The sequence below is a fragment of the Paraburkholderia terricola genome, from assembly GCF_900142195.1.
In the GTDB taxonomy this organism is placed as follows: domain Bacteria; phylum Pseudomonadota; class Gammaproteobacteria; order Burkholderiales; family Burkholderiaceae; genus Paraburkholderia; species Paraburkholderia terricola.
Genome location: NZ_FRAB01000012.1, coordinates 112,971 through 168,211, shown reverse-complemented (window position 1 = coordinate 168,211; position 55,241 = coordinate 112,971). Strand labels below are relative to the sequence as shown.

General features: G+C 64.2%; 51 protein-coding genes (1 of these 51 only partly in view). 39 read left to right on the top strand and 12 right to left on the bottom strand.

Annotated features, from left to right (window positions below; all coding sequences use genetic code 11):
- Positions 1–1,161 precede the first annotated feature (1,161 nt).
- The 11 genes from BUE39_RS13385 to pyrF all read left to right on the top strand — a co-directional run bounded on the left by BUE39_RS13385 (position 1,162) and on the right by pyrF (position 12,876).
- Positions 1,162–2,232, top strand: a complete 1,071-nt coding sequence (locus BUE39_RS13385; protein WP_073429146.1) for an IclR family transcriptional regulator — start codon at positions 1,162–1,164, stop codon at positions 2,230–2,232.
- Positions 2,229–3,299 carry a 2-dehydro-3-deoxygalactonokinase gene (locus BUE39_RS13380; RefSeq protein WP_073429145.1) on the top strand — a complete coding sequence of 357 codons (1,071 nt, stop codon included), beginning with the start codon at positions 2,229–2,231 and terminating at the stop codon, positions 3,297–3,299. Before BUE39_RS13385 ends, BUE39_RS13380 begins: the two co-directional genes overlap by 4 nt.
- 36 nt (positions 3,300–3,335) lie before the next feature.
- Positions 3,336–4,016, top strand: a complete 681-nt coding sequence (locus BUE39_RS13375) for a 2-dehydro-3-deoxy-6-phosphogalactonate aldolase (protein WP_073429144.1) — start codon at positions 3,336–3,338, stop codon at positions 4,014–4,016.
- Complete coding sequence (locus BUE39_RS13370) at positions 4,013–4,789, top strand: SDR family oxidoreductase (RefSeq protein ID WP_073429143.1); 777 nt, start codon at positions 4,013–4,015, stop codon at positions 4,787–4,789. Before BUE39_RS13375 ends, BUE39_RS13370 begins: the two co-directional genes overlap by 4 nt.
- Before the next feature lie 179 nt (positions 4,790–4,968).
- Positions 4,969–5,967 carry an arabinose ABC transporter substrate-binding protein gene (locus BUE39_RS13365; protein WP_073429142.1) on the top strand — a complete coding sequence of 333 codons (999 nt, stop codon included), beginning with the start codon at positions 4,969–4,971 and terminating at the stop codon, positions 5,965–5,967.
- A gap of 305 nt (positions 5,968–6,272) precedes the next feature.
- Positions 6,273–7,811 (top strand): L-arabinose ABC transporter ATP-binding protein AraG, encoded by a 1,539-nt coding sequence (gene araG / locus BUE39_RS13360; protein ID WP_073429141.1) that lies wholly within the window; start codon positions 6,273–6,275, stop codon positions 7,809–7,811.
- Positions 7,812–7,865: 54 nt separating this feature from the next.
- Entirely contained in the window at positions 7,866–8,882 is a 1,017-nt protein-coding gene (gene araH, locus BUE39_RS13355; protein ID WP_073429140.1) for an L-arabinose ABC transporter permease AraH, read from the top strand.
- Between the two features lie 51 nt (positions 8,883–8,933).
- Positions 8,934–9,734, top strand: a complete 801-nt coding sequence (locus BUE39_RS13350) for an SDR family NAD(P)-dependent oxidoreductase (RefSeq protein ID WP_073429139.1) — start codon at positions 8,934–8,936, stop codon at positions 9,732–9,734.
- Positions 9,731–10,636, top strand: a complete 906-nt coding sequence (locus BUE39_RS13345; RefSeq protein ID WP_073429138.1) for an SMP-30/gluconolactonase/LRE family protein — start codon at positions 9,731–9,733, stop codon at positions 10,634–10,636. Before BUE39_RS13350 ends, BUE39_RS13345 begins: the two co-directional genes overlap by 4 nt.
- 219 nt (positions 10,637–10,855) lie before the next feature.
- Positions 10,856–11,908, top strand: coding sequence for an aldose 1-epimerase (locus tag BUE39_RS13340; protein ID WP_073429137.1), 1,053 nt, complete (start codon positions 10,856–10,858; stop codon positions 11,906–11,908).
- A 152-nt stretch (positions 11,909–12,060) separates the two neighbouring features.
- Positions 12,061–12,876, top strand: a complete 816-nt coding sequence (gene pyrF / locus BUE39_RS13335; protein WP_073429136.1) for an orotidine-5'-phosphate decarboxylase — start codon at positions 12,061–12,063, stop codon at positions 12,874–12,876.
- An 88-nt stretch (positions 12,877–12,964) separates the two neighbouring features.
- Here the strand turns inward: pyrF and BUE39_RS13330 are convergent, their stop codons facing one another.
- From BUE39_RS13330 to thiL, 4 genes are all read right to left on the bottom strand, one after another.
- Positions 12,965–13,483 carry a cupin domain-containing protein gene (locus BUE39_RS13330; protein WP_073429156.1) on the bottom strand — a complete coding sequence of 173 codons (519 nt, stop codon included), beginning with the start codon at positions 13,481–13,483 and terminating at the stop codon, positions 12,965–12,967.
- Positions 13,484–13,506: 23 nt separating this feature from the next.
- Entirely contained in the window at positions 13,507–14,007 is a 501-nt protein-coding gene (locus tag BUE39_RS13325) for a CinA family protein (protein ID WP_073429135.1), read from the bottom strand.
- A gap of 73 nt (positions 14,008–14,080) precedes the next feature.
- Positions 14,081–14,638 (bottom strand): phosphatidylglycerophosphatase A family protein, encoded by a 558-nt coding sequence (locus tag BUE39_RS13320; RefSeq protein ID WP_176035725.1) that lies wholly within the window; start codon positions 14,636–14,638, stop codon positions 14,081–14,083.
- Positions 14,628–15,626 carry a thiamine-phosphate kinase gene (thiL, locus tag BUE39_RS13315; protein WP_073429134.1) on the bottom strand — a complete coding sequence of 333 codons (999 nt, stop codon included), beginning with the start codon at positions 15,624–15,626 and terminating at the stop codon, positions 14,628–14,630. Before thiL ends, BUE39_RS13320 begins: the two co-directional genes overlap by 11 nt.
- A gap of 228 nt (positions 15,627–15,854) precedes the next feature.
- Between thiL and BUE39_RS13310 the strand changes: the two genes are divergently transcribed.
- The 3 genes from BUE39_RS13310 to BUE39_RS13300 all read left to right on the top strand — a co-directional run bounded on the left by BUE39_RS13310 (position 15,855) and on the right by BUE39_RS13300 (position 19,607).
- A complete protein-coding gene (locus BUE39_RS13310; RefSeq protein WP_073429133.1) occupies positions 15,855–18,194 on the top strand; it encodes an NADP-dependent malic enzyme in 2,340 nt (779 codons plus the stop codon).
- Positions 18,195–18,616: 422 nt separating this feature from the next.
- Positions 18,617–19,030 (top strand): ribonuclease, encoded by a 414-nt coding sequence (locus BUE39_RS13305; protein WP_073429132.1) that lies wholly within the window; start codon positions 18,617–18,619, stop codon positions 19,028–19,030.
- A gap of 16 nt (positions 19,031–19,046) precedes the next feature.
- Complete coding sequence (locus BUE39_RS13300; RefSeq protein ID WP_073429154.1) at positions 19,047–19,607, top strand: barstar family protein; 561 nt, start codon at positions 19,047–19,049, stop codon at positions 19,605–19,607.
- A gap of 199 nt (positions 19,608–19,806) precedes the next feature.
- On the opposite strand, the gene BUE39_RS13295 is transcribed toward BUE39_RS13300, so the two are convergent.
- The 3 genes from BUE39_RS13295 to speE all read right to left on the bottom strand — a co-directional run bounded on the left by BUE39_RS13295 (position 19,807) and on the right by speE (position 21,956).
- Entirely contained in the window at positions 19,807–20,547 is a 741-nt protein-coding gene (locus tag BUE39_RS13295; protein ID WP_073429131.1) for a 16S rRNA (uracil(1498)-N(3))-methyltransferase, read from the bottom strand.
- A 19-nt stretch (positions 20,548–20,566) separates the two neighbouring features.
- Positions 20,567–20,980 (bottom strand): VOC family protein, encoded by a 414-nt coding sequence (locus BUE39_RS13290; protein ID WP_073429130.1) that lies wholly within the window; start codon positions 20,978–20,980, stop codon positions 20,567–20,569.
- Positions 20,981–21,083: 103 nt separating this feature from the next.
- Positions 21,084–21,956 carry a polyamine aminopropyltransferase gene (gene speE / locus BUE39_RS13285; RefSeq protein WP_073429129.1) on the bottom strand — a complete coding sequence of 291 codons (873 nt, stop codon included), beginning with the start codon at positions 21,954–21,956 and terminating at the stop codon, positions 21,084–21,086.
- 279 nt (positions 21,957–22,235) lie between these two features.
- Between speE and tkt the strand changes: the two genes are divergently transcribed.
- Positions 22,236–24,257 (top strand): transketolase, encoded by a 2,022-nt coding sequence (gene tkt, locus BUE39_RS13280; RefSeq protein ID WP_073429128.1) that lies wholly within the window; start codon positions 22,236–22,238, stop codon positions 24,255–24,257.
- Positions 24,258–24,352: 95 nt separating this feature from the next.
- Positions 24,353–25,363 carry a type I glyceraldehyde-3-phosphate dehydrogenase gene (gene gap / locus BUE39_RS13275; protein ID WP_073429127.1) on the top strand — a complete coding sequence of 337 codons (1,011 nt, stop codon included), beginning with the start codon at positions 24,353–24,355 and terminating at the stop codon, positions 25,361–25,363.
- An 81-nt stretch (positions 25,364–25,444) separates the two neighbouring features.
- Here gap and BUE39_RS13270 read toward each other — a convergent pair whose 3' ends face one another.
- The gene (locus BUE39_RS13270) at positions 25,445–26,137 is read right to left on the bottom strand and encodes a FadR/GntR family transcriptional regulator (RefSeq protein ID WP_073429126.1); all 693 of its coding nucleotides are present in this window, start codon (positions 26,135–26,137) and stop codon (positions 25,445–25,447) included.
- A 226-nt stretch (positions 26,138–26,363) separates the two neighbouring features.
- Between BUE39_RS13270 and BUE39_RS13265 the strand changes: the two genes are divergently transcribed.
- From BUE39_RS13265 to BUE39_RS13255, 3 genes are all read left to right on the top strand, one after another.
- A complete protein-coding gene (locus tag BUE39_RS13265) occupies positions 26,364–27,692 on the top strand; it encodes a C4-dicarboxylate transporter DctA (RefSeq protein WP_073429153.1) in 1,329 nt (442 codons plus the stop codon).
- A 110-nt stretch (positions 27,693–27,802) separates the two neighbouring features.
- Positions 27,803–28,813, top strand: a complete 1,011-nt coding sequence (gene alc / locus BUE39_RS13260; protein ID WP_073429125.1) for an allantoicase — start codon at positions 27,803–27,805, stop codon at positions 28,811–28,813.
- Positions 28,814–28,826: 13 nt separating this feature from the next.
- On the top strand, positions 28,827–29,339 hold the full coding sequence (locus tag BUE39_RS13255) for an ureidoglycolate lyase (RefSeq protein ID WP_073429124.1): 513 nt from the start codon (positions 28,827–28,829) through the stop codon (positions 29,337–29,339).
- A 113-nt stretch (positions 29,340–29,452) separates the two neighbouring features.
- On the opposite strand, the gene fur is transcribed toward BUE39_RS13255, so the two are convergent.
- Complete coding sequence (gene fur / locus BUE39_RS13250) at positions 29,453–29,881, bottom strand: ferric iron uptake transcriptional regulator (RefSeq protein ID WP_006051897.1); 429 nt, start codon at positions 29,879–29,881, stop codon at positions 29,453–29,455.
- Between the two features lie 158 nt (positions 29,882–30,039).
- Between fur and BUE39_RS13245 the strand changes: the two genes are divergently transcribed.
- The 9 genes from BUE39_RS13245 (at position 30,040) to BUE39_RS13205 (ending at position 39,739) form a co-directional block, all read left to right on the top strand.
- On the top strand, positions 30,040–30,861 hold the full coding sequence (locus tag BUE39_RS13245) for an outer membrane protein assembly factor BamE (protein WP_073429123.1): 822 nt from the start codon (positions 30,040–30,042) through the stop codon (positions 30,859–30,861).
- A gap of 189 nt (positions 30,862–31,050) precedes the next feature.
- A complete protein-coding gene (gene dapB, locus BUE39_RS13240; RefSeq protein WP_073429122.1) occupies positions 31,051–31,848 on the top strand; it encodes a 4-hydroxy-tetrahydrodipicolinate reductase in 798 nt (265 codons plus the stop codon).
- A gap of 71 nt (positions 31,849–31,919) precedes the next feature.
- Positions 31,920–32,630, top strand: a complete 711-nt coding sequence (locus BUE39_RS13235; protein ID WP_073429121.1) for a MotA/TolQ/ExbB proton channel family protein — start codon at positions 31,920–31,922, stop codon at positions 32,628–32,630.
- Between the two features lie 27 nt (positions 32,631–32,657).
- On the top strand, positions 32,658–33,089 hold the full coding sequence (locus tag BUE39_RS13230; protein ID WP_073429120.1) for an ExbD/TolR family protein: 432 nt from the start codon (positions 32,658–32,660) through the stop codon (positions 33,087–33,089).
- A 145-nt stretch (positions 33,090–33,234) separates the two neighbouring features.
- Positions 33,235–35,826, top strand: a complete 2,592-nt coding sequence (gene leuS, locus BUE39_RS13225) for a leucine--tRNA ligase (protein WP_073429119.1) — start codon at positions 33,235–33,237, stop codon at positions 35,824–35,826.
- Positions 35,827–35,980: 154 nt separating this feature from the next.
- Positions 35,981–36,532 (top strand): LPS-assembly lipoprotein LptE, encoded by a 552-nt coding sequence (locus tag BUE39_RS13220; RefSeq protein WP_073429118.1) that lies wholly within the window; start codon positions 35,981–35,983, stop codon positions 36,530–36,532.
- Between the two features lie 54 nt (positions 36,533–36,586).
- Positions 36,587–37,708, top strand: a complete 1,122-nt coding sequence (gene holA, locus BUE39_RS13215; protein ID WP_073429117.1) for a DNA polymerase III subunit delta — start codon at positions 36,587–36,589, stop codon at positions 37,706–37,708.
- A gap of 236 nt (positions 37,709–37,944) precedes the next feature.
- On the top strand, positions 37,945–39,216 hold the full coding sequence (locus tag BUE39_RS13210) for a glutamate-5-semialdehyde dehydrogenase (RefSeq protein ID WP_073429116.1): 1,272 nt from the start codon (positions 37,945–37,947) through the stop codon (positions 39,214–39,216).
- A gap of 106 nt (positions 39,217–39,322) precedes the next feature.
- Positions 39,323–39,739, top strand: coding sequence for a CopD family protein (locus BUE39_RS13205; RefSeq protein WP_073429115.1), 417 nt, complete (start codon positions 39,323–39,325; stop codon positions 39,737–39,739).
- Between the two features lie 20 nt (positions 39,740–39,759).
- Here the strand turns inward: BUE39_RS13205 and BUE39_RS13200 are convergent, their stop codons facing one another.
- On the bottom strand, positions 39,760–40,605 hold the full coding sequence (locus tag BUE39_RS13200) for a MurR/RpiR family transcriptional regulator (RefSeq protein ID WP_073429114.1): 846 nt from the start codon (positions 40,603–40,605) through the stop codon (positions 39,760–39,762).
- Between the two features lie 304 nt (positions 40,606–40,909).
- On the opposite strand from BUE39_RS13200, the gene edd reads away from it, so the two are divergent.
- From edd to BUE39_RS13180, 4 genes are all read left to right on the top strand, one after another.
- Positions 40,910–42,820 carry a phosphogluconate dehydratase gene (gene edd, locus BUE39_RS13195; RefSeq protein WP_073429113.1) on the top strand — a complete coding sequence of 637 codons (1,911 nt, stop codon included), beginning with the start codon at positions 40,910–40,912 and terminating at the stop codon, positions 42,818–42,820.
- 2 nt (positions 42,821–42,822) lie between these two features.
- Entirely contained in the window at positions 42,823–43,464 is a 642-nt protein-coding gene (gene eda / locus BUE39_RS13190; RefSeq protein ID WP_073429112.1) for a bifunctional 4-hydroxy-2-oxoglutarate aldolase/2-dehydro-3-deoxy-phosphogluconate aldolase, read from the top strand.
- 258 nt (positions 43,465–43,722) lie between these two features.
- On the top strand, positions 43,723–45,108 hold the full coding sequence (locus BUE39_RS13185; protein WP_073429111.1) for a GntP family permease: 1,386 nt from the start codon (positions 43,723–43,725) through the stop codon (positions 45,106–45,108).
- Between the two features lie 10 nt (positions 45,109–45,118).
- On the top strand, positions 45,119–45,613 hold the full coding sequence (locus BUE39_RS13180; protein WP_073429110.1) for a gluconokinase: 495 nt from the start codon (positions 45,119–45,121) through the stop codon (positions 45,611–45,613).
- Positions 45,614–45,705: 92 nt separating this feature from the next.
- Here BUE39_RS13180 and purB read toward each other — a convergent pair whose 3' ends face one another.
- The gene (purB, locus tag BUE39_RS13175; protein WP_073429109.1) at positions 45,706–47,094 is read right to left on the bottom strand and encodes an adenylosuccinate lyase; all 1,389 of its coding nucleotides are present in this window, start codon (positions 47,092–47,094) and stop codon (positions 45,706–45,708) included.
- 162 nt (positions 47,095–47,256) lie between these two features.
- Here purB and BUE39_RS13170 point away from each other — a divergent pair, with 162 nt between their 5' ends.
- The 6 genes from BUE39_RS13170 (at position 47,257) to BUE39_RS13145 (ending at position 53,077) form a co-directional block, all read left to right on the top strand.
- Entirely contained in the window at positions 47,257–48,219 is a 963-nt protein-coding gene (locus BUE39_RS13170) for a LysR family transcriptional regulator (protein ID WP_073429108.1), read from the top strand.
- Between the two features lie 139 nt (positions 48,220–48,358).
- On the top strand, positions 48,359–49,672 hold the full coding sequence (locus BUE39_RS13165) for a Glu/Leu/Phe/Val family dehydrogenase (protein WP_073429107.1): 1,314 nt from the start codon (positions 48,359–48,361) through the stop codon (positions 49,670–49,672).
- 291 nt (positions 49,673–49,963) lie between these two features.
- On the top strand, positions 49,964–50,857 hold the full coding sequence (locus BUE39_RS13160) for a glutamate/aspartate ABC transporter substrate-binding protein (RefSeq protein ID WP_073429106.1): 894 nt from the start codon (positions 49,964–49,966) through the stop codon (positions 50,855–50,857).
- 80 nt (positions 50,858–50,937) lie between these two features.
- Positions 50,938–51,678 (top strand): amino acid ABC transporter permease, encoded by a 741-nt coding sequence (locus BUE39_RS13155; protein WP_073429105.1) that lies wholly within the window; start codon positions 50,938–50,940, stop codon positions 51,676–51,678.
- Positions 51,678–52,355, top strand: a complete 678-nt coding sequence (gltK, locus tag BUE39_RS13150; protein WP_073429104.1) for a glutamate/aspartate ABC transporter permease GltK — start codon at positions 51,678–51,680, stop codon at positions 52,353–52,355. The genes BUE39_RS13155 and gltK overlap by 1 nt, the downstream gene beginning before the upstream one ends.
- On the top strand, positions 52,352–53,077 hold the full coding sequence (locus tag BUE39_RS13145) for an amino acid ABC transporter ATP-binding protein (protein ID WP_073429103.1): 726 nt from the start codon (positions 52,352–52,354) through the stop codon (positions 53,075–53,077). The genes gltK and BUE39_RS13145 overlap by 4 nt, the downstream gene beginning before the upstream one ends.
- A 134-nt stretch (positions 53,078–53,211) precedes the next feature.
- Here BUE39_RS13145 and BUE39_RS13140 read toward each other — a convergent pair whose 3' ends face one another.
- Positions 53,212–54,150, bottom strand: coding sequence for a class II glutamine amidotransferase (locus BUE39_RS13140; protein ID WP_073429102.1), 939 nt, complete (start codon positions 54,148–54,150; stop codon positions 53,212–53,214).
- Between the two features lie 164 nt (positions 54,151–54,314).
- Here BUE39_RS13140 and pyrC point away from each other — a divergent pair, with 164 nt between their 5' ends.
- On the top strand, positions 54,315–55,241 hold the 5' portion of the coding sequence (pyrC, locus tag BUE39_RS13135; RefSeq protein ID WP_073429101.1) for a dihydroorotase. Its footprint extends 135 nt past the window's final position; the window shows 927 of its 1,062 coding nt (coding positions 1–927); the start codon lies at positions 54,315–54,317; its stop codon lies off the right edge, out of view.

Genomic DNA, 55,241 nt, shown 5'->3' with positions numbered 1-55,241 from the left:
CATGAACCAGTTTGCTATCCTGTTTGGTGAGCGATTCACCAACGCACGCGGGTAACTCCGCCCATCGCCTCGCACACAAAAATGCGGACAGGTTCCGCTGCGCCCGCCGTCGCGGTACTTCATCAAACCGCAGGCGGCTTCTGCGCCCAGCAGTACATCTCCACGCGTTTAGCACTGCACGCGCCACGCGCCGCTTCACCGCTCACTGGCTTGCCGAGCGTCGGTAGGTCACCAGACTGTTAGCAGCCCGGCCCGCCGGGTGGGGCCACGCCCCGAGCCCCCGAGCCCCCGAGCCCCCGAGCCCCCGAAACCCCGAACCCCGAACCCCGAACCCCGAACCCCGAACCCCGAACCCCGAACCTCGAACCCCACGGCCACGGCCTACGCCCACGCCCACGCCTACGCCTACGCCGAACACCCGGCATCCGGCATCCGGCATCCGGCATCCGGCATCCCAACCGGCATCTTGGTCGGCACTTGGCGCGTTGCCTCCAGCGGCATCCTTCAAAACAACCGCGTGTTTTCGGCGTCTCGCCGAGGCGAAGCCGATGGCCCCCACCGCGCCCAATGAAACCGCTGGTTTCCGTGCGCGCCGCTTCCGGCGAGCGCGCAGCGCGAGGCGGGAAGTATGACTGCCTTGTCACGAACGCGGAGTGCGCGAGAACACGGATTCCAGATGCACCACTGCGCCCTCCAAGCCAGGGGACCCGCTTCAAAGCTGGCGGTGTGAGCCGCTTTCTTTGCCTACTTTCTTTGCGGCGGCAAAGAAAGTAGGTGCCGCCCCGCACAGGGGCGACGCTAATAGACCACTAAGCCAGCAAGGAAAGGCCACCAGCAAGGAAAGGCCACCAAACCCAAAAGCCCACGGCAACCAAAAATCCCATTATCTGAATCCAGCACTCACATATTGGAGCTTTCTCAAAAACCGCCCTACAATCCACCCCAAGACGCACCGCAGGTCAGAAAAGCCGCACCGCAGGTCAGAAAAAACCACGAACCTGACCGCAGGAAACAGCGACAGCAAAAGAAAACTGGAGACAAAGCCAAACCATGCCTAAGACTCAAAGGCAGCACCCCCGCGCCCGCCGCACGGCGAGCACAGAAGGCCGTCTCTCCGGCCCCGCGCTGTAAGCGCAAAAAACCACCGAAAAGCGAATCGCCATGAACAAAGCGATGCCCACTCACGCCGCGAGCGCGTCCGAAGCCGATCTGGCTCCGCAAGCCGACCACGCGAGCAGCGCCGCGCCGCAGCCGCAATCACGGCCGCAGCCGACCGCCGCCGCGCCGCAGCCGCAATCACGGCCGCAGCCGACCGCCGCCGCGCCGCAGCCGCAATCACAGCCGCAGCCGACCGCCGCCGCGAAAGCCCCGCGCTCCGTCGCGCAACCGGCCGTCGTCAACGAAATCGGGCTGCCCAGCACGCTGCTGGACATCACCCCGCAGCAAGCCGGCACCCAAACGCTCCTGCGCGGCTTGGCGATTCTGGAAGCGGCCGCCGCCGGCGTGCGCGATCTGCGCACCTTCGGCGCCGCGCTCGGCACGACCCGCAGCACCACGCATCGGCTGGTGAGCAGCCTCGTGCAGGCGCGCTATCTGCGGCAGGTGCAAGGCGGGTATCTGCTCGGCCCGAAGCTGATCGAACTCGGCACCATTGCGCTCGAACAGATGCCGCTCACCGCGGTCGCGCGACCGCATCTCGAATCGCTCGCGGAGCAGACGCTCGACACGATTCACCTCGGCGTGCGCGATGGCGACGACGTCCTGTACATCGACAAGATTCCCGGCACCCGTGGTCTGGAAATGCGCTCGCGCGTCGGTCACCGCATGCCGCTCGCGTCGACGGGAATCGGCAAGGCGATGATGCTCGACCTCGGGCCGGAACTCTGGCAGTCGCTGTTCGAGGCATCGCGGCGCGCGCTCGCCGGCGTCAGCTTCAAGCCGGACAACCGGCCCGACGCGCAGACCTTCATGCAGCGCATGACCAACTACGCGGCCGGCGGCTACACCTTCGACCTCGAGGAAAACGAGGCGTCGATCCGCTGCGTGGCGGCGCCCGTGCGCGATGCGTCGGGCGCGGTGGTGGCGGCGCTGTCGGTGGCGAGCACGATTCCATATATGTCGCTCGAACGCATGGACGAGCTGATTCCGGTCGTGCAGCGCGAAGCGCGCGCGATCTCGGAGGAACTCGGTTGGCGCGCACCTCAACCGGCAACCCGCAGGATCAAACGATGAAGCAAGCGGGTTCTCCCACGCCGGCAGCCAACCACGTCGCGGCAGGCGCCGCCGAGGCCAACCTCAACGCCGAGCGCGCCGCCCTGATCGCGCTCGACTGGGGCACGACCTCGCTGCGCGCGTATCTGTTCGACGCGGCGGGCAAGGTGCTGGCGACGCGCGCGTCGACGGCCGGCATCATGAATCTGCCGCGCAGCGCCGAGCAAGGCGGCTTCGACGCGGCATTCGACGACACCTGCGGCCCTTGGCTCGAACACGCATCGGCGCTGCCGGTGATTGCGGCGGGCATGGTCGGCAGCGCGCAAGGCTGGATGGAAGCGCCCTATGTCGATGCGCCGGCGAGCGCCGACGCGCTGGTGGCCGGCATCGTCCGCGTGAAGGCGGCGTGCGGCGCGACGCTGCATATCGTGCCGGGCGTCCTGCAACGCGGCGAGCTGCCCAACGTGATGCGCGGCGAGGAAACGCAGATCTTCGGCGCGCTCGGCGACGACGGCGATGACGGTGATTCCGCCGGGACCCGCAGGCGTGCGCTGATCGGCCTGCCCGGCACGCACGCCAAATGGGCGGTGGTGCAGGCGGGCCGCATCGAACGTTTTCAAACCTTCATGACCGGCGAAGTGTTCGCGGCATTGCGCGAGCACACGATCCTCGGCCGCACGATGGTCACGCCGGACCGTCCGGATACCGAGGCATTCCTGCACGGCGTGAGCATCGCCCGCGAAAAAGGTCAGGCAGGCGTGCTCGCGACGATCTTCAGCGCCCGCACGCTCGGTCTCACCGGACAACTGACGCGCGAGCAGCAGCCCGACTATCTGTCGGGGTTGCTGATCGGGCACGAGCTGGCCGGCCTCGAGGCCGTGCTCAGGCAACAGCAAAACTCGCTCGCCGGGGAGAGCCTGCGTCTGATCGGCAATGAGGCGCTGTGCGAGCGCTACCGGCTCGCGCTGGCGCTCTACGGCTGCACGCAGGCGGAACTGGTGAAGCACGCCACCGAGCGCGGCCTGTGGCGCGTCGCCTCGCAGGCGGGGCTCGTCAATCCGGCGCCTCAGGCGGCGCGAGCCGGATAACCGGCAGCGCCGCCGTCCACGAAACAAGGAACCGACATGCAACCTCACATCAATCTGCCCGCTCCCTACATGCCGCACGCGGGTCTGATCGCGGCGTTCGAGGTGTGTCCGCTGATCGCGATCATGCGCGGCGTGACGCCCGCCGATGCGGCCGACCACGGCCAGGCGCTGTACGAGGCGGGCTTTCGCATCGTCGAGGTGCCGTTGAATTCGCCGCAGCCGTTCGACAGCATCGCCGCGATCCGCAAGGCGTTGCCGGCCGACGCGATCGTCGGCGCGGGCACGGTGCTGCATCCGAGTTTCGTCAACGACGTGAAGTCGGCGGGCGGCGAACTGATCGTCATGCCGCACAGCGATCCCGATGTGGTCATCGCCGCGAAGGCGCAAGGTCTCGCATGCGCGCCGGGCGTGGCGACGCCGAACGAAGCCTTCATCGCGCTGAAGAACGGCGCGGACGTGCTGAAGATGTTCCCCGCCGAACAGCTCGGCTGCCAGGTGGTGAAGGCCTGGCGCGCGGTGATCGCGGCGCAGGTGCCGCTGGTGCCGGTCGGCGGCATCACGCCGGACAACATGGGACCGTTTCTCAGCGCGGGCGCGAACGGCTTCGGCCTCGGCTCGGCGCTGTACAAGCCGGGTCAGAGCGCGGCCGTGACCGCTTCGCACGCGAAGGCGTTCATCAACGGTTTGCGCATCGCCCGCGCAGGCGCGAAGAAATGAATCGGCTCGCCGGAAAAGTCGCGTTGATCACGGGCGCCGGGCGCGGCATCGGCGCGGCGATCGCGCTCGCCTTCGCGCGCGAGGGCGCGGCGGTCGTGCTGGCGGAACTGAACCTCGAAACCGCGCGGCAGACGGCGCAGCGGATCGAGTCGGAAACCGGCGCGCGCGTGCTGGCGGTCGAGACCGACGTCACGCAGGCGGCTTCGGTGCGGCAGGCGGTGAGCGAGGCCGAACAGGCGTTCGGCGCGCCCGACGTGCTGGTGAACAACGCCGGCATCAACGTGTTCTGCGACCCGCTGACCATGACGGACGACGACTGGCGCCGCTGCTTCGCGGTCGACCTCGACGGCGTCTGGAACGGTTGCCGCGCGGTGTTGCCGGGCATGGTGGAGCGCGGCTCGGGCAGCATCGTGAACATCGCGTCGACGCATGCGTTCAAGATCATCCCCGGCTGTTTTCCGTATCCGGTGGCGAAGCACGGTGTGATCGGTCTGACGCGCGCGCTGGGTATCGAGTACGCGCCGCGCAACGTGCGCGTCAACGCGATCGCGCCGGGCTACATCGAAACGCAACTGACGCACGACTGGTGGAACGAACAAGCCGATCCGGCCGCGGCGCAACAGGCGACGCTCGCGCTGCAGCCGATGAAACGCATCGGCCGCCCGGAAGAAGTCGCGATGACGGCGGTGTTTCTCGCCTCCGACGAAGCGCCGTTCATCAACGCAACATGCATCACCGTGGATGGCGGCCGCTCGGCGCTGTATCACGACTGAACGCGGCGGTGGCCGCACGCAACTGAAAGCGAAGCAGCAGCAAAACGGGCAGTAAAAAACGGGCAGTAAAACAAGCAGCAAAGTTTCACCGGACGACGCGCTGGCCGCGTGTGTCACAACCGGTACAAGAAGACGCGGCCGATACCTTCTCGTTATCAATTAGTCAGGAGACACGCATCATGAAACGTAGAATTTTCCTCACGCTGGCAGCGGCGGCGGCGGGTGTGCTGTTCAACGCAACGGCCGCGCAAGCCGCCGATCCGGTGAAGATCGGCTTCCTCGTGAAGCAGCCGGAAGAGCCGTGGTTCCAGGACGAGTGGAAGTTCGCCGAAATCGCCGCCAAGGAAAAGGGCTTCACGCTGGTGAAGATCGGCGCGCCCTCGGGCGAGAAGGTGATGAGCGCGATCGACAACCTGTCGGCGCAGAAGGCGCAAGGTTTCGTGATCTGCACGCCGGACGTCAAGCTCGGACCGGGCATCGTCGCGAAGGCGAAGGCTCATAACCTGAAGATGATCACGGTGGACGATCGTCTGGTGGACGGCGCGGGCAAGCCGATCGCCTCGGTGCCGCACATGGGCATCTCCGCGTACAACATCGGCAAGCAGGTCGGCGACGGCCTCGCCGCGGAAATCAAGAAGCGCGGCTGGGACATGAAGGACGTCGGCGCGATCGACGTCACCTACGAACAACTACCGACCGCGCATGACCGCACCAGCGGCGCGACCGATGCGCTGGTCGCCGCCGGCTTCCCGAAGGCCAACGTGATCGCCGCGCCGCAAGCGAAGACCGACACGGAAAACGCCTTCAACGCGGCCAACATCGCGCTGACCAAGAACCCGCAGTTCAAGCACTGGGTCGCTTACGCGCTGAACGACGAAGGCGTGCTCGGCGCGGTGCGCGCAGCGGAAGGCCGCGGCTTCAAGGCGGACAACATGATCGGTATCGGCATCGGCGGTTCGGACTCGGCCTTGAACGAATTCAAGAAGCCGTCGCCGACGGGCTTCTTCGGCACGGTCATCATCAGCCCGAAGCGCCACGGCGAGGAAACCTCCACGCTGATGTACGACTGGATCACGCAGGGCAAGGCGCCGCCGGCCCTGACGCTCACGACCGGCATGCTGGCCACGCGTGAGAATGTCGGCGACGTGCGCGAGAAGATGGGCCTCGCGTCGAAGTAAGCGGTTCGACGCGCGGAGAAACGAACTGCCGGTGCGCCCTTGTTCATGAAGTGCATTAAAGCGCGCACCGGCGGCGGCAACAAGCGATGAAGCGTTGAGGCAAACCGTGCGTTGAAGCATCCACGAGGCGCTTCAACGCCCGGTCACACGAATGGGATCTGAGTAGCGCTCAAGCGCCAGGTCAGGTCGGCATACAACTGTATGGGATAGAGGTAAGCGCTGAAGCGCTAGCTCCTGTCGACATACAACTGCATGGGACGGGAGTAAGCGCTAAAGCGCTAACTCCTGTCGACATAGGAGGCGAAGTGTCAGCGACGCTACGTTTTGACAATATCGGCAAGGTCTTTCCAGGCGTGCGCGCGCTCGACGGTGTGTCCTTCGACGTCAACGTCGGCCAGGTGCACGGCCTGATGGGCGAAAACGGCGCGGGGAAGTCGACCCTGCTGAAGATTCTCGGCGGTGAATATCAGCCCGATTCGGGCCGCGTGCTGATCGACGGCAACGAGGTGCGCTTCACCAGCGCGGCTTCGTCGATCGCGGCGGGCATCGCGGTGATTCACCAGGAACTGCAATACGTGCCCGACATGACGGTCGCGGAAAATCTGCTGCTCGGCCAATTGCCGAACTCGCTCGGCTGGGTCAACAAGCGCGAGGCGAAGCGCTTCGTGCTGGAACGGCTCGAAGCGATGGGCGTGGCGCTCGATCCGAGCGCGAAGCTGCGCAAGCTCTCGATCGCGCAGCGTCAGATGGTCGAAATCTGCAAGGCGCTGCTGCGCAACGCACGCGTGATCGCGCTGGACGAGCCGACCAGTTCGCTGTCGCATCGCGAGACCGAGGTGCTGTTCAAGCTGGTGCGCGATCTGCGCGCCGACAACCGCGCGATGATCTACATCTCGCACCGCATGGACGAGATCTACGAACTGTGCGACGCCTGCACGATCTTTCGCGACGGCCGCAAGGTCGCCTCGCATCCGACGCTCGAAGGCGTATCGCGCGACACCATCGTCAGCGAGATGGTGGGGCGCGAAATCTCGGACATCTATAACTACTCGGAGCGGCCGCTCGGCGAAGTGCGCTTCGCCGCCAAGGGCATCGAAGGCCATGCGCTCGCGCAGCCGGCCAGCTTCGAGGTGCGGCGCGGCGAGATCGTCGGCTTCTTCGGGCTGGTGGGCGCGGGCCGCAGCGAACTGATGCACCTCGTGTACGGCGCGGATCACAAGAAGGGCGGCGAACTCGTGCTGGACGGCAAGCCGATCAAGGTGCGCAGCGCGGGCGAAGCGATCCGGCACGGCATCGTGCTGTGCCCGGAGGATCGCAAGGAAGAGGGCATCGTCGCGATGGCGACCGTGTCGGAGAACATCAACATCAGTTGCCGCCGGCACTATCTGCGCGCGGGGATGTTCCTCGATCGCAACAAGGAAGCGGAAACCGCCGACCGTTTCATCAAGCTGCTGAAGATCAAGACGCCGAGCCGTCGCCAGAAGATTCGCTTTCTGTCGGGCGGCAATCAGCAGAAGGCGATTCTGTCGCGCTGGCTCGCCGAGCCGGACCTGAAAGTCGTGATTCTCGACGAACCGACGCGCGGCATCGACGTCGGCGCGAAGCACGAAATCTACAACGTGATCTATCAACTCGCCGAACGCGGCTGCGCGATCGTGATGATCTCGTCGGAATTGCCGGAAGTGCTCGGCGTGTCCGACCGCATCGTCGTGATGCGCCAGGGCCGGATTTCCGGCGAACTGTCGCGCAAGGATGCAACGGAACAATCGGTGTTGAGCCTCGCCTTGCCGCAAAGCTCGACCGCGCTGCCAGGCACGGCGAATGCCGTGAGCCAGGCGGCCTGAACCTTATTTGGACGAAAGTCCGGCAACCCGTGGGGAACGGGAGGAGTATTCAAAATGCAAGCCAGAGAAAACCTCGCGCAACAGGCCGCCAAAAGCGCCGCCGAAGCGCTGATTCCGCAGCCCAACGATCGTGCGAAATGGTGGCAGCAAATCACCGAGTACAGCCTGATCGTGATCTTCATCGTGATGTTCGTCACGATGTCGCTGACCGTCGATCACTTCTTCTCGATCGACAACATGCTCGGCCTCGCGCTGTCAATCTCGCAGATCGGCATGGTCGCGTGCACGATGATGTTCTGTCTCGCGTCGCGCGATTTCGATTTGTCCGTCGGTTCGACGGTCGCGTTTGCCGGCGTGCTGTGCGCGATGGTGCTGAACGCCACCGGTAATACGTTCATCGCGATCGTCGCGGCGGTGTTCGCCGGAGCGGTGATCGGCTTCGTGAACGGCGCGGTGATCGCGTATCTGCGCGTCAACGCGCTGATCACCACGCTCGCGACGATGGAAATCGTCCGCGGTCTCGGCTTTATCGTGTCGCACGGGCAGGCGGTCGGCGTGTCGTCGGATACGTTCATCGAGCTGGGCGGCCTGAGCTTCTTCGGCGTGTCGCTGCCGATCTGGGTCACGCTGATGTGCTTCATCGTATTCGGGGTGATGCTCAACCAGACCGTGTACGGCCGCAATACGCTCGCGATCGGCGGCAATCCCGAAGCGTCGCGTCTCGCCGGCATCAACGTCGAACGCACGCGCGTTTATATCTTCCTGATTCAAGGCGCGGTGACGGCGCTGGCGGGTGTGATCCTCGCTTCGCGGATCACGTCGGGTCAGCCGAACGCGGCGCAAGGCTTCGAGCTGAACGTGATTTCGGCGTGCGTGCTGGGCGGCGTCTCGCTGCTCGGCGGCCGCGCGACGATTTCCGGCGTCGTGATCGGCGTGCTGATCATGGGCACGGTCGAGAACGTGATGAACCTGCTGAACATCGACGCGTTCTACCAGTACCTCGTGCGCGGCGCGATCCTGCTCGCCGCCGTGCTGCTCGACCAGTTGAAGAACCGCGGATCGCGCGACTAAACTCGCGATCAATGCTGCGACTCACCACTTTGTTTTAAAAGGAATCGAACGATGTCGTCTCCGGCCAATGCAAACGCCCGCCTCGCGGGGAACGTGTTCGCGCGCTACCCGAGTCTCGTCGACCGCACGGTGTTGATCACGGGCGGCGCGACCGGTATCGGCGCATCGTTCGTCGAGCATTTCGCGGCGCAAGGCGCGCGCGTCGCGTTCTTCGATATCGATGCGCAAGCGGGCGAAGCGCTCGCCGACGAACTCGGCGATTCGAAGCACAAGCCGCTGTTCCTGCCGTGCGATCTGACCGACATCGACGCGCTGCAAAAAGCGATCGCCGACGTCAGGGCCGCGCTCGGCCCGATTCAGGTGCTGGTGAACAACGCCGCGAACGACAAGCGTCACACGATCGGCGAAGTCACCGCCGCTTCGTTCGACGCGGGCATCGCGGTGAATATCCGCCACCAGTTCTTCGCGGCCCAGGCGGTGATGGAGGACATGAAAGCGGCCAACAGCGGCTCGATCATCAATCTCGGCTCGATTAGCTGGATGCTGAAGAACGGCGGCTATCCGGTGTACGTGATTTCGAAATCGGCGGTGCAGGGTTTGACGCGCGGTCTCGCGCGCGACCTCGGGCATTTCAATATTCGCGTGAATACGCTGGTGCCGGGCTGGGTGATGACGGAGAAGCAGAAGCGCCTGTGGCTCGACGACGCGGGCCGCCGCTCGATCAAGGAAGGGCAGTGCATCGACGCCGAGCTGGACCCCGCTGACCTCGCGCGCATGGCGCTGTTCCTCGCGGCGGACGACAGCAAGATGATCACCGCGCAGGACATCGTGGTGGACGGAGGCTGGGCGTGAGTGCGGGATCGCGTACCCCGCATCGCGCGGCGCTGCTGCTCGATACGAAATGCACGCTCGGCGAGGGCGCGACGTGGTGTGCGCAAACCGGCCGCTTCTACTGGGTCGACATCGAAGGCGCGCGCCTGTGGCGCCACGATCCGAGCGACGGCCGCACGACGTTCTGGCGCATGCCCGAGCGCCTTGGCACTTTCGCGTTGTGCGCCGATCCGCATTACCTGTTGCTAGGTCTCGCCACGCATCTGGCGTTCCTCGACCTGGCCACCGGCGAGACGCAGCGTATCGTCGACGTCGAACCCGGCCTGAACACGCGCGTCAACGACGGCCGCTGCGATCGCCAGGGGCGCTTCGTGTTCGGCACGAAAGACGAAGGCTCGCCGTTGCAAGCGATCGGCGGTTTCTACCGGCTGAATCGCGATCTCTCGCTGGAGCGTCTGCCGCTGCCTGCGCCGGCGATCTCGAACAGCATCGCGTTCAGCCCCGACGGCGCGACGATGTACTACTGCGATTCGCCGACTCGCGAAATCCGCGCCTGCGACTATCGCGCGGACGGCGGCATCGCCAACGACCGCCTCTTCGCGACGCTGACGGACGCCACCGGCGAGCCCGACGGCTCGACCGTCGATCGCGACGGCGGCTTGTGGAACGCGCAGTGGGGCGGCGGGCGCGTCGTGCGTTATGGCGCGGACGGCGTGGAAACGGAACGCGTCGACGTGCCGACCACGCAGCCGAGCTGCGTCGCGTTCGGCGGCCCGCAACTGGGCACGCTCTACATCACGAGCGCGCGCATCGGGCTGGACGCGGCGGCGCTCGCGGGCGACGCTCGCGCGGGCGGCGTGTTCATCGCCACGCCCGCGCATCGGGGATTGCCAGAGCCGGTGTTCCAGGGCGCGCCCGCATAGCGCAGAATGACGCTGCCTCATTCGCGGGGCGGCGGCGCGGCGTGTCGATGCAGTGAATTTGAAAGCCAATCAGAAGTTGACGTCGCAAATCCGATGGCAGCACATCGGCAGCAAATCGGCAGCATGCAGTTCGGACCCAGAGGCGACCGGTGTAAAAAATCGCCCACAGCATCCGTCAGCAATGACGGCCACGTCCCACGCCTCTCGATGGAGCCAGATATGACTGTTGCGAATCTTGTTTCCTCTTCGTCCCAGAGCCGGCGCTCGCGACTCGCCGCCGCCGCCAACCCGGTGCTGGCGGGCCCCAGCACGTCGGCGGTGGCGGTCGGCGAAACCAGCGGCGGCGAACTCGCGTGCATCACGCTCGCCAACGCGCAGTTGCGTCTCGACGTCGCGCCGACGCTCGGCGGCGGCATCACGCGTTTCGACTGGCGCGACGACGGCGCGCTTACGCCGATTTTTCGTCGCTGCCGCCACCTCACCGCGGATACGCAGCCGAATGAACTGGCTTGCTATCCGCTGCTGCCGTATTCGAACCGGATCGGCGGCGGGCGCTTCACGGTCGCGGGACGGCGTGTCGAGGTGCCGCGCAATCGCGCCGACGAACCGTTGCCGATTCATGGCGACGGCTGGCAATCCGCCTGGCAGGTGGCCGAGTCGGACCGCGAGAACGTGCGTCTGACGCTCGATCGCCACGACGGCAAGCCCTACGCGTTTCGCGCGACGCAAAGCTATACGCTGGACGGCCCCACGCTCGTCATCACGCTCGAAGTCGAGAACGCGGGCCGTGAGGCGCTGCCGTTCGGACTCGGCGTGCATCCCTTCTTCGTGCGCGACGCCGCTACCGAACTATCGGCCGCAGCCGGCGGTCTCTGGCTTTCCGGTGACGACTGGCTGCCCGTGCGCCACGTGCCGGCGCCGCCCGCGTGGCAATTCGGCGTGGCGTATCCGCTGCCGGACACCATCGTCAATCACGCGTTTACCGGCTGGAGCGGACAGGCGGCGGTGGTGTGGCCCAAGCGCCGCCTGTCGCTGAACATCGCAGCCGACACCGACTATTACGTGCTGTACACGCCGCGCGGTGAGGATTTCTTCTGTTTCGAACCGGTGGATCATCCGATCAACGCGATGAACCTGGCCGGCGGCGCGTGCGAAAACGGCATGACGTTGCTGGGACGCGGCGAGCGCTTGACGCGCACGTTTCGCTTCACGGTCGAACGCACGGGTTTGCGCTCGATGCCGGGCGCGCGCGGGTCGCGGCGGCGGCAGTAGGGCGGAGCGGGGCGAGAGGGGCGCGCGAGGAGCATTGGCATGGTGCAGGCGTGGACCGGCCGCTGGCGCCCAACACGCCCGAGCGCGGTCCGCCGCGCGGGACGGGTAAAATACGCGCCTCTTTCCGCAATCGGCTCGCCGCGAGACCCCCCATGTCCAATTTCATCCAGACACTCAACGACGCCTGGCAGCGCACACAGTCGCTGCTGTGCGTCGGCCTCGATCCCGAGCCCAGCAAATTTCCGGGCGCGCTCGCGGGCCGTTCCGACGCGATCTTCGATTTCTGCCGCACCATCGTCGACGCCACCGCGCCGTATGCATCGTCGTTCAAACCGCAGATCGCCTACTTCGCGGCGCATCGCGCGGAAGACCAGCTCGAACAGCTCGTCGCCCACATTCATGCGAAGCATCCGGGCTTGCCGGTGATTCTGGACGCGAAGCGCGGCGACATCGGCAGCACCGCCGAACAGTACGCGCGCGAGGCGTTCGAGCGCTATCAGGCGGACGCGGTGACGGTGAATCCGTACATGGGTTTCGATTCGATCGAGCCGTATCTGGCGCACGAAGGCAAGGGCGTGATCGTGTTGTGCCGCACCTCGAACGCGGGCGGCTCGGATCTGCAATTCCTGGAGACGGGCGGCCGTCCGCTGTATCAGGTCGTCGCGCAACTGGCGGCGGATAAGTGGAACGCGAGCGGCCAGCTGGGTCTGGTGGTCGGCGCGACTTTCCCGAAGGAAATCGAAGTGGTGCGGGGGATCGTCGGCGACATGCCGCTGCTGATTCCGGGCATCGGCGCGCAAGGCGGCGACGTCGAGGCAACGGTGAATGCCGGGCGCACCGCGAACGGCACGGGCATGCTGATCAACTCGTCGCGCGCGATCATTTACGCCGGCAAGGACGACGATTTCGCCGACGCCGCGGCGAACGCCGCGAAGCAAACGCGGGACCGGATCAATGCGTTTCGGTGATGGACGGCGGTCGTTGATTACAAGCGTGTCTTGAGGGAATCGGGCGCGACCGGTTTGCGAATCGGGTGCGCCCGAGCCCGATTCAACGCTACTCGGTGCGACCCGGCCCGAGCCGCTCGATCAACGCCGCATGCCGCGGATACCGCGCCTTCAACGCGCCGACATCCGCCAGTTCGAACTCGCTGAATTCAAATCCCGGCGCCACGGTGCAGCCCACCAGCGCAAACGTTGACGGATCGGCGCATTCCGCGGCAAACCACAAACCCGCCGGCACCACGGCCTGAAACACGGCATCGGCATGCGTCAGCGCATTGCCCAGGCGGTGCGTCACCAGCGCGCCCGCTTCATCGAGCACATGAACGAGCAAGGGCTCGCCGGCATGGAAATGCCAGAGCTCGTCGGACTTGATCCGATGCCACGCCGAATGCGCGCCGTCGCACAGCAGGTAATAGATCGCGGTGGACGCCGAGCGGGTTTGCGCTGAACCGTCGGTGCGCGCTACGCGTTCCGCCGACCGATACGTCTCGCTGAAAAACCCGCCTTCAGGATGCGGCTTCAGATCGAAGCGGCGGATCAATGCGTCCTTGGCTGCGAGGGAATCGGTCATCGGTTTCGGCATTCCAGCGACGTTTAATGTTCGCGTTCGTCGAGCAAGGCGAGCATGCCGCGCAGCGAATGCGCGGCGGCCTGCACGCGGATCTGTTCGCGATCGCCCTTGAAGATTTTCGTTTCCACCGACGTATGCAGCCGGTTGCTCCAGCCGAACGACACCATGCCGACCGGCTTGGCCGCGGTGCCGCCGCCGGGGCCGGCGACGCCGGTGATCGACAGCGACACCTGCGCGCGGCTGTTGCGCAGCGCGCCCTCGGCCATCGCGCGCGCGACCTGTTCGCTGACCGCGCCGTGCTTGTCGATGAGATCGGGCGGCACGCCGATCATCTCGCACTTCGCCTGATTCGAATACGTGACGAAGCCACGTTCGAACCAGCCGCTGCTGCCGGAAATATCGGTAATCGCGGTCGCCACCATGCCGCCGGTGCAGGATTCGGCGGTGACGAGCAGCAGGCGCTCATCGCGCAGGCGGTTGCTCACGCGAATCGCGAGCTGATGAACCACGGAATCGGTAGGCATGGCGTCGTCAATCCGAAAAACAGGGGCGGCGGTTGGAATCCCGGCGGCACAGCGGCGCTGCCGGGCGGCGCGGTTAAACCGACATGCGCCAGAGCGCAATCACGAGCAGCGTGAAAAACGCGGCGACCAGGTCGTCGAACATGATGCCAAAACCACCCTTCAGACGGCGATCGAAATAACTGATCGGCGGCGGTTTCACCATGTCGAAGAAGCGGAACACGATGAAGGCCCAGAACTGGCCGGTCAGCGTGACGGGCGTGACCATCAGCAGCACCAGCCAGAACGCGACGATTTCGTCCCACACGACGGGCGACGGATCGTCAGTGCCGAGCTTCCTCGCGGTAAACCCGCAAATCGCGATGCCGAAGATAAAGCCGGCGGCGATCAGCACGCCCCACTCGATCACGGTCAGATAGCGGCTCAATACCGCGAACGAGGCCCAGGCGAACAGCGTGCCGACCGTTCCCGGCGCGACGGGTGACAAGCCGCTGCCGAAACCGAGCGACAGAACGTGCAGCGGATGCGACAGCATGAAACGCGCGGTGGCGCGGCGCGGCTGCGGGCGGGGCGCTTTGGGCGGCTCGTTGCCGATGAGATCGTCGGCGGGGCCGAGCGGTTGATCAGTCTGCATGAAAGTGGTCGAAGCCTTGCAACGTCAGAGTGAGCGGCGCGCCGGCGGCATCGCGCCAGTCGATCGCGGGGCGGTCGGCCGCCGTTTGAAGAGCGCTTATTGTACCGATGCGCGTGACCGGCACGCCCGCCTCGCGGCCGGCTGCTTCCACCGAGGCGCGCGCGGCGGGCGGCGCGGTGAAGCACAGTTCGTAATCGTCGCCGCCCGCGAGCGTGCAGCGCCGCTGGACCTCGGGCGACAGACGGCGCAGCGCGGCGGAACGCGGCACGGCGTCGGCGTCGACGGTGGCGCGCAGGTTCGAGCGTTCGAGGATGTGCAGCAGATCGCCGGCGAGTCCATCCGACAGATCGAGCGCCGCGTGCGCGATGCCGCGTAGCGCGAGACCGAGCGCGACGCGCGGCTCCGGGCGTTCGAGCGCATGGCGAAACCTCGCGGCGTCGTCGGCGTCCGCGGACCATTCGCCGCGCTGCACGCCGAGCCCGGCGCGCGCGTCGCCGAGCGTGCCGGAAATCCAGATGTCGTCGCCCGGCCGCGCGGCGTCGCGGCGCAGCGCCATGCGCGGCGGCACGCTGCCGAACACGGTGATGCACAGGTTCAACGGGCCGCCGGTGGTGTCGCCGCCGATCAACGCGCAGCCGTGGCGTTCGGCCAGCGCGAAGAGGCCCTCGCTGAAGGCGGCGAGCCAGGCTTCGTCCGCTTTCGGCAGGGAGAACGCCAGCGTGAACGCCTGCGGCTGCGCGCCCATCGCGGCGAGGTCCGACAGGTTCACCGCGAGCGCCTTGTGACCCAGCGCCTCGGGATCGATATCGGGAAAGAAGTGGCGGCCTTCCACCAGCATGTCCGTGGATATCGCCAGCACCTCGCCGGCGCGGGGCGCGAGCAGTGCGCAGTCGTCGCCGATGCCGAGCGTGTCCGCCGCGGCGTCGGACGGTTGGGCCGCGGCGCGGCGCGCGAAGAAACGGTCGATCAGCGAGAACTCAGAGAGCATGGGTGGCGATGGGTGAAGGATAGGGGCCGCGAAAGTGTCACGACAAGGCTGCGAGAGCCGCCGCGCGACGCGCATTCGACGAAGATGCCACGGTTCGGCACTCGGCGCGCGGGTGGTTCGAGCGCGGTTTGCGCCTGGCCCGAAGCACGCCGGGCTGGTCTTTCGCTACGTTTCAGTCGCGGCAGTTGTACCCGTATTGAAGGGATACAGCGGGCGATTGGGGCTACAATGCCGTCGAACATCTATTCTAATCTGCCCTTCGAAGCCCGCCTTATGTCGACTCCCGTCAATAGCAAACTCCGCGAAGCCGCCCTCGATTACCACGAGTTTCCCACCCCCGGGAAGATCGCGATCGCACCCACCAAGCAGATGATCAACCAGCGCGACCTCGCGCTGGCGTACTCGCCGGGCGTTGCGTTCGCGTGCGAGGAGATCGTCGAAAATCCGCTGAACGCCGCGCGCTTCACCGCGCGCAGCAACCTGGTCGGCGTCGTCACGAACGGCACCGCGGTGCTGGGTCTCGGCAACATCGGGCCGCTCGCGTCGAAGCCGGTCATGGAAGGCAAGGCTGTGCTGTTCAAGAAGTTCGCCGGCATCGACGTGTTCGATATCGAGCTGAACGAATCCGATCCGCATAAGCTGGTCGACGTGATCGCGGCGCTGGAGCCGACCTTCGGCGGCATCAACCTCGAGGACATCAAGGCGCCGGACTGCTTCATCGTCGAACGCGAATGCCGCAAGCGCATGAAGATTCCGGTTTTCCACGACGACCAGCACGGCACGGCGATCGTCGTCGCGGCGGCCATCACCAACGGTTTGAAGGTGGTCGGCAAGGACATCAAGGAAGTCAAGCTGGTGTCGTCGGGCGCGGGCGCGGCGGCGCTGGCCTGCCTGGATCTGCTGGTCGACATCGGCCTGCCGCTCGAAAACATTACCGTCACGGACCTGGCCGGCGTGGTCTACAAGGGCCGCGTCGAACTGATGGACCCGGACAAGGAACGTTTCGCCCGCGAAACCGCGGCGCGCACGCTTGCCGAGGCGATCGGCGGCGCGGACGTTTTCCTGGGTCTTTCGGCCGGCGGCGTGCTCAAGCAGGAGATGGTCAAGCAGATGGCGGACAAGCCGCTGATTCTGGCGCTGGCCAACCCGACACCGGAAATCCTCCCGGAGCTGGCGCTGGAAGTGCGCCCGGACGCCGTGCTGTGCACGGGCCGCACCGACTACCCGAACCAGGTGAACAACGTGCTGGTGTTCCCGTTCCTATTCCGCGGCGCGCTGGACGCGGGCGCGACGACGGTGACGCGTGAAATGGAAATCGCGGCGGTGAATGCGATCGCCGAACTGGCGCGCCAGGAGCAGAGCGATATCGTCGCGACGGCTTACGGCATTCAGGATCTGTCGTTCGGGCCGGAATATCTGATTCCGAAGCCGTTCGACCCGCGCCTGATCGTCAAGGTCGCGCCGGCGGTGGCGAAGGCCGCGATGGATTCGGGCGTCGCCGAGCGTCCGATCGAGGACATGGACGCGTACGAACAGCATCTGCAGCAGTTCGTGTATCACAGCGGTACCACCATGAAGCCGATTTTCCAGCTCGCGCGCAGCGTCGAGCCGGAGAAAAAGCGCATCGTGTTCGCCGAGGGCGAGGAAGAGCGCGTGCTGCGCGCGATGCAGATCATCGTCGACGAAAAGCTGGCCAAGCCGATTCTGATCGGCCGTCCGGCGGTGATCGAGCAGCGGATCGCGCGTTACGGCCTGCGTCTGGTGGCGGGTCAGGACTATACGGTCGTGAACACCGATCATGACGAGCGTTATCGCGATTTCTGGCAGGAATACGCCAAGATGATGTCCCGCAAGGGCATCACGGCGCAGATGGCGAAGCTCGAAATGCGCCGCCGCACCACGCTGATCGGCGCGATGCTGGTGAAGAAGGGCGAAGCGGACGGCATGATCTGCGGCACGATCAGCACGACGCATCGGCATCTGCACTTCATCGACCAGGTGATCGGCAAGCGCGAGGGTTGCGCCGTCTACGCGGCGATGAATGCGCTGGTGCTGCCGAATCGGCAGATTTTCCTGGTCGATACGCACGTGAACGTCGATCCGACGCCGGAACAACTGGCCGAGATCACGATCATGGCCGCCGAGGAAGTGCGCCGTTTCGGTATCGAACCGAAGGTCGCGCTGGTGTCGCATTCGAACTTCGGTTCGAGCAATGCGCCGACCGCGCAGAAGATGCGCGACACGCTGGAGATTCTGCGGGAGCGTGCGCCCGATCTGCAGGTGGACGGCGAAATGCACGGCGACGTCGCGCTCGACGCCAATCTGCGCCGCGAAGTGCTGCCCGATTCGACGCTCGAAGGCGATGCGAACCTGCTCGTGCTGCCGAACATCGACGCAGCCAACATCTCGTACAACCTGTTGAAGACCGCCGCGGGCAATAACATCGCGATTGGTCCGATGCTGCTTGGCGCGGCCAAGCCGGTTCACGTGCTGACCGCTTCGGCCACCGTGCGCCGTATCGTCAATATGACGGCGTTGCTGGTGGCGGATGTGATCGCCGCCCGCTGATCCCTGGCGGGGCGGAATGTGTAGCGCTGATCGACTTTCTTCGGCGCCACGCAAAAAAAGGCGTGCCCGCAATGGGCACGCCTGCGGGTAAGCAGGGGATTGCCACCCAAAAGGCAAACGACACAGTCAAGCTTTCGGGACTTCGAGAGCCCAAAGTCCCCGCGACGGGAAATAGCGGCAGAGGCACGCATGCGATGTCGCAACACCATGCCATCGGTCTCTGTTTGCGCCGTCGCGCTAATATTAGCCTGATCAGGCTAAGTAATCTGTCAAAAGTCGTCAAAGCCCGTTCCGGGGCCCTTTCCCGCCTGACGAAAGATTTCGCCTGCCCGGCGAACGTTGATTCCGTTGGCTATTAGCGATACCCTTACGACTTTCATGGTCGTCAAACTCGTGATCTAACAGCGGGGAACCCCTGATACATGGCACGCAAGTGGTTGGGCATGAAAGGCGTGCTGATCGGTGCTTTGACGCTTTGCGCTTTATCCGGCACCGTGCCTGGCGCGTTTGCTCGCGACTCCACGGCACCTGGTACAAACGCTCAGGGACAGGGCGGCATCGCGGTGGCGCAATTGCCGCGCGAGGCAGTCAATACATTGAACTTGATCGACGCTGGCGGGCCTTATCCCTATGAAAAGGACGGCATCGTGTTCGGCAATCGCGAACGATTGCTGCCGGCCCATCGGCGCGGCTACTACCACGAATACACCGTTCCCACGCCTCGCTCACGTAATCGCGGGGCGCGCCGCATCGTCTGCGGAGGTCCGCTAAGGCGCACCGATAACTGCTACTACTCGGACGACCACTACACCACTTTTAATCGTATTGTTGAATGACATCGGGATGAACGGCATGAGCGACAACGTCTACGCGCACGACTCCGGAGTCGCGACGGATCTTTTCGCGGCCGGCGACGGCAATTTGTTCCAACGCGTCATGCAGATGCGTGCCGGCGATCAGGGCCGCGATAACCAGAGCGAAGCCAGCACTGTGCTTTCATCGAACGAGGAGCCCATGAGCCTTTTCAAGACCGTACGACCGAACATCGTACAGTCGATCCGCGCGTTTCGCGTGCAGGATCTCGCTGACGAGGCCAATCAACTCGGTCAGCATTTCCTGTATGCGTATTGCGCTAACGCGCAGTCCAAACAGGAAGTGCTCGAGACTATCGCCACGTCGTTCCTGTTCCCGAAGCATTTCGGCAAGAATTACGACGCGCTTTACGATTGCCTCACCGAATTGGTTCAAAAGGCGGGCGCCCAACCCGGTTTCGTGATCGTGCTCGAACAATTGCCGGTCGCGCAGAAGTTCGACAAGGAAGGCCGCGAGACGCTGCTCGACGTGTTCCGCGAAGCGGCCGAGTTCTGGGCCGAGCGCAAGGTGGCGTTCCGGGTGTTTTACTCGTTTGCCTGATCGGTCGCCCGAGCGCCGCTTGTTCCAGGAAAGGTTGCAGAAAAGAGAAAGGCCCGCTGATTTTTGGCGGGCCTTTCTCTTTTCTAGTCTGCAAGCGGGGAGGCGATGCGTTTGCCGCGCTGCTTCGTCTGACGAGTCGGGCGCATAGCGCGGCAGCTCGTCGAGATAGTACCGTGCGCGGGACGGCGTGGGCGCCGACTTACCAGCCGCCCCAGCGAGCCGCCAGCGCGGCGAGGACCGCGATGCCAGCCGTTTCGGTGCGCAACACGCGTGGCCCGAGGCCGATGACCGCGAATCCGTAGGCGGTGGCGGCCGCTTCCTCGACTGCGGAAAAACCGCCTTCCGGACCGATCAGCACGGTGACGCGTCCTTGCGGCGGCTCGGTGGGCAATGCCGAAAAGCTCATGTTGGCGCGCGGCGACAAAAGAATGCGCAATTCGCCTTCTTGCGGTGTGCGTGGCAGCGCGCCGAGCCAGGTTGCGATCTCGCGCACCGGCATGACTTCCGGCAGGCGATTGCGCCCGCACTGCTCACACGACGCGCGCACGACGCCTTCCCAATGCGCATGCCGCCGTTGCGCACGCTCGCTGGCAAGCCGCACGACGCTGCGCGTGGTGGTTAGCGGCACGAAGCAGGAGGCGCCGAGTTCGACCGCCTTTTCGATGAGCCAGTCCATCTTGTCGCCGCCCGCAATACCTTGCGCGAGTGTGAGGTGGTACGGCGTTTCGACTTCCACCGCGCGAAATTCACGAACTATCGCCTTGGCCGAGCGGCGTTCGACCTCGACGAGTTCGGCGCTGTACTCACCGCCTTTGCCGTTGAACAGCACAATCGAATCACCGGGCTGCAAGCGCAGCACGAGAACGTGGCGGGTGACGTCATCGGGCAACTGCAAGATGTCGTCGGAGTTGAGGGGCATACCGACGAAAAAGCGAGGCATCAGAAAAATACTCATTGGTTCACGAAAGGTGGCGAGCGAGCGCCCAACGGTAGCCGTCCAGATCTTCGACCTGGGCGAACCGGTCGCCCCAGAACTGATCCTGCGGCTCGCTCAGCGATTTTGCACCGGCGGCTAGCGCGCGTGCGTAAACCGCGTCGACATCGTCGACATAGACATAGAAGGATTGCGGCGCAATTGCGCCCGCGCTTTTCGGGGTTTTCGCCGCCGAGCCGAACGCGCCTTCCGGCGCGAACATCACGATCAACTGTCCTTGATAAGTCATTTCGACATGCATGACGACCCCGTCGTCCTGCACGCTGTCACGGACCTCGAAACCAAAAGCGGCCTCGAAGAAGGCAGTCGCGACACGCGCATCGCGCACCGTCAGATAGGGGGTCAACCAAGGCACACCGGCTGGGCGGGAGGCGGTCATGGAGTTCTCCGGATCTATGGGGTTTGCGAGACGCAGGCGAGGCAGGCAACCGCGATCGATACGCCGATTGCGCGTTGACTGAACCGTATATTGTGCCCGCGTGTTAGCACAACGGCTTTAGGAATCGACTTAGTTTATCCCGCGCTAACGACGACGCCGAAAAGAGGCCGGCGTGCAAGGCCGGGGCATAGTGCTTGAGCGAGTCAATTTGCCGCGCTTCGAGGCGCTGTGCAAGCGTTTCGGAAGCGATGGCGGCCGGGTCGAGCGCGTCGCTGGCGGTCGCCATCATCCACAGCGACCCGTACAGCGGAACGAAGGTGTTCATCGTGCGCACGACGGCGAACGTGGTCCGTAAGCCGTCGAGCAAGTCCGCGATACGCCGCGGATGAAAGTAGGGCGAGCCGAGGTGTACGGAGAGCACGGCGGTCGGGCTCATTATCCGCTTGAGGTGTGCGTAGAAATCGGGTGTATAGAGCCCGGCGGCGGGCGAATCGGGCGGAGTAAGGTCGAATACGACGAGGTCGAACCGCGCCGTTGCCGTTGCCGCCACGCAATGCGCGGCGTCGCCGATGACCAGTTCGACGCGCGGATCGTCGAAAGCCCCGCCTTGCACCTGTGGCAGATGTTCGCGCGTCAGGCGTACTACCTCCTCATCGAGCTCCGCGACCACGATCCGCTCGATGCTCGGGTGCCTGAGCAGTTGCCGCGCGGCGCCGCCATCGCCGCCGCCCAGCACCAGCGCCGCTCGCGGCGACGGATGCGCCAGCGCGGCCGGATGCACCATGCATTCGTGATAGATGAACTCGTCGCCGGTCGAAGTCATCGGGCGGCCGTCGAGCGTGAAGAGCCGGCCGAGCTGCGGCGTGTCCCACACCTCGATGCGCTGATAAGGCGAATCGACGCGCGCAATCAGTTTCGCGTTCGGAAAACCGTACACGGCGTCGGGACTCGGGTGGAACAGCAAGAGAGTGCTCACGGGATGACGGGCTCTGTCCGGAGCGCGGCGAATTCAGGTTGCATAATTGTAAAGGACCACGCGCCGCGCGGCGTTGCAGGGCGCGGGGGCCGCACGGACGGGCGGCTCTCCGCGCAGGGCGGGTCTAACGTTCTGTTAGAATGTGACGCTTTCAGCCTTGTCCGTTTGCTCTGCCCGTTTCGCGTCTCCCGGCGCCGCACCGTGCGCCGAGGCGGACTGGCCGCCGAGCTTCCGGGCCTCAAGCGCGCACCGCCTTTTGACTCTGTCTCCGGACTCGACATGACGACCCCGTCTCCCGCACCCACTTCCTTGATGGCCAACGCAATCCGCGCGTTGTCCATGGACGCCGTTCAACAAGCGAATTCCGGTCACCCCGGCATGCCGATGGGCATGGCCGAAATCGGTGTGGCTTTGTGGTCGCGCCATCTGCGCCATAACCCGAAGAACCCGCAATGGGCCGATCGCGACCGTTTCGTGCTGTCGAACGGCCATGGCTCCATGCTGCTGTACTCGCTGCTGCACCTCACCGGCTACGATCTGCCGATCGAGGAGCTGAAGAACTTCCGCCAGATGCATTCCAAGACGCCGGGCCATCCGGAATACGGCATCACGCCGGGCGTCGAGACCACCACCGGCCCGCTCGGCCAGGGATTGGCGAACGCCGTCGGCATGGCGCTCGCGGAGTCGCTACTCGCCACTGAATTCAACAAGCCCGACGCGAAGATCGTCGACCACCACACGTATGTGTTCGTCGGCGACGGTTGCCTGATGGAAGGCATTTCGCACGAGGCCTGTTCGCTTGCCGGCGTGCTGAAGCTGAACAAGCTGATCGCTTTCTACGACGACAACGGCATCTCGATCGACGGCGAAGTGGTGCACTGGTTCCACGACGACACGCCGAAGCGCTTCGAAGCCTACGGCTGGAACGTGATCCCGAACGTGGTCGGCCATGACGTCGACGCGGTGGACGCGGCGATCAAGCAAGCGAAGCAATCGGACAAGCCCACGCTGATCTGCTGCAAGACCGTGATCGGCGAAGGTGCGCCGACCAAGGCCGGCAGCCACGACTCGCACGGCGCGCCGCTCGGCGACAAGGAAATCGCGGCGACGCGTGAAGCGATCGGCTGGAAGTGGGAGCCGTTCGTGATCCCGCAGGAAGTGTATGCGGCGTGGGACGCGAAGGAGGGCGGCGCGCGTCTCGAGTCCGACTGGGATAAGGCATTCGCTGCTTACCAGGCAAAATATCCGCGGGAAGCCGCCGAATTTTCGCGCCGCATGGCCAAGCAGCTGCCGGCCGACTGGGCGGACAAGGCGAAGGCGATCATCGCCGGCGCGAACGAACGCGCGGAAACCGTCGCGACGCGCAAGGCATCGCAGCAGGCCATCGAAGGTTTGTCGGCCGTGCTGCCGGAACTGCTCGGCGGTTCCGCCGACCTGACCGGTTCGAACCTGACCAACTGGAAGGCCGCCAAGCCCGTGCGGGTGAACCCGGAAGGCCTGGCAGCCGGCAACTACGTGAACTACGGCGTGCGCGAGTTCGGCATGAGCGCCGCGATCAACGGCGTGGCGCTGCATGGCGGCTTCAAGGCCTTCGGCGGCACGTTCCTGACGTTCTCTGACTACAGCCGCAACGCGTTGCGCGTCGCCGCGCTGATGAAAGCGCCGTCGATCTTCGTATTCACGCACGACTCGATCGGTCTGGGCGAGGACGGTCCGACGCACCAGTCGATCGAACACGTCGCGAGCCTGCGACTGATTCCGCATCTGCAAGTGTGGCGGCCGGCCGACACAGTGGAAACGGCCGTGGCCTGGACCCACGCGGTGGAACACCAGGGTCCCTCGTGCCTGATTTTCAGCCGTCAAAACCTGCCGTTCTCCGAGCGCACCGACGCGCAGATCGCCAACATCGAAAAGGGTGGTTATGTGCTGCGCGACTGGAATGACGAGATCGTCGCGCGCAAGGTCATCCTGATCGCGACCGGTTCGGAAGTGGAACTGGCGTTGAAGGCAATCGAGCCGCTCGCGCGCGAAGGTATCGCGGCGCGCGTCGTGTCGATGCCGTCGACCACCGTGTTCGACAAGCAGGACGCCGAATACCGCGAGCGCGTGCTGCCGAAGGGCGTGCGCCGTGTCGCGATCGAAGCGGGCGTGACGGATTTCTGGCGCAAGTACGTGGGTCTGGAGGGCGGCGTGGTCGGCATCGACACGTTCGGCGAATCGGCCCCCGCTGGCGTGCTGTTCAAGCATTTCGGCTTCACCGTCGAGCATGTTGTGGAGACGGCTAAAGCCGCACTCGGCTGATCCTCCGCAAGCGTTGCCGTCTGCGTGCGAACGCGCGGCAACGCTGCCGGTCAGACGAACATGGACGTATTTTTTCAGCCATCAGGAGATAGACCATGACGATTCGCGTCGCAATCAACGGCTACGGCCGGATCGGCCGCAACACGTTGCGCGCCTTCTATGAAAACGGCAAGAAGCACGATATCGAAATCGTCGCCATCAACGATCTCGGCGATGCCAAGACCAATGCTCACCTGACGCAATACGACACCGCGCACGGCAAGTTCCCCGGCGAAGTGTCGGTGGACGGCGACTACCTCGTCGTCAACGGCGACAAGATCCGCGTGCTGGCCAACCGCAATCCGGCGGAACTGCCGTGGGGCGAGTTGAACGTCGACGTCGTGATGGAATGCACGGGCTTTTTCACGACCAAGGAAAAGGCGAGCGCGCACATCAAGGGCGGCGCAAAGAAAGTGATCATCTCCGCGCCGGGCGGCAAGGACGTCGACGCAACGATCGTCTACGGCGTGAATCACAACGTGTTGAAGGCATCGGACACGGTGATCTCGAACGCATCGTGCACGACCAACTGCCTCGCGCCGCTCGTCAAGCCGCTGAACGACAAGATCGGCCTCGTGAACGGTCTGATGACCACGATCCACGCATACACGAACGACCAGGTTCTGACGGACGTGTACCACGAAGACCTGCGCCGCGCGCGCTCGGCCACGCATAGCCAGATCCCGACCAAGACCGGCGCCGCATCGGCGGTCGGCCTGGTGCTGCCGGAACTGAACGGCAAGCTGGACGGCTACGCGATTCGCGTGCCGACGATCAACGTGTCGGTTGTCGATCTGTCTTTCATCGCCGCGCGCGACACGACGGTGGATGAAGTCAACAAGATCATGAAGGAAGCGTCGGAAGGCGCGCTGAAGGGCATTCTCGGCTACAACGACGCGCCGCTGGTGTCGATCGACTTCAACCACAACCCGGCTTCGTCGACGTTCGACGCGACGCTGACCAAGGTGTCGGGCCGCCTGGTGAAGGTGTCGAGCTGGTACGACAACGAGTGGGGCTTCTCCAACCGCATGCTGGACACGGCGGTGGCGCTGGCCAACGCGAAGTAAGTCGTCTGCTTCGTTTGCCCCGCGGTCTTGTTTTGACGGCAGGCGAAGGGAGAAAAAAAACCGCTCCTCGGAGCGGTTTTTTTACGTCCGCGGCGTCGGGAAATAGACGCCGGCCCGCTGCGCGGCGTTGGAGATATGAGTCTCGATCGCCTTGCCCGCCGCTGCCGAGTCGCGCGCCGTGAGCGCATCCAGAATCGCGCGATGTTCGTTGTAGGTGGACAGCACCAGTTCGCGCCGATAGAACGGCAGACGCTGGCTTTCCTTCATGATGTCGGCGCTGCTGCTGAGGATCGATTCGATCGCCGCGTTGCCGGCAATGCCCACCATCCGCATGTGGAAGCCGTAGTCGAGGCGTGCGGCTTCGTCGAGTTCTTCGCAGGCGAGCGCTGTTTGCATGGCCGCGATATTGTCCTCGAACCACACGAGGTCGGATTCGCTGACGGCGAGCGCCGCCATGCGTGCGACAAAACCCTCCAACGCAAAGCGCACCTGATAGGTATCCGGTAGCGACGATTGGTTTGCGAAGCGCCAGGACTGCGCGGCCTTGGCCTGCGAACTTTCCACGTAGACGCCCTTGCCGGGCCGTATCACCAGCAGACCGAGTGCTTCCAGCGTGGAAAGCGCTTCGCGTAGCGACGCGCGGCTGATGGTCAGTTCCTCGGAGAGCTGACGCTGCGCCGGCAGCAAACTTCCCACCGGATAGACCCCCGCCTCGATCCGTTCGCGGATGGTCGCGATGGCGGCGTCTGTGACGGTGTGCGGGACGTTCTTCATCGTGGCTCACTTGAGAATGCGGTCTGACCAGCATTGTAATACGTGTCCCGAATGCCGTGCGGTCAAGCGTCATCGGCATATTCGCCGAACCTTGGCAGTCAGGGAAAATAGCGGGTAAACACTGTTTTTGTAATCCTTGACGCCAGTATATCGGCTTCCTACTATTCGCCATAACAGCACTGGTCGGACCAGTCTGAACTGAGTGAACCGCAACCAGGAGGAAGCCGTGTTGAAATTCTTCAATTCGCTATTTGGCCGGGTCGTTATTGCGCTGCTGGCCGGCATCGTGATCGGCGCGGTGTTCCCGCACTTCGCCCAATCGCTGCGCCCGCTCGGCGACGGCTTCCTGAAGCTGATCAAGATGGTGATCGGCCCAATCGTCTTTTGCGTCGTGGTGAGCGGCATGGCGCATGCCGGAGATCTGCGCAAGGTCGGGCGCGTCGGCCTGAAGGCGGTGATCTACTTCGAGGTGATGACGACGATCGCGCTCGTGATCGGCGCCGTGCTGGCCTATGTCACGCGACCGGGCGTCGGCATGAACATCGATCTGCATTCGCTCGATCCGGCTTCGCTGTCGACATACGCCGAGCACGCGAAGAGCCTCAAGGACACGGCGGGCTTTCTGCTGAAGATCATCCCCGACACGGCGATGAACGCGTTCGCGACCGGCGACATCCTGCAAATCCTCGTGTTTTCGGTGCTGTTCGGCTCGGCGCTGTCTCTGCTCGGCACCAAGGCGCAGCGTGTGAGCGGCCTGATCGACGAACTCGCCCAGGTGTTCTTCCGGGTGATGAGCTTCATCATCAAGCTGGCGCCGCTCGGTGTGCTCGGCGCGATCGCGTTCACCACCGGCAAGTACGGCGTCGACTCGCTCAAGCAACTCGGCATGCTGGTGCTCGTGTTCTACGCGAGCTGCATCGTGTTCGTGGTCGTGGTGCTGGGCGTGGTGATGCGGCTGGCCGGCTTCAACGTTTTCAAGCTGATCCGCTATCTGCGGGAGGAACTGTCGATCGTGCTCGGCACGGCATCGTCCGATGCGGTGTTGCCGCAGGTCATGCGCAAGCTCGAATGGATGGGCGTGAAGGATTCGACGGTCGGTCTCGTGATTCCGACCGGCTACTCGTTCAATCTCGACGGTTTCTCCATTTATCTGACCCTGGCTGTGATTTTCATCGCGCAGGCCACCAACACGCCGCTGTCCACGCACGACCTCATCGTGGTGGTGCTGGTATCGCTGGTGACGTCGAAGGGCGCGCACGGCATTCCGGGTTCGGCCATCGTGATTCTGGCCGCGACGTTGTCCGCCATTCCGGCGATTCCCGTCCTCGGCCTCGTGCTGATCCTGCCGGTCGACTGGTTCGTCGGCATTGCCCGCGCGCTGACCAACCTGATCGGCAATTGCGTGGCGACGGTGGTCGTCGCGGTGTGGGAAAACGATATCGACCGGGCGCGCGCGCATCGCGTGCTGAATCGCGACGCGGCGTTGCGCTACGTCCCGACCGGCGAGGGCATCGACCCCGAGTCTGCCGCCGGCGAACACGCGCCAGCCGTCTGATACCCCGAATCGTCTGACCGACCAGCGCGCCAACGCAGCGCGCTTTTCCGCGCCGGCGGATGCTCCGAAATCCGCTGGCGCTCTTTCACTTTTCGTCGCCTACCGAGACTATGGCCAATCCGATCCTCGACCCGAACGCGCCTGCCTTCACCCGCCGCTATATGAACCTCGCCGACCCGCGTCTGGGCGCGAAAGCGCTCCACGCCAGCGACGAATTCTTCGCGCCGAAAGAACGCATGCTCGACCCGCAGCCCGCAGTGTTCATTCCCGGCAAATACGACGACCATGGCAAGTGGATGGACGGCTGGGAAACTCGCCGCAAGCGCACCACCGGTCACGACTATTGCGTGATCCGGCTCGCGCGGGCGGGCGTCGTGCACGGCGTCGATCTGGATACGAGCCACTTCACCGGCAATTTTCCGCCGGCGGCGTCGATCGACGCCTGCCATGTGGACAGCGACGTGCCGCCGGACAACGCCGACTGGCAAACGCTCGTGCCGCCGACCACGCTGCAGGGCAACCAACACCACTACGTCGAAGTGAACGACGCGCGCGCCTTCACGCATCTGCGCGTGAATCTGTATCCGGACGGCGGCCTCGCGCGCCTGCGCGTGTACGGCCAGCCGAAGCGCGACTGGGCGCGCGTGGAGCGCGGCGCGCTGCTGGACCTCGCGGCGATCGAGAACGGCGCGTATCTGGTCGCGGCGAATAACCAGCATTTCGGTCCGGCCTCGCAGATGCTGATGCCGGGCCGCGGCGTCAACATGGGCGACGGCTGGGAGACGCGGCGGCGCCGCGAACCGGGCAACGACTGGGCGATCGTCGCGCTGGCGCGACCGGGCGTGATCCGCAAGATCGAGGTGGACACCGCGCACTTCAAGGGCAATTTCCCCGACCGCTGTTCGCTGCAAGCCGCTCGCGTGACGGGCGGCACGGACGAATCGCTCGTCACGCAAGCGATGTTCTGGCCCGAACTGCTCGCCGAGCAGAAGCTGCAAATGGACCACGTGCACACGTTCGCGGACGGCATCGCATCGCTCGGACCTGTCACGCACGTGCGTTTCAATATCTTTCCGGACGGTGGCGTGTCGCGTCTGCGCCTGTGGGGCGACCTCGCATAACGGAGCGGCGTCGATGAAGACATTGCAGATGGAGCGCCTGACGCGAGCCGCCTTCGCGCCATTCGGCGACGTGATCGAGCTGGACGGCGCGCGCCATTTCGCGATCAACGGCGGCACGACCGAGCGCTATCACGACCTCGCCGCCGTCGATGTGACGGAGCAGGGCGGCCGGCCGCTGATCAACCTGTTTCGCGCGCAACCCCGTCCGTTGCCGGTCGACATCACGATGATGGAGCGGCACCCGCTCGGCAGCCAGGCGTTCATTCCGTTGACGGCGCGCCGCTATCTGGTGGTGGTCGCGCCGGCGGGCGAGTTCGATCCGGCGCGGATGCGCGCATTCTGGAGCGACGGCTGGCAGGGCGTGAACTACACGAAAGGCGTTTGGCACCATCCGCTGCTGGCGCTCGACGAGATGAGCGACTTCGTGGTGGTCGATCGCGGCGGCGAGCAGCCCAACTGCGACGAACTGACGTTGGAAGAGCCGTGGCGGCTGATGTTCGAAGCAGGCGCCGAACTGTCGGTATAGAGCTGACCACCGAAGCCGGCCGCCGTGCCCCAAACGCAAAAAGACCCGCTCGATTCACACCGGGCGGGTCTTTTTTCCACCGGACCGCGCACCCCGACGCGGCACAGATCGCATCAATGCTTGCGATGCGGGCAATTCTCCTTGGTGCACGCGCCGTACAACGCCAACGCGTGCTCCTGCAGCTTGAAGCCGCGTTCCTTCGCGATGGATTGCTGACGGTTCTCGATTTCGGAGTCGAAAAATTCCTCGACGAGCCCGCAATCAAGGCACACGAGATGGTCGTGGTGCGATCCTTCGTTCAATTCGAACACCGCCTTGCCCGATTCGAAATTGCTGCGCGACAGCAAGCCCGCCTGTTCGAATTGCGTGAGGACCCGATAGACGGTGGCAAGGCCGATGTCGAGTTCCTCGTGCAACAGGTTGCGGTAGACGTCTTCGGCGGTCAGGTGGCGCACCGGGCTGTGCTGGAAAATCTCAAGGATTTTGAGGCGCGGAAGGGTCGCCTTGAGCCCGATATTCTTGAGATCGGTTGGATTGGTCATGGCAAGGGATCCCTAGAGTACAATGCTGGGCTCTCATAGTAATGTGTTTTTGCCGTTCTGGTCATCTTCGATGGAATGAAACTCGCGCGGCTCGTCAGCGGGCCCGCACGGTGAGTGAAATGATTTCAAAATCTCAATTGATCTACCGGGGGAGCCGCATGCGGGGTACCTTGATCGCTGTTGCGACTGTCGCGGTTCTTGCCGGATGTTCCACTTACGACAGTCTGACGCAGCGCATTGCGCAAAGCATTACCCCGTATCGCATTACGGTGGTGCAAGGCAATTTTGTCTCGAAAGAAGCGGCTTCGCAGATGCAGGTCGGCATGTCCCGCGCGCAGGTGCGGCAGATTCTCGGCACGCCCCTCCTGGCCGACATGTTCCACGCGGATCGTTGGGACTACGTGTTCTATTTCAAGCGCGGTTCGACGAACGTCGTGCAGCAGCGCGACTTCGTGGTCATGTTCGCGGGCGACCGCGTCGCCAGTTGGTCGGGCGGCGAGGACCTGCCGTCCAACCTCGAATTGCTGGCTGAGATCGACGGCGACAGGCGCGGCAAAAAGGCCGCTGCGCCGAACGTAGCCAGCAGTGCCGGCGGCGCGAGCGCGCCGGTGGCGGCCGCAGCGGCGCCGATCGCGGTGGACACGGTGCGTTCGCCGTCTGTCGAGGGCGCTGCCGCGGTAACCGCACCGTCCACGGACGCCAATGCGGAAGCCGCGCAAGCGGCCAATCGTGCGACCAATGCGGTGCAATCGCCGTCCGGCAATACGCGGTCTTCCGTGCGTTCCACCGCGCCGACCCCGAACGCCGGCGGCGTACCGCCACAGGGCCCGACGGCCCCGGGTCAGCCGCAGTTCCAGTTCCACCGTCCGCCGCCTCCGCAGGCGCAGGGCGCGCAGAGCAATCCGGTGGGACCGACTGGCTCGCAAACGGGCAACAGCGCGCCGCTGACTACTCCGTCGACTTCGGGAACGAGCGAGTAACCAGGCGGTCGGTGTTTTAAGATGAATACGGCGCGGGCGTGGCGAACGCGTGCCGCGTCACGGCAAGGGCGCCCTGCGTGGCGCCCGCCAGATTCTCCGCTTTCCCATGATGCGCGGCGCCGGTGCGTGCTGCCCGGCGCCGCTTTCTCCCGCACTTGCCGGGTTTTGCCTTTTCGAACCCTCGTAGCCATGAAAATTGCCATTGCTGGCGCATCGGGCCGTATGGGCCGCATGCTCATCGAAACCGTCCTTAACGATCCTGAAGTCACGCTCTCGGGCGCGCTCGACCGTGCGGGTTCCCCGCAACTCGGTCAGGACGCCGGCGCGTTGGTCGGCAAACAGACGGGCGTTGCGCTCACCGACGACATCGAAAGCGTATTCGCCAAATCCGACTACCTGATCGACTTCACGCGTCCCGAAGGCACGCTGGTCCATCTCGAAGCGGCGCAGCGCCACAACGTGAAAATGGTGATCGGCACGACCGGGTTCGACAACGAGCAGAAAGCGCAATTGCGCGCCGCGGCGGACAAGATCGCCATCATGTTCGCGTCGAACATGAGCGTCGGCGTGAACGTCACGCTGAAGTTGCTCGAATACGCCGCCAGGCATTTCGCGACCGGCTACGACATCGAAATCATCGAGGCGCATCACCGTCACAAGGTCGACGCGCCGTCGGGCACGGCGCTGACCATGGGCGAAGTAATCGCCAACGCGCTCGGCCGCAATCTCGACGACTGCGCGGTGTACGGCCGCGAAGGCGTGACCGGCGAACGCGATCCGTCCACCATCGGCTTCTCGGCGATTCGCGGCGGCGACATTGTCGGCGACCATACGGTGTTGTTCGCGGGCATCGGCGAGCGCATCGAAATCACGCACAAATCGGCGAGCCGTTTGTCGTATGCACAAGGCGCGCTTCGTGCCGTGCGTTTTCTCGCAGGCCACAAAACCGGTTTCTTCGACATGCAGGACGTACTCGGCCTGCGTTGAGCGTCTGTCCGGGCGCGCCGGGCCGCGGCGCCCGTTCGCGTCCCTCGAATCACTTTCCACGGCGAGGTCAGATGGCAGGCAGCAGCGGCATCATCCATTACCTGCAAACCAGTGACGCGATCACGCATGGCGTCGCTTATGTGCTGCTGGCCATGTCGATTGCGAGCTGGTGTTTTCTGATCGTCAAGAGCTGGATTCTCACCCGCGCGAAACGGCAGGCGGCGCGCGCCATCGCGCAATTCTGGCAGGCGCCCACGCTCTCCGAGGGTGTCGCGGCGTTGAAGCGCGTGGACCGTGAGCGTGTCTTCACGCCGCTCGCCGAGGCGGCCCTGCATGCGTCCGAAGTGGACATTCCGGGTGCGCTGCTCGCCCGCGTCGAGCGCGGCGAACGGGTGCTGCGGGCGTTGCGCCAGGCGCTCAATGCGTCGCAGCGGCGGCTCGAATTCGGTCAGGTGCTATTGGCCTCGGTGGGCAGCACGGCGCCCTTCGTCGGCCTCCTTGGCACCGTCTGGGGTATCTATCACGCGCTCGGCAGCATTGCGGCGAGCGGCCAGGCGCAAATCGAGAACGTCGCCGGTCCGGTGGGCGAGGCGCTCATCATGACCGCGTTCGGCCTCGTGGTCGCGATTCCCGCCGTGCTTGCGTATAACGTGCTCGGGCGCCTCGTGCGGCAATTGTCGGAGGAACTCGACGGCTTCGCGCACGATCTGCACGCATACGTGTGCGCGCCCGTCGAGCAGGCCCACACCGCGCCGCGGGCCCGGCAGGCTCCGACTCACTAAGCGCGTTGCTCACGCGAAAGAGGCGACATGGCATTCGGCGGACTCGAGAAAAAGCAGACGGCCGCGCCGATGGCCGAGATCAACATGACGCCGCTGATCGACGTGATGCTGGTGTTGCTGGTGATTTTTATCATTACCGCGCCTTTATTCACGCACGCAATCCGCCTCGATTTGCCGAAAGTGGCGGCGGCGCCCGCGCGGCAAACGCCGCAAACCATTTCCCTTTCCATCGACGCCGCCGGCAAGCTCTATTGGGACGGCAAGGTCATCACGCTCGAGCAGATGCGCGCGCGGTTCGCGCAAGCGGGCAAACAGCCGGAGCAGCCGGAGATTCAACTGCGCGCCGAGCGCTCCACGCGTTACGAGGTGATCGCGCAGGTCATGGGCGCGACGCAGCAGGCCGGGCTCGAGCGGATCGGCTTCGTGACGGACCCGCCGCCGCCTGGCGCGAGCCGCTAGCCAGCTAGCCATACCGCGCGGCGCACCCGTCCGCGAACGGTATAATCAGCCCTTTCCCCCGCAGAAGGGGAAACGACGCCATTTCATCCAGCAGAGCACCAAGCGGCCGGTGCGAAAGCACCGAACCCAGCGACACCATCACACCATGCACGAAAAATACGTTCCCTCCGACGTCGAATCCGCCGCGCAAGGGCAATGGCGCGCGATCGACGCATACAAGACGACGGAAACCACCAGCAAGCCCAAGTTCTATTGCGTCTCGATGCTGCCGTATCCGTCGGGCAAGCTGCACATGGGGCACGTGCGCAACTACACGATCAACGACGTGATGTACCGCTATTTGCGGATGAACGGCTACAACGTGCTGATGCCGATGGGTTGGGACGCGTTTGGCATGCCGGCCGAAAACGCCGCGATGGCCAACAACGTGCCGCCCGCCAAGTGGACCTACGACAACATCGCTTACATGAAGAAGCAGATGCAGTCGATGGGCCTCGCGATCGACTGGTCGCGTGAAGTCGCCACTTGCAGCCCCGATTACTACAAGTGGAATCAGTGGCTGTTCCTGAAGATGCTCGAAAAGGGCATCGCGTACAAGAAAACCGGCACCGTCAACTGGGACCCGGTCGATCAGACCGTGCTCGCCAACGAGCAGGTGATCGACGGACGCGGCTGGCGTTCGGGCGCGCTGGTCGAAAAGCGCGAAATCCCGATGTACTACCTGCGCATCACCGATTACGCGGATGAACTGCTGAACGACCTCGAAGGCCTCGGCTGGCCCGAGCGCGTGAAGATCATGCAGCAGAACTGGATCGGCAAGAGCTTCGGCGTGAACTTCGGCTTCCCGTATGAAATCGACGGCGAACAGAAGCTGTTGCGCGTGTTCACCACGCGCGCCGACACGATCATGGGCGTGACTTTCGCCGCGATCGCCGCCGAGCATCCGCTCGCCACGCGTCTCGCGCAAGACAAGCCGGAACTGCAAGCCTTCATCGAGGAGTGCAAGCGTGGCGGCGTGGCTGAAGCCGACATCGCGACGATGGAAAAAAAGGGCATGGCCACCGGCTTTTACGTCGCGCATCCGCTGACGCACGAACAGGTGGAAGTGTGGATCGGCAACTACGTGCTGATGAGCTACGGCGAAGGCGCGGTGATGGGCGTGCCGGCGCACGACGAGCGCGACTTCGCGTTCGTGAAGAAATACGGTTTGCCGGTCAAGCAGGTGGTGGCTGTCGAAGGCAAGGCATTCTCGACGGACGCCTGGCAAGAATGGTACGGCGATAAAACCGGCACGCTGGTCAACAGCGGCAAGTACGACGGCCTCGACTACGAGCAGGCGGTCGATGCGATCGCCGCCGATCTGAAGCAGCTCGGCCTCGGCGACAAGCAGATCACGTGGCGCCTGCGCGATTGGGGCGTGTCGCGCCAGCGTTACTGGGGCACGCCGATTCCGATCATCCACTGCCCGACTTGCGGCGATGTGCCGGTGCCGGAACAAGACTTGCCGGTGGTGTTGCCGGAAGACCTCGTGCCGGACGGCACGGGCAACCCGCTCGCCAAGTCGGAGGCATTCGTGAATTGCACGTGCCCGACCTGCGGCGGCGCGGCGCGGCGCGAAACCGACACGATGGACACGTTCGTCGATTCGGCCTGGTACTTCTACCGTTATGCGGCGCCGGACGCGAGGACCATGGTCGACGAGCGCACCGATTACTGGGCGCCGATGGACCAGTACATCGGCGGGATCGAGCACGCGATTCTGCACCTTTTGTACTCGCGCTTCTGGGCGAAGGTGATGCGCGACATGGGCCTGGTCAAGTTCGGCGAGCCGGCCAAAAATCTGCTCACGCAGGGCATGGTGCTCAACGAAACCTACTACCGCGAAAACGAAGCGGGCAAGAAAACCTGGTACAACCCGGCCGAGGTCACCGTTTCGTTCGACGACAAGGGCCGCCCGGTCGGCGCCGTGCTGAACGCGGACGGTCAGCCGGTGGTGCTCGGCGGCGTCGAGAAGATGTCGAAGTCGAAGAACAACGGCGTCGATCCGCAATTGCTGATCGATCAGCACGGCGCGGACACCGCGCGTCTGTTCGTGATGTTCGCGGCACCGCCCGAGCAGCAGCTGGAATGGTCCGGTTCGGGCGTGGAAGGCGCGAGCCGTTTCCTGCGCCGCGTGTGGAGCTTCGGCCACGCGAACGAGGCAGCGTTGCGCGCGGGCGGCAAGTTCGATGCCGCGCAACTCGGCGAGACCGACAAGGCGCTGCGCCGCGAGATTTATAGCGTGCTGAAGCAGGCCGACTTCGACTACCAGCGCTTGCAGTACAACACGGTCGTATCGGCGGCGATGAAGATGCTCAACGCGCTCGACAGCGCGAAGAGCGCCCTGCCGGGCGTGCTGCGCGAAACCTACGGCGTGATGCTGCGCGTGCTGTATCCGGTCGTGCCGCACCTCACGTTCCAGTTGTGGCGCGAACTCGGTTACGCCGACGAATTCGGCTCGCTGCTCGACGCGCCGTGGCCGAAGGTCGACGAGAAGGCGCTGGAGCAGGCCGAGATCGAACTCGTGCTGCAGGTGAACGGCAAGGTGCGCGGCGCGCTGACGGTGGCGAAAGACGCCTCGCGTGAAGCGGTCGAACAACTCGCGGTCGCTCACGAGATGGTCGCGAAGTTCAGCGAAGGCAAGGCGCCGAAGAAAATCGTCGTGGTGCCGGGCCGCCTCGTGAACGTCGTCGTTTGAGCGCCTCCAGGGAAACTTCGCGCGGAGCGGAAAACCTTGGGGCGGCCCGGCGTTTTCTCGTGAAGATCCATCAAGACACGACAGCAGGCAGGACGCCGCCACATGCGGCGGCGCTTGTCCTCGCTGCGGAATCTACTGCGAACCAGGAGCCAATGTGACTCGCAGATCGTTATTGACGCTGGCGTGCAGCGTGCTGATGTTGTCCGCCTGCGGCTTCCAACTGCGCGGCCAGCAGGACTACGCGTTCAAACGTCTCTATATCTCCGGCGGTTCGGCCGCGGCGGGCGCGCGGCTTACGCGCATGGTGCAAGGCGGCAGCGACACGGTGGTGGTCAAGTCGCCCGCGAATGCCGACGCAACGCTGCTGATCTCGGAGAACCGCGGCATCAGCACGCTGACGCTCAACTCGCTGGGTGTCGTCGCGGAGTATCAATTGAATCTCTCGATGAATTACACGCTGACCGGCAAGGACGGCACGATCCTGATTCCGCCGAGCGTGATCGCGCTGAACCGGGCGATGACCTATAGCGACCAGTATTCGCAGGCGAAGGCGGCTGAGTCCGACATTCTTTTCGCCGACATGGAGAACGACGCGATCGACCAGCTCACGCGGCGTCTCGAGATCGTGAAGTCGCTGCATCCCGCGCCGGGTCAGGAAGCGCCGGCGGTTGCGCCGCGCGCGCCGTTGCCGCCGCCGCCGCTGTGAGCGTCGTATTTCGATTCACTTGCCGCACCTGTTCAACCTCGCCCATCGGTAGCCATGCAACTCCGACTTGACGCGCTCGAAGCGCATCTCGCCAAGGGACTCGCCGGCCTCTACGTCGTGTACGGCGACGAGCACCTGCTCGCGCAGGAAGCGTGCGACCGGATTCGCGCCACCGCGCGTGCGGCCGGCTTCACGGACCGCTCGGTGTTCACCGTCGAGCGGGGTTTCGACTGGAGTTCGCTGCTCGGCGCGAGCCAGTCGATGTCGTTGTTCGGCGACCGTCAACTGGTCGAGTTGCGCATTCCGTCGGGCAAGCCCGGCAAGGAAGGCGCCGACGCGCTGAAGGCGCTTGCCGCCGCCGTCAACGATGACGTCCTGACGATGATCACACTGCCGCGGCTCGACGCGGCCACGCAGAAGTCGGGGTGGTTCACGGCGTTGGCCGAAGCCGGCGTCGCGTTGAAGATCGATCCCGTCGAGCGCGCGCAGTTGCCGAATTGGGTGGGGCAGCGGCTCGCTGCTCAAGGGCAGCGAGTGGCCGCAGGCGAGGAAGGGCGGCGCGCGCTCGCGTTCATCGCCGAGCGCGTGGAAGGTAATCTGCTCGCCGCGCATCAGGAAATCCAGAAGCTGGGCTTGCTGTATCCGGCCGGGTCGCTGAGTTTCGAGCAGGTTCAGGACGCCGTGCTGAACGTCGCGCGTTACGACGTTTTCAAATTGAACGAAGCGATGCTCGCGGGCGACGTCGGCCGCTTGACGCGCATGCTCGACGGTCTGCGCGGCGAAGGCGAGGCCGCGGTGCTGGTGTTGTGGGCGGTCGTGGAAGAAGTGCGCACGCTGCTGCGAATCAAGCGCGGTGTCGCGGCCGGCAAGCCGCTCGCGATGCTGGTGCGCGAGAACCGCGTGTGGGGCCCGCGTGAGCGGCTGATCGGGCCGGCGTTGTCGCGCGTCACCGAAGGCGCGCTAGAGAAGGCGCTCGCGTTGGCGGCGCGCCTCGACCGGCAAGTGAAGGGTTTGTCGGGCGGCACGCCGGGCAATCATCGCAACGACCCGCCGCCCGATCCGTGGAACGGACTGTTCGAACTGGCCATGACGGTGGCGTCGCCGGCAAAAGCGGCGCCTGTGCCGCCGCCGCGACCTCGCACCTCGGCGGTTGCGCCGGGGCGAAGGCCCGGCTGATTGGGCCTGGCTCGCGCGCTGACTCGGCGAGCGGTGAAGGTGAGCGGATTCCGCTGCCGATGCCGGGCACTGATCGCTTGCATCGCTCCCACGCCCAGGCGGCGCAATATGAAGTCCCCCGCATTCCCGTTCGGTGGCGCAAGCAAAGCACCGCCGCCCGACTTACAATCGTTTGATCTTTCGCTAATTCTGCCCGTCCGCCGCACGTGAACGTGCGCGGCACCACGAGAATCACCATGGATATCGACCAGTACATGACCGACCTCGGCCGCCGCGCCCGCCACGCTTCGCGGGCGATGGCGCGGGCGTCGACGGCGGCCAGGAACGCCGCGCTTGCCGCCGTCGCCGAGGCGATCGAACGTGACGCCGCGTTGCTGAAGCAAGCCAATGCGCGCGACGTCGCCCGTGCACGCGAAAAGGGTCTCGACGCCGCTTTCATCGATCGCCTCACGCTGTCGGACAAGGCGTTGAAGACGATGGTCGAAGGCTTGCGGCAAGTCGCCGCGCTCGCCGATCCGATCGGCGAAATCAGCAATCTGAAGTACCGGCCGAGCGGCATCCAGGTCGGCCAGATGCGCGTGCCGCTGGGGGTGATCGGCATCATCTACGAATCGCGGCCCAACGTGACGATCGACGCCGCCGCGCTCTGCCTGAAATCGGGCAACGCGACGATCCTGCGTGGCGGTTCCGAGGCACTCGAATGCAACACCGCGCTGGCGAAGCTGATCGGCGAAGGGTTGGCGGCGGCCGGTTTGCCGCCGGACGCGGTGCAGGTGGTGGCCACCTCCGACCGCGCCGCGGTGGGCAAGCTCATCACGATGACCGAATACGTCGACGTGATCGTGCCGCGCGGCGGCAAGAGCCTGATCGAGCGCCTGATGAACGAAGCGCGCGTGCCGATGATCAAGCACCTCGACGGCATCTGCCACGTGTATGTCGACGATCGCGCCGATCTTGCCAAGGCGCTGACCGTCTGCGATAACGCGAAGACGCACCGCTACGGCACCTGCAACACGATGGAAACGCTGCTGGTGGCGCGCGGTATCGCGGCCGAAGTGCTGCCGCCGCTTGGCAAGCTGTACCGCGGCAAGGAAGTCGAACTGCGGGTGGATGCCGCGGCGCGCGCGGTGTTGGCGGAAGCCGGCATCGGCCCGCTGGTCGATGCCACCGAGGAAGACTGGCGCACCGAATACCTCGCGCCGGTGCTGGCGATCAAGGTGGTCGACGGCGTCGACGCGGCGATCGAACATATCAACGAGTACAGCTCGCAGCACACCGACGCGATCGTCACGGAAGACCACGACCGCGCAATGCGCTTCCTGCGCGAAGTGGATTCGGCGAGCGTGATGGTGAACGCGTCAACGCGTTTCGCGGACGGCTTCGAATTCGGGTTGGGCGCGGAAATCGGCATTTCGAACGACAAGCTGCACGCGCGCGGACCGGTGGGGCTCGAAGGGCTGACGTCGCTCAAATACATCGTGCTGGGGCACGGCGAAGGGCGGCAATAAAAACCGCGCCGCCGCCCCGGTTTCTCCGCACAAGCACAACCACAAGCGCGCCGCCGAGCGCGCTTCTTTTCGCGCCAACGCGTTATACGAACGACAAGGACCGCCGATGCTTTGGGTAAAAACGTTTCACATCGTCCTGATTGCTTCCTGGTTTGCCGGCCTGTTCTATCTGCCGCGCATCTTCGTCAACCTGGCGATGGAAACGGAGCCCGCCGCGACGGCGCGACTGTTGACGATGGCGCGCAAGCTGTTTCGCTTCATGACGTTTATCGCGGTGCCGGCGCTCGCGTGCGGGCTGTGGTTGTGGCTCGCGGTGGGAATCGGGCGCGGGCAGGGCTGGATTCACGCGAAGGTGGGCGTGGTGCTGCTGCTCATCGTTTATCACGCGTATTGCGGCGTGCTGCTGCGCAGGTTCGAGCGCGGCGAGAATCGGCGGACGGACAAGTGGTATCGGCTGTTCAATGAGCTGCCGGTACTGGGGATGCTGGCAGCGGTCGCGTTGGTGGTGATCAAGCCGTTCTGAGAACCTTCGGACCCGGTCGCTCAAACCTCCCCATCGATCCTCAATCGGGCGATCACCCCTTTCGCCTGCCCCACCCGCTCCACCAGATCGGGTCCACGCTTGAGCGCGACGCCGACCGCCAGAATGTCGCCGATCGCCAGATGCGACATGCGCGATGTCATCGGCGAGAACACGTCGGTTTCCTCCACGACGTTCGAGAACAGGCAGATCGTCGCGACCCGCGCCAGCGGCGAATTGCCATGCGTGATCGCGATCACCTTCGCGCCGCGAGCCAGCGCCGAGCGCGCGGCTTCGATGATGTCGCGGGTCCGGCCCGTGTTGGAAACCGCCACCACCACGTCGCCGGGACCGAGCAGCGCCGCCGACATCGAATAGGTGTGCGGGTCGGAGTAAGCGACGCTCGGCATGCCGAGCCGGAAGAACTTGTGCTGAATGTCCTGCGCGGCAATGCCCGAGCCGCCCGCCCCGTAGAACTCGATGCGCGCCGCGTTCGCCAGCAATTCGACGGCCGCTTCGACGCTATCCGGCGACAGGCTGTTGCGCACCTGGATCAGCGTGCCGATGGTTCGGTCGAAGACCTTCGCGATGAGCCCCGGCGCGCCTTCGTCCGGCCGCACGTCCCGATAGACGGTCGGCACGCCTGACGCAATGCCCTGCGCGAGCCGGATCTTGAACTCGCGAAACCCCGAGAAGCCGAGCGCGTGACAGAAACGCGCGATGGTCGGCTGGCTCACGCCGGCACGCGCGGCGACTTCCGTCATCGACAGATCGAGCACCTCGCGGGGCGACTCGATCACGTAGTCGGCCAGCTTGCGCTCGGATGGGCGCAACTGATCGCGCATCTCTTCCACTTGGGACAGCATCATCGTAAAACTCGCACTATGCTGAGGAATGCGTGGACTATATCTGATTGCCAAACAAGGTACAAAAACTACATATTCGGGTCTAGGTGTAATCCCTAGGTTCGCAGGCGCAGCGCCCAACCCAAGCCAGCAGGCCGAGACGGGCGGTTCGGCGATGCCGCAGCGCAGCACGACTCGCGATTGCGACCGTGTAGTTTTTCTACTAACATTGGCGTCGTCGACTGATCCGACATCCCCCGCGATACCTGCCTGGCATAGTGCGTGCAACGCCCGCAAGTCGTCTTTAGCCAGCGAAGAAGGAGTTCCGATGGTTTCCCCGCATTCGCAATTGTTGAAGGTCACCCAACGCGTGATCGAGCGCAGCAAGCCCACTCGCGAGGCTTATCTGTCGCGCATCGACCAGGCACAGGGCCGGTTCCCGGCGCGCGGCGCGCTCTCGTGCGCGAATCTGGCTCACGGCTTTGCCGGGCTGGAGGGCCGCGACAAACTCGCCATCAAGGCGATCCGCGAGCCGAACATCGGCATCGTGTCGTCGTATAACGAAATGCTGTCGGCGCACGCGCCGTACAAAAACTACCCGGACATCATCAAGGAAGCCGCGCGTGAAAACGGCGGCGTCGCGCAATTCGCGGGCGGCGTGCCCGCCATGTGCGACGGCGTCACGCAAGGCAACGCGGGCATGGAGCTGTCGCTGTTCTCGCGCGAGGTGATCGCGATGAGCACCGCGGTCGCGCTCACGCACAACATGTTCGACGCGGCGCTGTGCCTCGGCATCTGCGACAAGATCGTGCCCGGTCTTTTGATCGGCGCCCTGCAATTCGGCCATCTGCCGACGATTTTCGTGCCGGCCGGCCCGATGGGCAGCGGCCTCTCGAACGACGAGAAAGCCAAGACACGCCAGCTTTTCGCCACCGGCCAGTGCGGCCGCGACGCGCTGCTCGAAGCGGAAGCCGCCGCCTATCACAGCCACGGCACCTGCACGTTCTACGGCACCGCGAACAGCAACCAGATGCTGATGGAAGTGATGGGCCTGCATCTGCCGGGCTCGGCGTTCGTGCATCCGCACACGCCGCTGCGCGACGCGCTAACTGCGCAAGCCGCGCGCCGCGTGCTCGATCTGACGGTGGAGCGCGGCAACTACATGCCGATCGGGCACGTGATCGACGAGAAGGCGATCGTCAACGGCATCGTCGCGTTGCTGGCCACGGGCGGTTCGACCAACCACACGCTGCACTTGGTGGCGATTGCGCGCGCGGCGGGCATCGTGATCGACTGGGACGACTTCGACACGCTGTCGCAAGCGGTGCCGCTGCTCGCCAAGATTTATCCGAACGGCAAGGCCGACGTGAACCATTTCCACGCCGCCGGCGGCGTCGCGTTCCTCGTTCGCAATCTGCTGGAAGGCGGCTTGCTGCACGAAGACGTGAACACGGTCGCGGGCAAGGGCCTGAAGCACTACACCGAGGAGCCGAAGTTGCTCGACGGCAAGCTGCAATGGGTGCCGGGCACGGCCGAAAGCGCGGACACCGCGGTGCTGCGCGGCATCAAGGAGCCGTTCCAGCCGGACGGCGGCTTGCGTCTGATGCAGGGCAAGCTCGGCCGCGGCGTGATCAAGATTTCGGCTGTGGCCGCGCAGCATCGCAAGGTGAAGGCGCCGGCCATCGTGTTCGATTCGCAGGAAGCCGTGCAGGAAGCATTCGACAACGGCGAGCTGAAGCGCGACTTCATCGCCGTGGTGCGTTTTCAGGGCGCGCGGGCAAACGGCATGCCCGAACTGCATCGTTTGACGCCGCTGCTCGGCGTGTTGCAGGATCAAGGCTTCCATGTCGCCCTGGTCACCGACGGCCGCATGTCGGGCGCCTCGGGCAAGGTGCCCGCGGTGATTCACCTGTCGCCGGAAGCATTGCTGCAAGGCCCGATCGGCAAGGTCCGCACCGGCGACATGCTGGTGATCGACGCGGAAGCCGGCGTGCTCGACATCGAAATCGACGCGGCCGAATGGGCCGCGCGGCCCGGCGCCGTGCCGCGGCATCAGGCGGAAAACGAAGTCGGCTTCGGCCGCGAACTGTTCGGCGTGTTCCGTGCGGCGGCGGCGCCCGCGGAGCAGGGCGCGTCGGTGTTCGGCCCGATGGTGGGCGAGCGCGGCGCGCACCAGCACGGCCATGCACACACCAGCACCACTCAAGCCAGCCAAGCGCTGCAGAAACAAGGAGTCTGACCATGACCTCGAAAACAGTAAGCGATATCGTGCGCCTCGGCCCGGTGATTCCGGTGCTCGCGTTCGACTCCGTCGAACAGGGCGAGCATGTGTCGCGCGCGCTGCACGCGGGTGGCGTGAAGGTGCTCGAAATCACGCTGCGCACCGCGGCGGGCCTCGAAGCGATCGAACGCGCGAGCCAGTTGGCCGAGGACATCGTGGTCGGCGTCGGCACGATCACGAAGCCCGAGCATTGCGCGCAGGCGAAGAAAGCCGGCGCGAAGTTCGGCGTCTCGCCGGGGCTGACGAAAGACATGCACAAGGCCGCGCAGGACGCCGGCTTGCCGCTGCTGCCGGGTGTCATGACGCCGACCGACATCATCACCGCGCTCGAACTCGGCTACGAGATCGTGAAGTTTTTCCCGGCCCAACAGGCGGGCGGGGTGCCGATGCTGCAAGCGTTCCACGGCCCGTTCCCGACGCTGAAGTTCTGCCCGACCGGCGGCATCACGGCCGAAACGGCCCCGAATTTCCTGGCGCTGCCGAACGTGGTGTGCGTGGGCGGCTCATGGCTCACACCGAAGGCCGCGCTCGCCTCGCAGCACTGGGACGAAGTCACGCGTCTCGCGCGTGCGGCCAGCCAACTGGCGGCGCCTGCCCATTGAGTTCTCACTGAACCGAAGCGGCGCGCGATTCCGTGTCATCCCCGTCTTGCCTGCAAGGAGCCTCGTCGATATAGCCACCACGGCTGTCGCGGCGAGGCTTCTTTCGATATGCGTGCTGGATTCGCGCGCCTTCAGGCAGAACAGCAAGTAAAATTCAGCGTCCGCGCGGCGAGCCGGTTTTTCCGGCATCGCCGCTGGCCACCACGAGACGAGGTGCCAGCCGTGCGCACCCACAACCAATAACGAAGGAGGAGCTTCATGGAAGCTGTTCACGGCAGCATGCTGCTGGTCTACGCGGTGATCGCCATCGCCTTGCTGATCCTGCTGATCACCCGCTACAAGATTTACCCGCTACTCGTCCTGATCATCGTGTCGTTGCTGCTGGGCCTCGTGTCCGGCATGCCGATCGGCACCATCGTCAAATCGTTCGAAACCGGCAACGGCAACACGCTCGGGCACATCGCGGTGGTGGTCGGCCTCGGCACGATGCTCGGCAAGATGATGGCCGAATCCGGCGGCGCCGAACGCATCGCCACCACGCTGATCGACTGGTTCGGCGAGAAGAATATTCATTGGGCGATGATGGTCGTGGCGATCATCGTCGGCTTGCCGGTGTTCTTCGAGGTCGGCTTCGTACTGCTGATTCCGATCGCGTTCAACGTCGCGAAGCGCACCAACAAATCGCTGCTGCTGGTCGGCTTGCCGATGGTCGCGGGGCTTTCCGTCGTGCACGGGCTGATTCCGCCGCACCCGGCCGCCATGCTCGCGGTGCAGCAGTATCACGCCGATATCGGCAAGACGATCGCCTATGGGCTGATCGTCGGCGTGCCGACCGCGATCGTCGCGGGCCCGCTGTTCGCGTTGCTGATCAACCGCTTCATCAAGCTGCCGAAGGACAATCCGCTCGCCGCGCAATTTGTCGGCCATGACGAGCTTGGCATGAACGGCGCGCAGAATGCGGCGCCGAAGCGGGAGTTGCCGGGCTTCGGCGTGACGCTCTTCACGATCCTGCTGCCGGTGATCCTGATGCTGGTCGGCAGTTGGGCCGATCTCGTATTCACGCCGAAAACGCTGGCGAACGACCTGCTGCATTTCGTCGGCAATTCGGACGTCGCGCTGCTGATCGCCGTGCTGGTCAGCTTCTGGACCTTCGGTGCGAGCCGCGGTTTCAACCGCGAGCAGATCCAGAAGTTCTGCGGCGAATGTCTCGCGCCGATCGCGGGCATTACGCTGATCGTCGGCGCGGGCGGCGGGTTCGGGCGGGTGCTGATGGATAGCGGCATTTCGAAGGAAATCGTCGGCGTGGCGACGGCGATGCATCTGTCGCCGCTGCTGTTCGGCTGGCTGGTTGCCGCGTTGATTCGCCTCGCCACGGGTTCGGCAACGGTCGCGATGACCACCGCCTGCGGTATCGTCGCGCCGATCGCGGCGGCCAGCGGCGTGCAGGTCACGCCGGAATTGATGGTGCTCGCCACCGGCTCCGGCTCGCTGATCTTTTCGCACGTGAACGACGGCGGTTTCTGGCTGATCAAGGAGTACTTCGGTATGACGGTGGGGCAGACCTTCAAGACATGGTCGCTCCTCGAGACCATCATCTCGGTGATGGGTTTGGCGTTGACCTTCGCATTGTCGACGGTCGTGTAAGGAGTTTTTGATGATTTTGATCGCAATGGGCGTGTCGGGCGCCGGCAAGACGAGGATTGGCGAAATGCTGGCGGAACGCCTGCAGTGCGCGTTCACCGACGGCGACGCGTTTCACAGCGCCGCCAACAAGGAGAAAATGCACCAGGGCATTCCGCTCACCGACGAGGACCGTTGGCCCTGGCTGAAAACCATCCGCGCCGCGATCGAAGAAAAGCAGAAGGCGGGCGAGACGGCGGTGTTCACGTGTTCGTCGCTCAAGCGCTCGTATCGCGACGTGCTGCGCGACGGCGACAAGGATGTGTGCTTCGTCTACCTGAAGGGTTCGCGCGAAGTGCTGGAACAGCGTTTGACGATGCGCACCGGCCACTTCTTCGATCCGTCGCTGCTGCAAAGCCAGCTCGATACGCTCGAGGAGCCGGGCCCGGATGAGGCGATCACGGTGAGCATCGAGTTGTCGCCCGAGGCGATCATCGACGATGTGTTGAAGCAGGTTCAATCGCGGTGAGCGGTTAGCTGACGTGCTGGCATGAAAAAAGGCGCTCTGTGGAGCGCCTTTTTCATGCCCGGGTTTTCATGTCATGAGCCCCGGCGGGAAGCTCAGGCAATCCGCTTCGCCAGTTCGACCGCCTTGCCGATGTACGAAGCCGGCGTCATCGCGAGCAAGCGATCCTTCGCGTCTTGCGGGATCGCAAGGCCGCTGACGAACGTTTGCAGCGCCTCGCGCGTGATGCCCTTGCCGCGCGTCAATTCCTTCAACTGCTCGTAAGGATTCTCGATGCCGTAGCGGCGCATCACCGTTTGCACCGGCTCGGCCAGCACTTCCCAGCAATTGTCGAGATCTTCGTTCAGGCGCTGCGCGTTCACTTCGAGCTTGTCGAGACCGCGGATCAGCGAGTCGTACGCGAGCAGCGAGTAACCGAACGCGACCCCCATATTGCGCAGCACCGTCGAGTCGGTCAGGTCGCGCTGCCAGCGCGAAACCGGCAGCTTGTCGGCGAGGTGGCGCAGCGTGGCGTTTGCCAGGCCGAGATTGCCTTCCGAGTTTTCGAAGTCGATCGGATTGACCTTGTGCGGCATCGTCGACGAACCGATCTCGCCGGCCTTCGTGCGCTGCTTGAAGTAGCCGACCGAGATGTAGCCCCACACGTCGCGGTCCAGATCCAGCAGGATCGTATTGGCGCGCGACACCGCGTCGAACAGTTCGGCCATGTAGTCGTGCGGCTCGATCTGGATCGTGTACGGATTGAACGTGAGCTTCAGACGCTGCTCGACCACTTCACGCGAGAACGCTTCCCAGTCGAACTCGGGATAGGCGGACAGATGCGCGTTGAAGTTGCCGACCGCGCCGTTCATCTTGCCGAGCAGTTCGACCTTCGCGACACGGTCGATTGCGCGTTCCAGGCGCGCGGCGACGTTGGCGATTTCCTTGCCGAGCGTGGTGGGGCTCGCCGGCTGGCCGTGCGTGCGCGACAGCATCGGCTGTTCGGCGTGCGCGTGCGCGAGTGCGACGAGGCGCTGATGCACCGAGCGCAGCGCGGGCAAAATGACGTGCTCGCGCGCGCCGGCCAGCATCAGCCCGTGCGACGTATTGTTGATGTCTTCGGACGTGCAGGCAAAGTGAATGAACTCGCTGGCGCGCTCCAGTTCTTCCTGACCTTTCACCGATTCCTTCAGCCAGTACTCGACCGCTTTCACGTCGTGATTCGTCACGCGCTCGATTTCCTTGATGCGCGCGGCGTCGTGCGCGGTGAAGCGCTCGGCCAGTTGCAGCAGGAATTGCTCGGAGGCTTCGGAAAAGCGCGGCACCTCGGCGAAACCCGCGCGCGAGAGCGCGATCAGCCAGTGAATTTCGACCGTCACGCGATTGCGCATGAATGCGGCTTCCGAAAGCCAGTCGCGCAGGGCTTCGGTTTTCGCGGCGTAGCGGCCGTCGAGCGGGGAGAGCGCGTTCAGCGCGAACAGGGTGTCGGGGCGGGTGTCGGACATGATGGGGGCTGACGCAAGGATGAAAAACGCGGAGGAAACTGCGGGAACCGCGAATTTTACCACCGGACGGTGCCGCTCCTGATTTCCGCTCCCGCCCGCGCCCCGCATGGCGGCACGATCTAGAATGCTGACTTCTTCTCTCCCGCCGGCGGCAGGCTACGCATGGAACTGAAATGGCTCGAAGACTTCGTTTCGCTCGCGGAAACGCGCAGTTTCAGCCGTTCGGCCGAATTACGCCACGTCACCCAGCCGGCGTTTTCCCGGCGCATTCAGGCGCTCGAAGCGTGGCTCGGCACTGAACTGATCGACCGTTCCGTTTATCCGACGCGGCTCACGGCGGCCGGTCAGGTTTTCAACGAGCAGGCGCTCGCGATGCTGTCGCAGTTCCACGAGGCCCGCGCGTTGCTGCGCGGCCATACGGCGACGCCGCAAGCGACCATCGAGTTCGCGGTGCCGCACACGCTGTCGCTCACGTACTTTCCGCGCTGGCTGCAGCGCATCGAAGCGCAGATGGGCACGATCCACACGCGACTGCGCGCGCTGAACGTGCACGACGCGGCGTTGTCGCTGGTGGAGGGCGGCTGCGATCTGATGATGGGCTATCACCACCCGAGCCATCCGGTCGCGCTCGACCCCGCCCGCTACGACATGCTGACGCTCGGCAACGAGCCGATCAGTCCGTTTTCGGCGCCGGGCCGCGCCGGCCGTCCGCGCCATACGCTGCCGGGCACCGCCGAGGCGTCCACGCCGTATCTGTCGTACACGCCGAACGCGTATCTGGGCCGCATGACCGAGGTGATCCTCGCCAACGCGCCGGAGCGCCTGTACCTCGACCGGCTCTACGAAACCGACATGGCCGAGGGACTCAAGGCGATGGCGCTGGCCGGCCACGGCGTCGCGTTCCTGCCGCATAGCGCGGTGGAGGACGCGGTCGCCGAGGGCAAGCTGATCCGTCTCGATCGCGCCACGCGCGGCACGCCGGAAGGGCAACTCACGCTGACCATGGAGATTCGCCTCTACCGCGACAAACTGGCGGCGAAGAGCGACGATGCCCGGCAGGTACTCGTGCGGCAGTTGTGGGAGGTCGTCGCCGAGGAACTGGCGCATGGCGCGGATGCCCGCTGAAAAACATGCTTTGCCACGACGTGGATTTGCGGCTTTCCGATGGTTATGCAAATAAAACATAATCGGATAAGGAAACGGCATTGGATTTCAAAATGGCGTTTTTCCACAATGCTGCTATTCGATCAACGCCGGAGCGTTCATGTCTTCCCAGCAGCAAGCCGCACAATCCGCCGCAACGTTGCAGTCCATTCCCTCCTACCTCAACAGCGAAGACCTCGGCCCCTGGGGCAACTACCTGCGTCAGGTCGACCGCGTCGCGCCGTACCTCGGCTCGCTGTCCCGCTGGCTCGAAACCCTGAAGCGCCCGAAGCGCATCCTGATCGTCGACGTGCCTATCGAACTCGATAACGGCACCGTCGCGCACTTCGAGGGCTATCGCGTGCAGCACAACGTGTCGCGCGGTCCGGGCAAGGGCGGCGTGCGCTATCACCAGGACGTGACGCTGTCGGAAGTGATGGCGCTGTCCGCGTGGATGTCGGTGAAGAACGCGGCGGTGAACGTGCCTTACGGCGGCGCCAAGGGCGGCATCCGCGTCGACCCGCGCACCTTGTCGCGTGGCGAACTGGAGCGCATGACGCGCCGCTACACGAGTGAAATCGGCATCATCATCGGACCGAACACCGACATTCCCGCGCCGGACGTGAACACGAACGAGCAGATCATGGCGTGGATGATGGACACGTACTCGATGAACCAGGGCCAAACGGCGACCGGCGTCGTGACGGGCAAGCCGATCACGCTGGGTGGTTCGCTGGGCCGCCGCGAGGCGACGGGCCGCGGCGTGTTCGTGGTCGGCTGCGAAGCGGCGCGCCGCATCGGCTTCGATATCGAAGGCGCGCGCATCGCCGTGCAAGGCTTCGGCAACGTGGGCGGCATCGCCGCGCGTCTGTTCCAGGAAGCGGGCGCGAAGGTGGTCGCGGTGCAGGATCACACCGGCTCGCTGTACAAGTCGACCGGTATCGATGCGGTCGCCTTGCTCGAACACGTGGCGAAGACGGGCGGCGTGGGTGGCTTCCCCGAAGCGGATGCCGTGACGAACGAGGAATTCTGGACCGTCGAGTCCGACATCCTGATTCCGGCCGCGCTGGAAAACCAGATCACCGAAAAGAACGCCGGCAAGATCAGGACGAAGATCATCGTGGAAGGCGCCAACGGCCCGACCACCACGGCGGCGGACGACATCCTGCACGATCGCGGCATTCTCGTGATTCCGGACGTCGTGGCCAATGCGGGCGGCGTGACGGTGTCGTACTTCGAATGGGTGCAGGATTTCTCGAGCTTCTTCTGGACCGAGGACGAAATCAACCAGCGCCTCGAGCGCGTGATGCGAGAAGCATTCGCCGCGGTGTGGCAGGTGTCGAGCGAGCAGAACGTCTCCGTGCGTACCGCGGCGTTTATCGTCGCGTGTAAGCGGATTCTGCAAGCGCGCGAAATGCGCGGCCTGTATCCCTGATCGGTTTGCGTGAACGGCGGCTCCGCCACCCGCGGACCCGCTCGAATACGCTTGCTTCAACGCGGTTCACAAGACCGCGTGTGTTACCCGGCGGGCGGCATCGTATCGATGCCGCCCGCATTCGCATGCCCGGAAAGCTTGACTGATTGGGTTAAGGCGCTGTAAACCATAGCGGCGCGCGCCCCGAAGCAAGTCCCCTTTGGGCGAGACGCAACAAACATGGTTTATAGCCATACTTTCAGAATAATTACTTTGCTAAACTGGCGCCGGTTCTTGCCAAGGAGATCACAAATGAAGGTTAAAAAAGCTGCGCTGCTGCTCGCGACTCTCGGACTGTTTACGGTTGGCGCGCATGCGCAAGACGCCGGTACGCTGAAAAAGATCAAGGACACGGGCGTCATTTCGCTGGGCCATCGCGAATCGTCGATCCCGTTCTCGTATTACGACGACAAGCAGAATGTCATCGGCTATTCGCAGGAATTCGCGCTGAAAGTGGTTGAGGCGGTCAAGCAGAAGCTGAACATGCCTGGCCTGAAGGTCAAGCTGACGCCGGTTACGTCGCAAAACCGTATTCCGCTGGTGCAGAACGGCACCGTCGACATGGAATGCGGTTCGACCACGAATAACGCCGAGCGCCAGCAACAGGTCGCATTCTCCAACACGATCTTCGTGATCGGCACACGCTTGATGACCAAGAAAGACTCGGGCATCAAGGACTGGGCCGACCTGAAGGGCAAGACGGTCGTCACGACCGCCGGCACCACCTCCGAGCGCCTGCTTCGCAAGATGAACCAGGACAAGAGCATGGGCATGAACATCATCAGCGCGAAGGATCATGGCGAGTCGTTCCTGACGCTCTCCACCGGCCGCGCCGCCGCGTTCATGATGGACGACGCGCTGCTGGCAGGCGAACGCGCGAAATCGAACAAGCCGGACGACTTCGTGATCGTCGGCGCGCCGCAATCGCACGAAGCATACGGCTGCATGATTCGCAAGAACGATCCGGAGTTCAAGAAGGTTGTCGACGACGCGATCGCGAAGGTCGAAACCTCGGGCGAAGCCAGCCAGATCTACAAGAAGTGGTTCGAATCGCCGATTCCGCCGAAGGGCCTGAACCTGAACTTCCCGGAAAGCGACGACATCAAGGCGCTCTACAAGAGCCCGAATGACAAGGCTATCGATTAAACCTTAGCTGTTTTTGAATTGCTGAACGAAACGGAAGGGGCCGCACGCTTCTTCCGTTTCTTTTTGCTGGAGTCTTGGTCATGTCATATCACTGGAACTGGGGCATTCTGCTGAGTCCGGTCTCGACCGGCGAGCCGACCACCTATCTGGGCTGGCTGATGTCCGGCTTCTGGGTGACGATTACCGTGTCGCTGTCGGCATGGGTGATCGCGCTGATCGTCGGCTCGCTGTTCGGCGTGCTGCGCACGGTGCCGAACAAATGGGCGTCGGGCATCGGCACGCTCTATGTCGCGATTTTCCGCAACATCCCGCTGATCGTGCAGTTCTTCATCTGGTATCTGGTGATACCGGAGTTGCTGCCCGTGTCGATCGGCACCTGGTACAAGCAACTGCCGCCGAGTGCGCAGTTCTTCTCATCGTCGATTATCTGTCTCGGACTGTTCACCGCGGCGCGCGTGTGCGAGCAGGTGCGCTCGGGCATCAACGCGTTGCCGCGCGGCCAGCGCGCCGCGGGCCTGGCAATGGGCTTCACGCAATGGCAGACGTATCGCTACGTGCTGTTGCCGGTCGCGTACCGCATCATCGTGCCGCCGCTTACGTCCGAGTTTCTGAATATTTTCAAGAACTCGGCGGTTGCGTCGACCATCGGTCTGCTGGATCTGTCCGCGCAGGCGCGCCAACTGGTCGACTACACGTCGCAGACGTATGAGTCGTTCATCGCGGTCACGCTGGCGTATGTGTTGATCAATCTGATCGTGATGCAACTGATGCGCTGGGTCGAAGCCAAGACCCGGTTGCCCGGCTATATCGGAGGCAAGTGATGCACCATTTCGACTGGAGCGGTATTCCGGGCGCACTGCCTACGCTGTGGACCGGCGCCATCGTTACCATCAAGATCACCCTGATCGCGATCGTGATCGGCATCATCTGGGGCACGGTGCTCGCCATGTTGCGGTTGTCGTCGTTCAAGCCCTTCGAGTGGTTCGCGAAGGGCTACGTCACGATCTTCCGTTCGATCCCGCTGGTGATGGTTCTGCTGTGGTTCTTCCTGATCGTGCCGCAGGTGTTGCAGAACGTGCTCGGGCTCTCGCCCGATATCGATATTCGCCTCGCGTCGGCAATGGTCGCTTTCTCGCTGTTCGAGGCGGCGTACTATTCCGAGATCATTCGCGCCGGCATCCAGTCGGTGCCGCGCGGGCAGGTCAATGCGTCGTTCGCGCTCGGCATGAACTACGCGCAGGCCATGCGTCTCGTGGTGCTGCCGCAGGCGTTCCGCGCAATGGTGCCGCTTCTGCTCACGCAAGGCATCGTGCTGTTTCAGGATACGTCGCTCGTCTACGTGATCAGCCTCGCCGACTTCTTCCGCACCGCCACGAATATTGGCGACCGTGACGGCACGAATGTCGAGATGGTACTGTTCGCTGGCGCGTGTTATTTCGTGATCTGTGTGGTCGCGTCGAGCCTCGTCAAAGGTCTTCAGAAAAAGGTCGCAAGATGATCTCTATCAAGAATGTTTCGAAGTGGTACGGTCAATTTCAAGTGCTGACCGACTGCACGACGGAAGTCAAAAAGGGTGAAGTGGTGGTGGTGTGCGGGCCGTCGGGCTCGGGCAAGTCCACGCTGATCAAAACCGTCAATGGCCTCGAGCCGTTCCAGAAGGGCGAGATCGTCATCAACGGCCAGTCGCTCACCGACAAGAAAACCAATCTCTCGAAGTTGCGCGCGAAAGTCGGCATGGTGTTCCAGCATTTCGAATTGTTCCCGCATCTGTCGATCGTGCAGAACCTGACGCTCGCGCAGATCAAGGTGCTGGGCCGCTCGAACGAGGAAGCCACGACCAAGGGCTATAAGCTGCTCGATCGCGTGGGTCTGCGTGCGCACGCGGACAAGTATCCGGGGCAGTTGTCGGGCGGGCAGCAGCAGCGCGTGGCGATTGCACGCGCGTTGTCGATGGACCCGATTGCGATGCTGTTCGACGAGCCGACCTCGGCGCTCGATCCTGAGATGATCAACGAAGTGCTCGACGTGATGGTCGAACTCGCGCAGGAAGGCATGACGATGATGTGCGTCACGCACGAAATGGGCTTTGCGAAGAAGGTCGCGCATCGCGTGATCTTCATGGACAAGGGCTTGATCGTCGAAGACGACCGCAAGGAAGATTTCTTCGCGAATCCGAAGTCGGATCGCGCGAAGGATTTTCTGGCGAAAATCCTGCACTGAGTCTTTTGCGGCCGCGCGGTTTATTGGGCGCGGCCCTCGCCGGGAGAAAAAGAAAAGCCGCTTCGGGGACGAAGCGGCTTTTTCATGTGCGGCGCGCGGACTGTCGACGCCTGCGAGTGCAGGCGCGTCGTGGCTCAGGATTCGAACGCGGCGGCGTCGTCGGCCGCTTCGAGATCGACTTCGGCCTCCGTCCCGGCAGGACTGGCGGGTTCGACCGAAGCCGCTATCGTGCTCACCGAGGCCGACGCATCCAGCGCCGGATTCCGCAGCTTCTCGAGCACCGAGGCCGGCACCGGCACGTTGACGCGGCCGATGACGTCGCCGTGCTGGAACATCAGCAGATCGCCCGGTTCGAACGCGGTCCACACTTCGTTGTCGGTCAGCGGCTTGGTTGCGATCACCGCGACCCGGTCTTCCGGCGTGGTGTATTTGGCGAAGTCGATCGAGACGTCCGCGTCGACCAGATGCGCGGTGGAAAACGGCCAGCGCCGCACGATGTAGTGCAGGTGCGTCGAGCAATGCGCAAACAGCGCCTGGCCGTTCGACATCAGGAAATTGAACACGCCGAATTGTGTGATTTCACGCGTGAGCGTTTCGAGCGCGGCGAACAGTTCGTCGAGCGGCGGCTGCGTGCCGGGGAAAGCCTTGCGCAAGCCTTGCAACAGCGCGCAGAACGCGAGCTCGCTATCGGTCGTGCCGACCGGCTGATAAACGCCCGTCAGCGCCGGCGAGTAATCTTGCAGGTCGCCGTTATGCGCGAAGATCCAGTGGCGCCCCCACAATTCGCGCATGAACGGATGGCAGTTTTCCAGCAGGATGTGCCCTTGCGTCGCCTTGCGGATATGCGCAATGGTGTTCTTCGATTTGATCGGATAGCGCTTGACCATCTCGGCGATCGGCGAGGTGGCCGACGATTGATGGTCGATGAACAGGCGGCAGGCTTTGTCTTCGAAGAAGGCGATACCCCAGCCGTCCGCGTGGTGATCGGTGACGCCGCCGCGCGCCGCAAAGCCGGTGAACGAGAACGTGACGTCCGTTGGCGCGGCGCAGTTCATTCCGAGAAGTTGGCACATGTTGCGGGTAAGCCTGTGAACGGGGCGAGCCGTTACAATGATGAATTCCAAGCATATCACCGAGCCAGAAACGCCAAATAGCAAAATTGACGTGTGTTTAGGCTGCAATGTTGCGGTTTGAACAGGTCGATTGGCTTTTTGCCGCATAATCTCGCCCCTTCGCCATGACCGCTCCCAACGCTCCCATCGATTCCCTCACCATCGCTCGCCCGGACGACTGGCATCTGCATGTGCGCGACGGCGCGATGCTCGCCGCCGTGCTGCCGGATACCGCACGCCAGTTCGGTCGCGCGATCATCATGCCGAACCTGAAGCCGCCGGTCACCACCACGGCGATGGCGCAGGCGTACCGCGAGCGGATCATCGCCGCGATTCCGGCCGGCGCGCGGTTCGAGCCGCTGATGACCCTCTATCTGACCGACAACACGCCGCCCGACGAAATCCGCCGCGCACGCGAAAGCGGTTTCGTGCATGGCGTGAAGCTGTATCCGGCGGGCGCGACGACCAACTCCGACGCGGGCGTCACCGACATCATGAAGTGCGCGAAAACGCTCGAAGTGATGCAGGAAACCGGCATGCCGCTGCTCGTGCATGGCGAAGTGACGGATTCGTCGATCGATTTGTTCGACCGTGAAAAAGTTTTCATCGACCGCGTGATGACGCCGCTGCGCCGCGAATTTCCGGCGCTGAAGGTGGTGTTCGAACACATCACCACGAAAGATGCGGTCGACTACATCCGCGAAGCCGGCGTGGCGCCGGGGCTGCTGGGCGCGACCATCACCGCGCATCACCTGCTGTACAACCGCAACGCGATTTTCCAGGGCGGCATTCGTCCGCATTACTACTGCTTGCCGGTGCTCAAGCGCGAGACGCATCGTGTGGCCCTGGTCGAGGCGGCCACTTCCGGCAATCCGCGTTTCTTTCTCGGCACCGACAGCGCGCCGCATCCGAAGGGTCTGAAGGAACACGCGTGCGGCTGCGCGGGTTGCTACACGGCGCTGCACGCGCTCGAGCTCTATACGGAAGCATTCGACAAAGCGGGCGCGCTGGACAAGTTCGAAGGCTTCGCCAGCTTTTTCGGCGCTGATTTT

What these genes read in the sequence shown, in the direction of transcription:
- BUE39_RS13145 (WP_073429103.1), top strand. Translation starts at nt 52,352, where the DNA reads ATGATCTCTATCAAGAATGTTTCGAAGTGGTACGGTCAATTTCAAGTG.
- BUE39_RS13340 (WP_073429137.1), top strand. Translation starts at nt 10,856, where the DNA reads ATGACTGTTGCGAATCTTGTTTCCTCTTCGTCCCAGAGCCGGCGCTCG.
- BUE39_RS13210 (WP_073429116.1), top strand. Translation starts at nt 37,945, where the DNA reads ATGGATATCGACCAGTACATGACCGACCTCGGCCGCCGCGCCCGCCAC.
- BUE39_RS13255 (WP_073429124.1), top strand. Translation starts at nt 28,827, where the DNA reads ATGAAGACATTGCAGATGGAGCGCCTGACGCGAGCCGCCTTCGCGCCA.
- BUE39_RS13375 (WP_073429144.1), top strand. Translation starts at nt 3,336, where the DNA reads ATGCAACCTCACATCAATCTGCCCGCTCCCTACATGCCGCACGCGGGT.
- BUE39_RS13140 (WP_073429102.1), bottom strand. Translation starts at nt 54,150, where the DNA reads ATGTGCCAACTTCTCGGAATGAACTGCGCCGCGCCAACGGACGTCACG.
- holA (WP_073429117.1), top strand. Translation starts at nt 36,587, where the DNA reads ATGCAACTCCGACTTGACGCGCTCGAAGCGCATCTCGCCAAGGGACTC.
- BUE39_RS13320 (WP_176035725.1), bottom strand. Translation starts at nt 14,638, where the DNA reads ATGCAGACTGATCAACCGCTCGGCCCCGCCGACGATCTCATCGGCAAC.
- BUE39_RS13365 (WP_073429142.1), top strand. Translation starts at nt 4,969, where the DNA reads ATGAAACGTAGAATTTTCCTCACGCTGGCAGCGGCGGCGGCGGGTGTG.
- BUE39_RS13290 (WP_073429130.1), bottom strand. Translation starts at nt 20,980, where the DNA reads ATGACCGCCTCCCGCCCAGCCGGTGTGCCTTGGTTGACCCCCTATCTG.
- BUE39_RS13270 (WP_073429126.1), bottom strand. Translation starts at nt 26,137, where the DNA reads ATGAAGAACGTCCCGCACACCGTCACAGACGCCGCCATCGCGACCATC.
- BUE39_RS13200 (WP_073429114.1), bottom strand. Translation starts at nt 40,605, where the DNA reads ATGATGCTGTCCCAAGTGGAAGAGATGCGCGATCAGTTGCGCCCATCC.
- purB (WP_073429109.1), bottom strand. Translation starts at nt 47,094, where the DNA reads ATGTCCGACACCCGCCCCGACACCCTGTTCGCGCTGAACGCGCTCTCC.
- BUE39_RS13185 (WP_073429111.1), top strand. Translation starts at nt 43,723, where the DNA reads ATGGAAGCTGTTCACGGCAGCATGCTGCTGGTCTACGCGGTGATCGCC.
- BUE39_RS13370 (WP_073429143.1), top strand. Translation starts at nt 4,013, where the DNA reads ATGAATCGGCTCGCCGGAAAAGTCGCGTTGATCACGGGCGCCGGGCGC.
- BUE39_RS13295 (WP_073429131.1), bottom strand. Translation starts at nt 20,547, where the DNA reads ATGCCTCGCTTTTTCGTCGGTATGCCCCTCAACTCCGACGACATCTTG.
- BUE39_RS13245 (WP_073429123.1), top strand. Translation starts at nt 30,040, where the DNA reads ATGCGGGGTACCTTGATCGCTGTTGCGACTGTCGCGGTTCTTGCCGGA.
- BUE39_RS13325 (WP_073429135.1), bottom strand. Translation starts at nt 14,007, where the DNA reads ATGCCTACCGATTCCGTGGTTCATCAGCTCGCGATTCGCGTGAGCAAC.
- leuS (WP_073429119.1), top strand. Translation starts at nt 33,235, where the DNA reads ATGCACGAAAAATACGTTCCCTCCGACGTCGAATCCGCCGCGCAAGGG.
- pyrF (WP_073429136.1), top strand. Translation starts at nt 12,061, where the DNA reads ATGTCCAATTTCATCCAGACACTCAACGACGCCTGGCAGCGCACACAG.
- BUE39_RS13350 (WP_073429139.1), top strand. Translation starts at nt 8,934, where the DNA reads ATGTCGTCTCCGGCCAATGCAAACGCCCGCCTCGCGGGGAACGTGTTC.
- BUE39_RS13165 (WP_073429107.1), top strand. Translation starts at nt 48,359, where the DNA reads ATGTCTTCCCAGCAGCAAGCCGCACAATCCGCCGCAACGTTGCAGTCC.
- BUE39_RS13330 (WP_073429156.1), bottom strand. Translation starts at nt 13,483, where the DNA reads ATGACCGATTCCCTCGCAGCCAAGGACGCATTGATCCGCCGCTTCGAT.
- gap (WP_073429127.1), top strand. Translation starts at nt 24,353, where the DNA reads ATGACGATTCGCGTCGCAATCAACGGCTACGGCCGGATCGGCCGCAAC.
- BUE39_RS13160 (WP_073429106.1), top strand. Translation starts at nt 49,964, where the DNA reads ATGAAGGTTAAAAAAGCTGCGCTGCTGCTCGCGACTCTCGGACTGTTT.
- edd (WP_073429113.1), top strand. Translation starts at nt 40,910, where the DNA reads ATGGTTTCCCCGCATTCGCAATTGTTGAAGGTCACCCAACGCGTGATC.
- fur (WP_006051897.1), bottom strand. Translation starts at nt 29,881, where the DNA reads ATGACCAATCCAACCGATCTCAAGAATATCGGGCTCAAGGCGACCCTT.
- BUE39_RS13300 (WP_073429154.1), top strand. Translation starts at nt 19,047, where the DNA reads ATGAGCGACAACGTCTACGCGCACGACTCCGGAGTCGCGACGGATCTT.
- BUE39_RS13305 (WP_073429132.1), top strand. Translation starts at nt 18,617, where the DNA reads ATGGCACGCAAGTGGTTGGGCATGAAAGGCGTGCTGATCGGTGCTTTG.
- dapB (WP_073429122.1), top strand. Translation starts at nt 31,051, where the DNA reads ATGAAAATTGCCATTGCTGGCGCATCGGGCCGTATGGGCCGCATGCTC.
- BUE39_RS13155 (WP_073429105.1), top strand. Translation starts at nt 50,938, where the DNA reads ATGTCATATCACTGGAACTGGGGCATTCTGCTGAGTCCGGTCTCGACC.
- BUE39_RS13170 (WP_073429108.1), top strand. Translation starts at nt 47,257, where the DNA reads ATGGAACTGAAATGGCTCGAAGACTTCGTTTCGCTCGCGGAAACGCGC.
- BUE39_RS13310 (WP_073429133.1), top strand. Translation starts at nt 15,855, where the DNA reads ATGCCGTCGAACATCTATTCTAATCTGCCCTTCGAAGCCCGCCTTATG.
- BUE39_RS13235 (WP_073429121.1), top strand. Translation starts at nt 31,920, where the DNA reads ATGGCAGGCAGCAGCGGCATCATCCATTACCTGCAAACCAGTGACGCG.
- araH (WP_073429140.1), top strand. Translation starts at nt 7,866, where the DNA reads ATGCAAGCCAGAGAAAACCTCGCGCAACAGGCCGCCAAAAGCGCCGCC.
- thiL (WP_073429134.1), bottom strand. Translation starts at nt 15,626, where the DNA reads ATGCTCTCTGAGTTCTCGCTGATCGACCGTTTCTTCGCGCGCCGCGCC.
- alc (WP_073429125.1), top strand. Translation starts at nt 27,803, where the DNA reads ATGGCCAATCCGATCCTCGACCCGAACGCGCCTGCCTTCACCCGCCGC.
- eda (WP_073429112.1), top strand. Translation starts at nt 42,823, where the DNA reads ATGACCTCGAAAACAGTAAGCGATATCGTGCGCCTCGGCCCGGTGATT.
- BUE39_RS13385 (WP_073429146.1), top strand. Translation starts at nt 1,162, where the DNA reads ATGAACAAAGCGATGCCCACTCACGCCGCGAGCGCGTCCGAAGCCGAT.
- tkt (WP_073429128.1), top strand. Translation starts at nt 22,236, where the DNA reads ATGACGACCCCGTCTCCCGCACCCACTTCCTTGATGGCCAACGCAATC.
- BUE39_RS13380 (WP_073429145.1), top strand. Translation starts at nt 2,229, where the DNA reads ATGAAGCAAGCGGGTTCTCCCACGCCGGCAGCCAACCACGTCGCGGCA.
- gltK (WP_073429104.1), top strand. Translation starts at nt 51,678, where the DNA reads ATGCACCATTTCGACTGGAGCGGTATTCCGGGCGCACTGCCTACGCTG.
- BUE39_RS13180 (WP_073429110.1), top strand. Translation starts at nt 45,119, where the DNA reads ATGATTTTGATCGCAATGGGCGTGTCGGGCGCCGGCAAGACGAGGATT.
- BUE39_RS13205 (WP_073429115.1), top strand. Translation starts at nt 39,323, where the DNA reads ATGCTTTGGGTAAAAACGTTTCACATCGTCCTGATTGCTTCCTGGTTT.
- BUE39_RS13230 (WP_073429120.1), top strand. Translation starts at nt 32,658, where the DNA reads ATGGCATTCGGCGGACTCGAGAAAAAGCAGACGGCCGCGCCGATGGCC.